Genomic DNA, 53,316 nt, shown 5'->3' with positions numbered 1-53,316 from the left:
GGGAGCTGCTGTTCGCCCGGGCCGGCCGCCGCTGCCGCGCCCTCGGCGACACCGCCCGGGTGGACCTGCTGGCCGCCGCCCGGCCGGACGCGGCCACCGTGACCCGGCTGTACCGGCAGGGCACGGCCGCCGAGCGCCGCGCCGTGCTGCTGGCCCTGCCGCGGCTGGACCTCGCGCCCGCGCACGGAGTGCCGCTGGTCGAGGACGCCCTGCGCACCAACGACACCGGCCTGCTGGCCGCCGCCGTCGGCCCCTACGCCGCCCGGCACCTGGACGCCCACGGCTGGCGGCACGCGGTGCTCAAGTGCCTGTTCACCGGCGTCCCGGTGAGCTGCGTCTCCGCGCTGGCCGAGCGGGCCCGCGGGGACGGGGAGCTGGCCCGGATGCTGCGCGCGTTCGCGGACGAACGCACCGCCGCCGCACGAGAGGTCCCCGAGGACCTGCACCACGTGCTCGCCCTGACCGAGGAGGAACGGTAATGCGCATCTTCGACCCGCACATCCACATGACGTCCCGGACCACCGACGACTACGAGGCCATGTACGCCGCGGGGGTCCGGGCGGTGGTGGAGCCCGCGTTCTGGCTCGGTCAGCCCCGCACCTCGGCCGCCTCCTTCCTCGACTACTTCGACGCCCTCCTCGGCTGGGAGCCCTTCCGCGCCGCCCAGTACGGCATCGCCCACCACTGCACGATCGCCCTCAACCCCAAGGAGGCCAACGACCCGCGCTGCCTGCCGGTCCTGGACGAACTGCCCCGCTACCTGGTGAAGGACCAGGTCGTGGCGGTCGGGGAGATCGGCTACGACTCGATGACCCCGGCCGAGGACACCGCCCTGGCCGCGCAGCTCCAGCTCGCCGCCGACCACGGCCTGCCCGCCCTGGTGCACACCCCGCACCGCGACAAGCTCGCCGGCCTGCGCCGCACCCTCGACGTGGTCCGCGAGTCCGCCCTGCCCGTGGACCGGATCCTGGTCGACCACCTCAACGAGACCACCGTCGGGGAGGCCAAGGACAGCGGCGCCTGGCTCGGCTTCTCCGTCTACCCGGACACCAAGATGGACGAGGCCCGCATGGTCGCCGTGCTGAAGGAGTTCGGCCCCGAGCGGGTGCTGGTCAACTCGGCCGCCGACTGGGGCAGGAGCGATCCGCTCAAGACCCGCAAGGTCGGCGACGCCATGCTCGCCGAGGGCTTCACCGAGGACGACGTGGACCGGGTGCTGTGGCGCAACCCCGTCGCCTTCTACGGGCTCAGCGGCCGCCTCGACCTCGACGTCGCCGCCACCGGACCCACCCACGAGGGCAACTCGATCCTGCGCGGCGCCCCGGCGCACCCCGTGCCCGCCGGGCGGTGACCCGGTGCGTCTCGCCCACCCGGACGGCAGCGTCGTCCACCTCGCGTACTGCACCAACGTGCACCCCGCCGAGGACCTCGACGGGGTGCTCGCCCAGCTGGGCGCCCAGTGCGCGCCCGTGCGCCGCCGACTGGGCGTGGACCGGCTCGGCGTCGGCCTGTGGCTGGCCGCCGGCGCCGCCCACGCCCTGGACACCGACCCGCGCGCCCTGCGCACCCTGCGCGGCGAACTCGACCGCCACGGGCTGGAGGTCGTCACCCTCAACGGCTTCCCGTACGAGGGGTTCGGCGCCGGCGAGGTCAAGTACCGCGTGTACCGGCCGGACTGGGCGGACCCGCGCCGGCTCGACCACACCCTCGCGCTCGCCCGGATCCTGGCCGCCCTGCTGCCCGACGACGTCACCGAGGGCACCGTCTCCACCCTGCCGCTGGCCTGGCGCACCGCCTACGACGACACCCGCGCCGACAGGGCCCGGAGTGCCCTGGTCACCCTGGCCGAACGCCTCGACACCCTCGAGGAGCTGACCGGCCGCTCCATCCGCGTCGGCCTCGAACCCGAACCCGGCTGCGTCGTGGAGACCACCCGCGACGCGATCGCCCCGCTGACCGCGGTCGGCCACGACCGCGTCGGCGTCTGCGTCGACACCTGCCACCTGGCCACCTCCTTCGAGGAGCCGGAGACCGCCCTGCCCGCGCTGACCGCGGCCGGCATCGGCGTGGTCAAGGCCCAGGTGTCCGCGGCCCTGCACGCCGAGCACCCGGACCGCCTCGAGGCACGGGCCGCCCTGGCCGCGTTCGCCGAGCCGCGCTTCCTGCACCAGACCCGCACCACCACCGTCAATGGCGCCCTGCACGGCACCGACGACCTCGACGAGGCCCTGACCGGCACCCGGCTGCCCACCGACGGCCCCTGGCGCTCCCACTTCCACGTGCCGCTGCACGCGGCGCCCGCCCCGCCCCTGACCTCCACCCTGCCCGTGCTGCGCCGCGCGCTGTCCGTCCTGGTGGGCGGCGACCGGCCGCTGACCCGGCACCTGGAGGTGGAGACGTACACCTGGCAGGCGCTGCCGCCGGACGTGCGTCCCCGCGACGCCGACGGGCTCGCCGACGGCATCGCCGCCGAACTGTCCCTCGCCCGCGACCTGCTGACCGACCTCGGCCTGAAGGAACTGCCATGACCCGCCCCGAAGGGCCCGCACCCCTGCTCGTGCTGGACGTCGTCGGCCTGACCCCGAAGCTGCTCGCCCACATGCCGCACCTGGCCGCGCTGGGCGAGCGGGGCTCGAGCGCCCCGCTGGAGACCGTGCTGCCCGCGGTCACCTGCTCGGCGCAGGCCACCTTCCTCACCGGCCGCTCCCCCGCCGAGCACGGCATCGTCGGCAACGGCTGGTACTTCCGCGACCTCGGCGAGGTCCTGCTGTGGCGGCAGAGCCACCGGCTGATCGAGGGCGAACGCGTCTGGGACGCCGCCCGCCGCGCCCACCCCGGCTACACGGTCGCCAACATCTGCTGGTGGTACGCCATGGGCGCCGACACCGACTACACGGTCACCCCCCGCCCCGTCTACCACGCCGACGGCCGCAAGGAACCCGACTGCTACACCCGGCCCCCGGCCCTGCACGACGAACTGACCGAACGCCTGGGCACCTTCCCGCTGTTCAGCTACTGGGGCCCGGGCGCGGGCCTGGCCTCCTCCCGGTGGATCATCGACGCCACCCGGTACGTGATGACCTCCCGCGCCCCGCACCTGACGCTCTGCTACCTGCCGCACCTCGACTACGACCTGCAGCGCTTCGGCCCCGACGACCCGCGCTCCCTCAAGGCCGCCGCCGACCTGGACGCGGCACTCGCCCCGCTCCTCGACGACGCCCGGGCCGAGGGCCGCACCGTCGTCGCGCTCTCCGAGTACGGCATCACCCCCGTGAACCGGCCCGTGGACATCAACCGCGCCCTGCGCCGCGCCGGCCTGCTCGAGGTGCACACCCAGGACGGCATGGAGTACCTCGACCCGATGGCCTCCCGCGCCTTCGCGGTCGCCGACCACCAGATCGCCCACGTGTACGTCCGCCGCCCCGAGGACCTCGACGCCACCCGCGCCGCCCTCGACGGCCTGCCCGGCATCGAGCAGCTCCTCGACGACGAGGGCAAGAAGGCCCACCACCTCGACCACCCGCGCGCCGGCGAGCTGGTCGCCGTCGCGGAGCCGGACGCCTGGTTCACGTACTACTACTGGCTCGACGACGACCGCGCGCCCGACTTCGCGCAGCTCGTCGAGATCCACCGCAAACCCGGCTACGACCCCGCCGAGCTGTTCATGGACCCCGCCGACCCCTACGTCAAGGTCAAGGCGGCCGGCGCCCTGGCCCGCAAGAAGCTCGGCATGCGCTACCGCATGGCCGTCGTGCCCCTGGACCCCTCCCCCGTCCGCGGCAGCCACGGCCGCCTGCCCGCGAGCGACGACGACGGTCCGGTGGTGCTGTGCTCCGTCCCCGGCGCCCTGCCCGGCCGGCTGGCGGCCACCGAGGTCAAGCACCTGCTGCTGGACCTCGCCGACGGGCGCGGCGCGGCCCCCCGCCCGACCGCACTCGCACGGGCCGCCGCGCGGACCTGAGCCCGCCCCTCACCGACGGCCCTGGGGCAGGGCATACGCGAACGGTGCCGCACCGTGGGGGCGGCACCGTGGGACCCGAGGCCGGTGACGCGGTTCTCGTACTCGCGTCGAGCCTTGCCCTGGGCAGAGACGGCGGGGACGCCCTGACCGCGCCGTACGGGCAGCCCCTGGTCGAGCGCAGCTCGCCCGGCAGGATCCAGGTCACCCGCGTGGAGGAAGTCGGCGGCCTTGCCCGGCACATCGAGGGTGCCCGGCGTCTTTGGGGCGGGGGTGTCCTCCTCGGTGGCAGTGTGTCGGGGCATGAGGTCGGCAACGGCCGTGCGGATCGCGCCGCGGCTGACGCCGTGGTCGCGGGCGAGGGCGGCGATGGACCGGCCTTCCAGGTACGCGGTGCGCACGTCGTCGGTCCTGTCGGCCGGCACGACGGGGCGACGCCCGCCCTTGCTTGCCTCGGCCTCGGCGGCACGTAGTCCGTCGGTCAGCTCGCGCTGGACGCGCCGGCCCTCTGTCGTCAGACGATCCTCTGACGGCAGGGTGGCGGACGACTCGGGCGGGGCGGCGCCCGCGCCCGTCCCTCCGTCGCCGCGGAGCGTCACGGGCGGGACTCCAGGCGGTGGGCGCGGGCGCTGAGGTGGCGGCGCTCGGGGGTGCTGGTGGTGCGGCGGGCGGCCTCCCGGTAGGAGGCCGCCGCGGCCCCGTGTTCGCCGAGGAGTTCGAGGAGGTGGGCGCGGGTGGCGAGCAGCCGGTGGTGGCGGGCCATGCGATTGTCGGCCTCCAGTGTTCTGACCAGGTCGAGTCCCGCGGCCGGGCCGTGGACCATGGCGACGGCGACCGCACGGTTGAGGGAGACCATCGGGTTCGGCCCGAACCGTTCCAGGATTTCGTACAGGGCGAGGATCTGAGGCCAGTCGGTGGCGTCGGTGTCCTCGGCCTCGTCGTGCACGGCCGCGATGGCCGCCTGCAGTTGGTACGGGCCGACCCGGCCGTGCGGCAGGGTCCGGCTGATCAGGTCGACTCCCTCGGCGACGGCACGGAGGTCCCACCGGCTGCGGTCCTGTTCCGCCAGCGGCACCAGTTCCCCGGACGGTCCGGTGCGGGCGGGGCGACGCGCGTCGGTGAGCAGCATCAGTGCGAGGAGGCCTGCGGTCTCGGTGTCGTCGGGCACCAGGCGGTGCAGCATCCGGGTGAGCCGGATCGCTTCGGCGGACAGCTCCGGCGCGGTCAGGCCGGTGTCGTCGGTACCGCCGGTGGTGGTGTATCCCTCGTTGAAGACCAGGTAGAGCACGTGCCGCACCTCGGCCAGGCGCTCGGTGAGATCGGCACCCTCGGGCACGGCCAGGGGGACGGCGGACGCCTTGACGGTCTGCTTGGCCCGGCTGACTCGCTGCGCCATGGTCGCCTCGGGCACCAGGAAGGCCGCGGCGATCTGCGCGGTGGTCAGGCCGCCGACCGCGCGCAGGGTCAGCGCGATCCGGCTGGCCGGCGACAGCGCGGGGTGGCAGCACAGAAACAGCAGGGCCAGCGAGTCGTCCCGGTCCGCGTCGGGGAGGGCGTCGGCGGCGTGGCCGAGCAGTTCGGCCTGCGGAGTGGCCAGGGCGAGGCTGTCCTCACGGCGCCGACGGGCGCTGTCGCTGCGGATCTGGTCGACCAGCTTGCGGGAGGCGACGGTGACCAGCCAGCCCCGGGGATTGTCCGGGACGCCGGCCTCGGGCCACTGCAGGGCGGCCGCCAGCAGGGCTTCCTGGACCGCGTCCTCGCACGCGTCGAAGACGCCGTAGCGGCGTACGAGCGCGCCGAGGACCTGCGGCGCCAGCTCGCGCAGCAGGTCCTCGGCGACGTGGCGCCCGGCGGTCACACGTCCGCCGCGGACTCGTGCAGCACCGGCCACAGCTCGACCGGTTCCACGTCGGCGAACGGCATGTCCGCGGCGATCTCCTGCGCCCGCTCCAGACTGTCGCAGTCCAGCAGGTAGAAGCTGGCGATGTACTCCTTGGTCTCCAGGTACGGGCCGTCGGTGACCGCCGGGACACCGTCCTCGCGGCGCACGAGCTGGGCGTTGGCCGCGTCCGCCAGGCCGTAGGCGCCGAGGAGTTCACCGCTCTCGCGGTACTTCTTGTTGAACGCCTCCTGCTTGGCGATCGCCTCCGGCCACGCCTCGGCCGGGAAGGAGTCCCACTTGGCCTGGTTGCCGTAGATCATCGCGACGTACTTCATCTCGGGTGTCCTCCCCATTGCGCACGCCCCGTTGGCGCGCTGTCACCCCTCAGTCGGAGCGGGAGACGGGTCCTCGACATCCGACGACAACTTTCTCCGGCATCTTTTTCGCACCGCCGTCGAGCAGCCCGCACACCGGAGCGATGCAAGCGATCAACCTACAACCCGGCTCCACACCGGCATGTCCAGCGCCTTCGACCCACCCAGCAGCGACAGGAACGGGCGCATCGCGCCCTCGGCCGGGTTCTCGCGCCGGCCCGTACGGCTGCCCGCATCGCTGTGGCTGACTGTCCGTGGCCGAGGTCCCGACAGGGCATGATCATTCTTTCTCCCGGTGGAGGGAAGGGCCGCGCGGGCCCACCGAGACCCTCGTCGGGACCCGGTGGGACGGAACGGGTCCGCGGGCCCCCGGGCGGCGACGCGCCAGGATCCGGTTCCGCCCGGGGCCGCCGCGGTTCGACCCGCTCCCCACCCGCGCTCCGGGCCCGGTCGAGGGGACGCGCCGAACATCGGATGCGTCCGGTTTCCGGCTGAGGCCGGAAGACTCACCAGAGGGGTCCCTGCCCGTGAAAAAGATCGCCTCGTCGGCTGCGCTGTCCGGGCGGGCCGAGCGGATCGCCCAGCGCACCCGCCCCGACAACTGGAAGAAACCGCCGCGCCGCATCGAGAAGTCCGAGTGCATCACCTGTGACACCTGCCTGCGCAGCTGCCCGGAGGAGTTCGGGGCCATCTTCGACCGCGGCCTGGACGTCGTGATCATCCCCGAGCTGTGCTCGGGCTGCCCCGCGTGCGTCCTGGAGTGCCCCGTCGACTGCATCTACGTCGACGAGGACTGGACACCGACCGACGAGACGATGTGGAACCACATCGAGCTGACCGCCGAGGACACGAAATGAGCGGCCTGTCCGAGCGTGGCGAGTCACGCCGCCAGATCAACGCGCGCAAGCGGATCAGCCGCCGCCCCAGCCGCCTCGGCATCCCCGCGGGCACCGTCAAGCCGGACCGCGAGTTCGACCCCGAGGCGGGGTTCCCGGGTCTGCTGAAGCGGACCTGGCAGCGCGCCGAGGAGGAGGACGGCCTGCGCCCCTTCGTCGAGGTGCTGCTGACCCTCGACGGCCATGTGCCCGCCGACGTCCAGCTGCGCGCGCTCACCGCCGCCGAGGAGGCCGCGCTGCACGTGCTGTGCGGCCTGGGCTGGCGCACGCCGGAGACGGCCGGGCCCGCGGCCGGGGACGTCCCCGGCGAGCGGCCGGACGGCGAGGAGACCGCGTTCCTCGGCGAGATCGGCCTGTCCACCTCCGGCCGGATCGTGCTGCGCGTGCCCTCCCAGGGGCCGCTGAAGAAGGACGGCCTGGTCGGCGGGGTGCGCCGGGTGCCCTGGACGGACCGTGCCCTGCGCGCCTACGGGGAGCGGATGCGGGCCGCCGAGGCCCGTCTGGAGGAGACCGCGGCCGACTGCCGGCGCTGGCTCGACGAGCAGGGCCCCGAGGGCCGCGACGAGCTGCTGGCGCAGGTCAGGGAAGCGGCGCTGCGCAACGCGCCGTTCGTGCTCTACCAGCAGGAGCGGCAGTACACCAACTTCCGTGAGGCCAACAACCTCACCGGCAAGACGCTGTGGCCCGGTCACCCGGACTGCGTGCTCAGCAGCCTGCGCGGCCTGCCGCTCGACCTGTGGTCGGACCACGACGTCCAGCTGGTCGTCTGTCTGACCCTCCTCATCCGCTCGGCCGGCTTCGGCCGCGTCGAGGAGGCCAACAACACCCAGCTGACCGTCGATCACGTCGCCCACATGCTGGAGCGGATCAGGCAGGGCTACAACGGCGTCCCCGGCGGCACGCCGGTCCCGCCCGCCGCCGCGCCCACCGTCGCCGCCCTGAACGACCTCGCCGTGGCCCTGCGCGCCCGCCGCGCCGAGGCCGGACGCGGCGCCCAGCTGTACCGCGAGATCCACGGCGCGCTCATGCACAAGATCGAACGCGTGGCGCAGGCCCCCGGCGAGCGGGCCCGGGCCCGCGAGGACGCGATGGTCGCCCGTCTCACCGAGCGGCTGTCGCTGTCCGGCGCCACCCTGCACGAACTGGGCGAGGACCTCGCCGCCGCCCCCGGCCGGCTCGCCGAACCGGCCGGCGGCTTCGGCACCGGCCTGGAGCACCTCGTGCACGAGACGGTGGCCGCGGTCACCGAGGTGTTCGAGGCCGACTTCACGATGAGCCGCGGCATGCGGTCGCTGCCCGCCCTGATCGAGGCGTTGCGCGAGGAGCGCTGGTCGGAGATCTGCGACTGGGACATCACCCGCTTCTTCTGCTGCGTGGTCCCCAGTCCGTCGGCCGCACGGCACTACGGCGGCTCCGCGGCCGGCCTCGCCGACGCAGCCTGGGCGATGTCCTCGCGCATGCAGTACAACTCCTGGCACTTCATCGCGGGCAACCTGCCCCGCACCGACGAGGTGACCGCCCGCGACCACTTCGTGCCGCCGACGATCCCGGACGTCGCGTTCTACTCCGACCAGCACCACCACGGCCACGTCAACAACAAGGTGCGGTTCTCCATCCGCTCCCCGCAGGCCGTCGAGGTGGGCGGCCGGGTCTTCGACGGCTTCATCGACCTGCGGCTGCTGCGCTGCGCGGGCACCCCCTTCGACGAGCAGGACCTGCTCGCCGTGCACCGGGTCTCCGCGCTGGTGGGCCGGGCCACGGGTCTGGCCGCCGCCCTGGCCGCGGCCGGCACGCCGCTCGAGGTCACCGCGTTCGACTCGCCCTGGCACTGGTCGGCGATCGCGGGCGGCGATCCCGGGTCGGCCTCCACCGGGACCGGGCCGGTCCGCCGTGCGTCCTGACGCGTACGGCGGGCCCCGCCCCGTTCCACCCCCCGAGCGCCGCTGAAGGACAGGAGAGCTGCGATGACCGCGCGCGGCATCAGCCACATCAAGGACCTCCTCTCCCGGGGGGAGATCACCGTCGTCGAACACGTCCGGTCCGTCCTGACCGCCATCCGCGAGCGGGACGCGTCGGGCGCCTACGTCGCGGTCGCCGGCGAGGAGGCCCTGCGGGCCGCCGAGCAGGCCGACGCCCGCATCCGCGAACGCGGCCGCGAGGCCTGGTGGGACCAGCCGCTGCTGGGCGTCACGGTCTCCGTCAAGGACCTGCTGCAGACCCGCGACCTGCCCACCACCCGCGGCTCGCTGCTGCCCAACGACCGCCCCCGCGAGGACGCCCCCGCGGTGGCCCGGCTGCGCGCGGCCGGCGCCGTCGTCGTCGGCAAGACCACCACCTCCGAGTTCGGCTGGAGCGCCTCCACCGTCGGCCGCGTCGCCCCGCCGACCCGCAACCCCTACGACCCCCGGCTGACCGCCGGCGGCTCCTCCGGCGGCGCCGGCGCTGCGGTCGCCACCGGACTGTGCGAGGGGGCGCTCGGCACCGACGGGTCCGGTTCCATCCGGATCCCGGCCGCGTTCTGCGGCGTCGTCGGCTACAAACCGTCGTACGGCAGGGTGCCCTACTGGCCCAACGGCGCCGACCGCCTCGCCCACCAGGGGCCGCTCGCCGCGAGCGTCGCCGACGCCGGGCTGCTCGGCCAGGTCATCGCGGGCCCCCACCCCACCGACCCCGACTCCGGGCTCGGCTCCCTGGACTCCCCGCGCGATCTGCGCGCCCTCAGGATCGGCTGGATCGAGTACGAGGGCACCGACCCGGAGATCCGCCGGGTCACCGAACGGGGCAAGGAGCTGCTCGTCGCCGAGGGGCACCGGGTCGAGGACGTCGAGGTGCGCTGCCAGAACCTCTACCCGGCCGTCGTCGACATCCTCGCCGCCACCGAGGCGGCCGGCACCCCGCCCGAGCACGAGGCGTTCTGCGACCCGGGACGCCTGGAGATCGTCCGCCACGGGCGCACCCTCAGCGGGGTACGGGTCATCCAGGCCGAGGAGGTGCGCCAGAACCTGCGCGCCACCCTGCGCTCGGTCATGGACCGCTACGACCTGCTCGCCATGGCGACCGTGCCGGTCGAGCCGTTCGAGGCCGACGCCATCGGCCCCGACTGGGCGTCCGACCCGCGCGACCTGATGTGGCTGGCCTGGGCGCCCGCCTCCTACCCGTACAACATGACCGGGCAGCCGGCCGTGTCCCTGCCCGCCGGGCTGACCCGCTCCGGGCTCCCGGCCGGTCTGCAGCTCGTCGGCCCGGTCGGCGCCGACGACCTCGTCCTGACGGTGGCCCGCCGCCTGGAGGCGATGCTGGCGCCGCTGCCGCTCCCGCCCGCGACCGGCCTCATCCCCGTCACCACCGGCGAAAGGACGTTCTGAACCATGTATGCCAGGTCATGGTCCGCCCCCGTCGCGGAGGGCGGCGCCGGGCGCCCCTCGTTCGTCACCGACCACGGGCTGTGGGACGCCGCGCAGCTCGCCGCCGCCGAACGCGTCGAAGCCGCCCTCGACGACGTCGACCTCGTGCGGCTCGCCTTCGCCGACCCGCACGGCCTCGCCCGTTCCAAGACGCTGACCGCGCAGGTCTTCCGCGGCGTGCTGCGCGACGGCATGAACTTCAGCCCCGGCCCGTTCCTGTTCGACACCGGGCACGCCGTCGCCGTCGACTTCCTCGGCGAGCACGGCATCGGCGTCGACGAGATCGCCGGCGCCGGCAACTTCGTCCTGGTGCCCGACCCGCTGACCTTCCAGGTGCTGCCCGGCGACGGGCCGCGCACCGCCTGGGTGATCGGCGACGAGTACCTGCGCGACGGCACCCCGCACCCGCTGTCCGCGCGCGCCCTCCTGCGCCGGGTGCTGAGCCGCTACGCCGAACAGGGGCTCTCCCCCGTGCTCGGCCTGGAGGTCGAGTGGTACCTCACCCGCCGCCTGGACGACGAACCCGGCAACCGGGGCAATGGATTCGGCCTCCAGGGCCGGGCCCCGCGCGTGGCCGCCGTCAACGCCGGCTACCAGTTCAACCTGGACGCCGCCTACGACACCGTCGCCCCCGTCACCGACCCCCTCGCCCTGGACCTGCTCGCCCTGGGCCTGCCGCTGAGGTCGATGGAGCACGAGTCGGGCCCCGGCCAGGTGGAGACCACCTTCAGCCCCATGTCCGCCCTGGACACCGCCGACGCGATGCTGCTGTTCCGCACCCACACCAAGCGGCTGTGCGCCCGCCTCGGCCACCACGCCTCCTTCATGTCCCAGCCGCTGCTGGACGCCGCCGACCCCAGCGGCTGGCACCTGAACCAGTCCGTGGTGGAGACCGCCACCGGCCGCAACGTCTTCAGCGCCGAGGGCCCCGCCGGCGGGCTGTCCCCGCAGGGCAAGGCGTACGCCGACGGCCTGCTGTCCTGGGCGCGCGAGCTGTGCATGCTGTCGGTGCCCACCGTCAACGGCTACCGGCGCCTGGCCGCCGAGCACGCCCTCGCCCCCACCCGCGTCGGCTGCAGCGTCGAGGACCGCACCGCGATGCTGCGGGTGGTCGGCAGCGGGGCGGGCACCCACATCGAGAACCGCATGGGCGAGCCGTGCGCCAACCCGTACCTGAACATCGCCGCCCAGCTGTTCGCCGGCCTCGACGGCCTGGCCGGCGCCCCGGCCGACCCGGGCGACGGGCCGGGCGACGGCCCCGGCCAGGTGGTGCCGCAGTCCCTGCGGGAGGCGCTCGAGGCCTTCACCGCCGGCCGTGCCGGACAGCTGCTCGGCGCACCGCTGGCCGCCTGCCTGGCCAAGCTCAAGGAGAGCGAGCTGCGCCGCTTCGAGGGCTGGTGCGCGCAGACCGCCCCCGTGCCGGGCCGCGTCACCGAGTGGGAGCAGCGCGAGTACTTCGGGGCGTACTGAGCGCCGCCGGAGCCGGGCCCGGCGCGACCGTGGAAGCGCCCCTCGCCGCGCCGGGTCCCCAGTCCCCTTTTCCTCACCAGCCCCCGGACGAAGGCCGACGATGATTCCTCGTTACACCCTGCCCGAGATGGCGGACCTCTTCGCCGACCAGACGCGCTACGCCACCTGGGCCGAGGTCGAGATCCTCGCCACCGAGGCCCAGGTGCGGCTCGGACACGTACCCGCCGAAGCGCTCGCGGACATGCGCCGCGCCCCGGTCCCGCTCGCGGCACGGGTCGCCGAGTTCGAGAAGGAACGCGACCACGAGGTGCTGTCCTTCCTCGCCGCGTACTGCGAGAACATCCCCGAGTCCTCCGCCCGCTGGGTGCACCTCGGCATGACCAGCTACGACCTGGTCGACACCTCCCTCGGACACACCCTGGCCCGCGCCACCGACCTGCTCGTCGCGGCGGGACGGCGGCTGCGGCGGGCGCTGACCGGCACGGCGCTCGCGCACTGGGACACGGTGATGGTGGGCCGCACCCACGGTGTGCACGCCGAGCCCACCACGTTCGGCCACAAGCTCGGCGGTTACGCCTTCGCCGTCGACCGCTCCCTGACCCGGCTGGCCGCCGCCCGCGACGCCGTGGCCGTCGGTACGATCTCCGGCTCGGTCGGCACCTACGCGCTGATCGACCCCGCCGTCGAGGCGCACGTGTGCCAGGCGCTCGGCCTCGGCGTCGAGCCGGTGCCCAGCCAGGTCGTCGCCCGCGACCGGCACGCCCAGCTCCTCCAGGCCGTCGCCGCGCTCGGCGCGTGCATCGAGCAGATCGCCCTGGAGCTGCGGCTGCTGCAGCGCACCGAGGTCCGCGAGGTCGAGGAGCCCCGGGCGAGCGCCTACCAGGGGTCCAGCGCCATGCCGCACAAGCGCAACCCCACCACCAGCGAGCGGCTGTGCGGCCTGGCCCGGCTGCTGCGCGGATACGCCACCACCGCCCTGGAGAACGTGGCGCTGTGGCACGAGAGGGACCTCGCCCACCAGTCGGTGGAGCGGGTCATCCTGCCCGACAGCCTGTCCGTGGGCCACTTCCAGGCGACGAAGGCGGCCGAACTGGTGGAGTCGCTCACCGTGCACCCGCAGCGGATGCGGGACCACGTCGACGCCACCGACGGCCTGATCTACAGTTCGTCGGTCCTCGCCGAACTGCTGGGCGAGGGCACCGAACGCGAGCGGGCCTACCGCTCGGTGCAGGCCGCGGCGAACCGCACGATCGCCACCGGCGAGCACTTCGCCACCACCCTCGCCCAGGAGGGCATCGACCTGCCCGCGCTCGGACCCGAGCGCTTCCTCACCCACCACGACGTACTGCGCAGCCGATTGGAGAAGCTCCGTGAACTGGACGATTGAGCGGGTGGAAGGCGCCGCCCTGGACCTGGACGAGGTGCTGAAGGTGTACCGCTCGTCGGGCCTGGGGGAGCGGCGTCCGGCCGACGACCGGGAGCGGATGGCGGCGATGGTGCGCAACGCCAACCTCGTGCTGGTCGCCCGCGACACCGACGGCGCGCTCATCGGCATCGCCCGCAGCGTGTCCGACTTCTCCTACGTCACCTACCTGTCCGACATCGCGGTGTCGGGCGCGTACCAGCGCTCCGGCATCGGCCGCGCCCTGATCGACGCCACCCGCAAGGAGGCCCCGGCGGCGAAGATCGTGCTGCTGTCGGCGCCCGCCGCGACGGAGTACTACCCGCACATCGGCTTCACCCCCCACCACTCGGCGTGGGTGCTGAACCCGTAGCGGCACCGCCGGCTCCACGCGGTCGAGCCTCGCGCTTCAGCGGGACTCGACCGCAGGTCCGTAGGGTCGAGGGCGAGGGTACGGCCCGGTGACCGCCTGCGCGGGGCGGGCCGTGTCCGGCTGCCTCACGCGGCAGCGCGTACGGGCCGTGCAGGACCCTTGGGGGAAGGCATGAGTCAGACGATGACGGCACAGGTGCTGCCGGAGCCTTGGACGTCCGTCCCGCGGCCGGTCCGGCCGGCCCAGGTACCGCCCGTGTCCGCGCCGGCCACGGCGTGGCGCGTCCTGGTCGTGGACCCCGACCTCGGCGACCCGCTGGCCGACCAGCTGCGCCGGCACGGCCACGAGCCCGTCGGCGTCGCCCAGGGCAGCGCGGCCCTGCAGCGTCACGCGGACGCGGACCTGGTGCTGCTCGCGCTGGAACTGCCCGACCTGGACGGGCTGGAGGTGTGCCGGGCCATCCGCTCGGTCAGCCGTGTCCCCGTCATCATCGTCACCGCCCGCCAGTCCGAACTGGACTGCGTCCTGGGCCTGCAGGCCGGCGCCGACGACTACGTCACCAAGCCCTACGGCACGCGCGAGCTGATGGCCCGTATCGAGGCCGTGATGCGCCGCGCCCAGTGGCAGCCGACCGCCGTGGAGGAGATCCGGCACGGCTCGCTGCTCATCGACGTCAACTCCCGCCGGGTCAGCGTGGACGGGACCGAGGTCGCCCTGACCCGCAAGGAGTTCGACCTGCTGTGCCTGCTGGCCTCGCACCCCGACACGGTCGTCCCGCGCAAGCAGCTGCTCAAGCAGGTCTGGGGCGACTCCTGGTCGCGCCGCACGGTGGACACCCACGTCAGCAGCCTGCGCGGCAAACTCGGCGACAGCGGCTGGATCGTGACGGTGCGGGGAGTGGGCTTCAGGCTCGGCCACCGCTGAGCTTGTTCTTTATCTACCAAGATCTTCCAGGCTTGCCGATGGCCTTGAGGGTCTCGGGGCGTTTGACGGTTTTGCCGACGTCGTAGCGGGGTGCCCGGTGTTTGTTCCTGGCGCCGGGTGGCCGTCCGGGGCCGGTTCCTCTGGGTTTGGGAACACGGGTCGGGCAGGCGAGGTGAGCGCGGATGTTCCTGAACCCCCGGCGGACCCGGGCCGGGGTGAGCCGGTCGGGGGTGGTGGGTTTCTCCCAAGGCCGGCGGAGGTCCTCGGCAAGAGGCCGGGCGAGCCGGAGCTGGGTGTGAGCGACGATCAGGATCCAGGTCCAGCGGTCCGCCGCCTCCGGGGTGCGGAGTTTCGGGGTGGTCCGGCCCAGGGTCCGCTTCGCGAAGCGGAAGGTGTGCTCCAGATCGAAGCGTCGGAGAAATGCCTGCCAGAAACGGTCCACGTCGTCCGGGGTGGCGCCGGTCCTGGAGGACCATAACCACACCGGCGGGGCGTCCCGGTCCTTCGACAGATGCTCGACCTTCAACCGAATCGATGTCCCCTCGGCCAAGGGAAGTTCGCCGTCGTGGTCGAGCCAGGAGGAGCGGTGGGTGAGTCTGGGGTGGACCCGGTCCCACGCCTGGGTTTCGGCCTTGCCGTAGTTGGTGGTGTCGGTGACCGTGGTGATCGCGGGCTCGGGCCAGGTGTCCGGCTTCGTGAAGCGGAATTCCGGGCCGTGCTTGGGCGGCCGACCATTGACACCGTGCATTCTCGGTGGCTTCGGCAGGCGCATGACGCGGTCGGAGCGGACCCGGCCGACCAGCTCGACGGGCAGGTCACGCAGGACCCAGGCCAGGCGGGTGACGTCGCAGCCGGCGTCGCTGACGATCACGATGGCCGGGTCCCCGGCTTGCCACTGGCCTGCGGCGATGAGCCGTTCAACGACTCCTCGAAGCTGGGCGGCGGTGACTGCGGTCGCGTCGTCCGCCGGGCCGAGCCGAACCGTGTCCAGGATCGCGGTCCAGGAGGTGGCGCCCGGCTCCAGCACGGCCACGAAGGAGTAGGGCCAGCCCGGAATGAACTGTGACGCCGTCTTCGCACGGCCGTAGACGTGGCAGAACAGACGGACGATTCGAGCGCGGCAACATGACCTGCTGCATCCCTACGCTGCCGGCTCAGGCTCCGTCCGCAGGTACCGACCCCAGACCTGGGCCTTGCGATAGGGACCATCCCCATTGCTGTCGTACTGCGGCGCATCAAAGGTGACCCAGTACAGAAGCTCGCCACTGAGCGCCTGGGCATGTTCGTTGGGCACGGGTGCACCCATGGCATCGATCGTTCCGGGAAACTCGACCTGCCAAGGGCCGTCCCAGCCCCGGTCCCGAACGACCGTGACTCGGGTACCCGGTGCCAATGCACCCGTCGGCCATGTCTGGCTCAAGGGACGACCGAGGATGCGCTCTACGGCCTGGCGATCATCCACATCCGCGGGAACAAAGTCAGAACGGTCTGTCATGCCGCCCACTCTGCCCGCACCACATCAGGAGCGCCAGAAGATAAAGAACAAGCTGGGGCGGGAGGGGCGGGCTTCGGTCTCGGCCGCCGGCCGGTCTCAGCGGGCCGGGCCCGGCCGGACCGCGCTGGTGCTCAGTTCCTCGGCGAACTCCTGGCACAGCTCCGCGTAGCCGCGCATCAGCTCCGCCAGCTGCTCGGTGCAGTGCGGCGGCAGGTTGGCGATGATGCGTCCCCGGTCGCGGGCGAGCAGCGCGCACGCCTCCAGCATCCGCAGCGTGCTGCGGCCCATCTCGTTCAGCCGCAGCGACGGGTCCCGCCGCAGCGCCTCGAAGAGGGTGACCAGCTCCTCGGCCGACCGTGTCTCCTCCCGGTCCCGGCCGCCCGGCTCCCGCCCCTCCCGCGCGCCGCGCCCGCCCGCCGCCAGGCCGCGCTGCCGCGGCGGCACCGGATCGTCGCCCCGCAGCAGCCGGTCGCGCACGTCGGCGACGGTCGCCGGTGAGATCCCCGCGCGGCGCGCGATCGTCCGCAGCGACGCGGTGGGGTCGGCCCGCAGCAACTCCCCGGCCAGTTCCCGCCCCTGCACGGTGCTCAGCGGCCGGGCCCGCCCGTCGAGACCGACCCGGCGCTCGCAGCGCGGCAGCCCCTCCATGCGGGCCCGCAGCTCCGACACCTTCTTCGCCGACAGCCCCGCCACCACGGCGATGGCGCGGTCCGACCACTGGGGCCGCGCGGCGACGATGCGCTCGGCGGCGGCCACCCGGTCGCTCTGGGACAGCGGCCGGCCCTGGGCCACGTTCATCGCCACCGCCAGCAGGGCCGCGTCCTGCCGGGACCCGTCGAAGAAGCGTGCCGCGATGTGCGTACGGCCCTTCAGCCGCGCGGCCCGCAGCCGGTGCAGCCCGTCGATGACGGACAGGGTGGGGCGGTGCACGACGATCGGCGGCAGCTCGCTCTCCAGGTGTGCCAGGGCCAGTGCCCACTCGCCGTCCACCCCGCCGGAACGCGGGGTGAACGAGGCCGTCAGATCGGCCAGGCGCACCCGCTCCACGGGGGCCTCGCCCAGCGCGTCCTTGAGGGCGAGCAGTCGCTCCGAGCTGCTGTCGTGGTGCACGCGCACGGTCTGATGGGTCATACCGCGACTCCTCGTGGGCACAGCGGGCTGACGGGCCGGGGTGGGGCGGGGCCCCGCACGGACCCTGACAACGCCTCCTGACACGGGGCTGACGAACCTCTGACACCACTCCGCCCCGGCCCCGTCGCACCGGTTCCCCGAGCGGCGGGCGGGCCGCGGGCGGGCGTGAAGGCCCAGCTCATCCGGGCGGGTCGGGGCACGCGGGGCACCACGGGCCGTGAGCGGGACACGAGCGGCGCGCGAGCGGTCCCTGCTGGACTTCCGTGCGCTGCTCACCGCGCGCGGTGCCCGCGCCGTCCGGGCGGCGCCCCAGCACGGCCGGCGGGCGACCCACGCTGCGCGCCCGCGCGGACAGCCCGATCGAACGAGGTGAGCACCGTGGCGACGACCATCGACAAGGCGGCGGGCACAGCACAGCCGGAGGCACGCGGGCCGAACATACGGCTCATGCTGCTCCCGCTGATGATCGCCATGCTGCTGTCCCAGCTGGACAACATGATCGTGGGCACCGCGATGCCCACCGTCGTCGGCGACCTGGGCGGCATGGAGCACCTGTCGTGGGTGGTGACCGCCTACACCCTGGCCACCGCCGCCGCGACCCCGATCTGGGGCAAGCTGGGCGACCTGCACGGCCGCAAGGGACTCTTCCTCACCTCCGTGGTGATCTTCCTGGTCGGTTCGGCGCTCAGCGGCATGGCCCAGGACATGACCCAGCTGATCGGCTTCCGGGTGATCCAGGGGCTCGGCGCGGGCGGCCTGATGGCCGGGGTCATGGCGATCGTCGGGGAACTGGTGCCGCCGCGCGAGCAGGGCCGCTATCAGGGCATGCTCGCCGCCGTGCTGGCCCTGTCGATGATCGGCGGGCCGCTGGTCGGCGGTGCGATCACCGACCACCTCGGCTGGCGCTGGGCGTTCTACATCAACCTGCCGATCGGCGCGGTCGTCCTCGTCATGGCGGTGATGGTGCTGCGGCTCCCGGCCCACAGGTCCCGCGCCCACATCGACTATCCGGGGGCGGCACTGCTGATGGCGGGCATCACCGCCGTCGTCCTGGTCGCCACCTGGGGCGGCACCGAGTACGCGTGGGGCTCGGACGTCATCGTCTCGCTGTGCGCCGCCGCGGTGCTCTGCCTGGGCGCGTTCGTGTTCTGGCAGACGCGGGCCGCCGAGCCCGTGCTGCCGCTGCACGTCTTCCGCAACCGCAACTTCGCGTTGATGTCGGTCACCGGGTTCGTGATGGGCTTCGTGATGTTCGGCGCGGTGCTGTTCCTGCCGCTGTACCAGCAGGCCGTGCAGGGGGCGTCGGCGACCAACTCCGGGTTGCTGCTGCTGCCGATGATGAGCGCGATGATCGTCGTGGCGATGGCGGCCGGCCGCATCACCAGCGGCACCGGACGCTACAAGGCGTTCCCGGTCGCGGGCGGCGCGCTGATGCTGGCCGGCATGCTGCTGCTGTCCAGCATGGACACCTCCACCTCACGCACCGAGGCGGCGCTGTACATGGCGGTGCTCGGCGCGGGCCTGGGCTGTCTGCTCCAGGTCGTCATGCTCGTCTCGCAGAACAGCGTGGACGTCCGGGACATCGGCGTGGCCTCCGCCGCCATCACGCTCTTCCGCATGCTGGGCAGCTCCTTCGGCGTCGCCGTGATGGGCGCGCTGTTCAACCGCCGCGTCCTCGAGGTGATGGCCGAACGCGCGCCGGGCCGGCCGGCCCTGGCCCACGCCCAGCTCGACGCGGCCGGCCTGACCCGCCTGCAGCCCGCCGTCCAGGAGGCGTACCGTCACGCCACCGCCGCCGGCACCCACAGTGCCTTCCTCGTCGGTTCCCTCGCCGGCGCGCTCGCCCTGCTGGCCGGGCTCCTGGTGCGCGAGGTGGCCCTGCGCACGACGGCGTCCTCCGGCGCTTCTCGAGCGCCCCTCGGCCGTACCGGCAAAGACTGAGGGGGCGTCAACGAACGGGACGCGACCGGCCCGCCGGCCGCGGACGTCCCGCTTCAGCCGAGGGACCGGGCGTCGAACCCGACGTCCCCGCCACCGGTGCGCGGCCACCCCGCGCAGCCCGGGTCCCCCTTGCCACGGCCCCCGCGCGGTGACCCCGCCGACCGGGCCCACGACAGCGGCTGACCGTGCGGCGACCCCGCGCAGCACCACCCGGCACCTCCCGCCGCCCCGGGCGACGGGAGGTGCCGCGCGTGCGCCCGGGCCTTCCCCGGGTCCGGGCCCCGTTCCGCGCCCGCGCCCCAGTCCCGTTTGAGCCCCGTTTGAGCGCCCCGGCCGAACGTGGCGTCGGAAGGAGGCGCTGTGGACGGTACGTGCGGAAGAGAGCGGGACGGTTCACCGGGTCCCCGGCGGAGCCGCCGGTGACGGCGGCCGGTTCTCCCCGCCCGGAACCCCGGGAACCCACCAAGACCTTCGGGGACGGCGTGCGGCGTGCCCGCCGCGCGGCCGCGCCGCACGCCCACCCCCGTATGCCGAGCGGAGTGTCCTTGTGAGCAGCGGACGTACGGAAGTGTGCCTCGTCGGCGCCGGACCACGCGGCCTGTCCGTGCTGGAGCGGCTGTGCGCCCACGAGCGCACGTCCCCCCGCTGGGACCGGGTCACCGTGCACGTCGTCGACCCGGGCCCGCCCGGCTCGGGCCGGGTGTGGCGGCCCTCGCAGTCCCGGCACCTGTTGATGAACACCGTCGCCTCCCAGGTGACGGTCTACACCGACGCCAGCGTCGCCGTCGCCGGCCCTCTGGAGGAGGGTCCCAGCCTCCACCAGTGGGCCGAGGCGATCGGCCCGGGCGCGCCCACCCCGGGCCGCGGCGCCGCGTACGACGACGAGACGCTCGCCGAGGCCCGTGACCTGGGCCCGGACAGCTACCCCACCCGCGCCCTGTACGGCCAGTACCTGGGCTGGGTGTTCCGGCAGGTCGCCGCGAACGCCCCCGCGCACGTGACGGTGCGGGTGCACGCCCAGCGCGCCGTCGCCCTGGACGACGCCGGCGCCGCGCCCGGCGCGGCGGCCCCCCAGACCGTGGTGCTGGAGGACGGCACCCGGCTGACCGGCCTGTCCGCGGTGGTGCTGGCGCAGGGTCACCTGCCCGTCCTGCCCGGCCCCGCCGAACGGGAACTGGCCGCCTTCGCCTCCCGGCACGGCCTGACCTACCTCGCCCCCGCCAACCCCGCCGACGTCGACCTGTCGTCCGTCGCGCCCGGCGAGAGCGTGCTGCTGCGCGGCCTCGGCCTGAACTTCTTCGACTACATGGCGCTGTTCACCCACGCCCGCGGCGGTGTCTTCGAACGCGTCGACGGCCGCCTGGTCTACCGCCCCTCGGGCCGCGAACCGCGCCTGTACGCCGGTTCCCGCCGCGGGGTGCCGTACCAGGCGCGCGGCGAGAACGAGAAGGGCGCCCACGGCCGTTGCTTCCCGCGCCTGCTGACCGCCGAGCACGTCGCGGCGCTGCGCGCCCCGGGCCGCGGCCCGATCCGGTTCGCCACCGACCTGTGGCCCCTGATCGCCAAGGAGGTCGAGAGCGTCTACTACGAGACGCTGCTGGCCGCCCGCCGGTCGCCGGCCCTCGCCGCCGGCTTCACCGCCCGCTACCTGCGCGCCGAGCCCGGCCCGCAGCGGGAGGAGCTGTTGCGGGCGGCCGGGATCGACGCGGCCGAGCGCTGGGACTGGGACCTGGTGGCCCGCCCCTACGGGGACCGGTCCTTCCCCGACCTGGCGGCCTTCCGGTCCTGGCTGCGCGGCCACCTCGACGAGGACGTGCGCCAGGCCCGCCGGGGCAATGTCTCCGGCCCGCTCAAGGCCGCCCTGGACGTGCTGCGGGACCTGCGCAACGAGGTGCGCCTGGCCGTCGAGCACGGCGGCCTGGACGCCGACTCCCACCGGGAGGACCTGGACGGCTGGTACACGCCGCTCAACGCCTATCTGTCCATCGGCCCGCCCGCCTCCCGCATCGAGGAGATGGCCGCGCTGATGGACGCGGGGGTGCTGGAGGTCCTCGGCCCCGGGACGCGGGCCGGCACCGACGCGGAGCGGGGCCGCTTCGTCGGCACCAGCGACATCCCGGGCGTGCTGGTCCGGGCCACCACGCTGATCGACAGCCGGCTGCCGGAGATCGACCTGCGGCGCACCGCGGACCCGCTGCTGGCCCATCTGCTGCGCACCGGGCAGTGCCGCCCCTTCCGGGTCCCGGCCCGAGACGGCGTCCCGTACGAGACCGGCGGCCTGGACGTCACCGGGCGGCCCTACCACCTGCTCGACGCGCAGGGGGATCCGCACCCGCGGCGCTTCGCCCACGGCGTGCCCACCGAGTCCGTGCACTGGGTGACCGCGGCGGGCATCCGGCCGGGCGTCGGCTCGGTGACGCTGGAGGACTCCGACGCGATCGCCGCGGCCGTACTGGAACTGCCCGCGCCGGCCGCCACCGGGGACCGCACGGCCGTACGGGCGCGCCGGGCACCGCTGGGCGGCGGGACCACGAAGGCGGCGGCATGACGACCACCGGCCACGACGGCACGGACACCACCCGCCACGGCGACACGGACGCCACCCGTCACGACGGCGCGGACGCCACCCGTCACGACGGCGCGGACGCCGCCCGCCACGACGGCGCGGACACCACCCGTCACGACGGCACGGACGCCACCCGTCACGACGGCACGGACGCCCGCCCCGCCCCCGACCCGGACAGCGGCCTGCTCTCCCCGGTCAGGGCGGGCACCCCCGTGGAGGCGGCGGTGGGCGACACGGCCTGGCTGCAGGCGATGCTGGACGCCGAGGCGGCCCTGGCCCGCGCCCAGGCGCACTGCGGCACCGTTCCCGCCCCGGCGGCCGCCGCGATCACCGCCGCGGCCCGCGCCGAGCGTCTGGACCTGCGGCACCTGGCCCTGGCCGCACGCGAGACGGCCAACCCGGTCGTCGGCCTGGTCCGGGCGCTGACGGCGGTGGTGGCCGCCGACGCCCCCGCGGCCGTCGAGTACGTCCACCGGGGCTCCACCAGCCAGGACGTGTTCGACACCGGTGCGATGCTCGTCGCCCGGCGCGCGCTGCGCCTGATCGTCGCCGACCTGCACCACACCGCCGGCGCGCTCGCCGCACTGGCCGCGGAGCACCGGGACACGGTGATGGCCGGCCGCACCCTCGCCCTGCACGCCGTACCGACCACGTTCGGGCTCAAGGCGGCGGGCTGGCGGCAGCTCGTGCTGGAGGCCGCCGAGCGCCTGGAGCAGGTCGCCGGCCGTCTCCCGGTCTCCCTGGGCGGCGCGGCCGGCACCCTGGCGGGCTATCTCGCCCACGCCGGCCGGGACGCGGACGCCGCCGAGGTCGTCGACGACCTCACCGCCGCCTACGCCGCCCAGACCGGCCTGGCGGTCCCCGTGCTGCCCTGGCACGCCCTGCGCACCCCGGTCGCCGACCTGGGGGCCGCCCTCGCGCACACCGCGGGCGCCCTCGGCAAGATCGCGGCCGATGTGCTGGTGCTGGCCCGCACCGAGGTCGGCGAGGTCACCGAACCCCAGGCGGCGGGCCGCGGCGCGTCCTCCGCGATGCCGCACAAACGCAACCCCGTCCTGGCGACGCTGATCCGCTCCGCCGCCCTCCAGGTCCCGGCGCTGTCCGCGGTCCTGACGCAGTGCCTGGTGACCGAGGACGAGCGGTCGGCGGGCGTGTGGCACAGCGAGTGGCAGCCGCTGCGCGAGTGCCTGCGGCTGACCGGCGGCGCCACCCACACCGCGGTGGAGCTGGTCCGCGGCCTCACCGTCCACCCGGACCGGATGCGCACCAACCTCGAGGCGACCGGCGGCCGGATCGCCTCCGAGCGCGTCAGCGCCGCCCTGGCCCCGCGGCTGGGCCCCGCGGCCGCCCGGGACCTGCTGACGCGGGCGTCGCTGCTGGCCGCCGAGACCTCCCGGCCGCTCGCCGACGTCCTCGCCGGACTGCCGCAGCTGCGGGGCGTACTGGACCCCCCGGAGGCCGCCGCCCTGCTGGACCCGGCCGGTTACACCGGCGCGGCGGGCGCCCTGGTCGACCGGGCGCTGACCGGCGTCCGGGCCACCCCACCCGATCCTCACCTGGGAGCGACATGAGCCGCATGGACACCGACGCCGGGGAGACCGGCGCCATGGACACCGATGCCGTGGACACCGACGTCATCGTGGTGGGAGCCGGTCCCGTCGGACTGATGCTGGCGTGCGAACTGCGGCTGGCCGGCGTCGGGTGCGTCGTACTGGAGAAGTCGACGGAGCCGACCGACCAGTCCCGCGCCCTCGGCTTCACGGCACGCACCATCGAGACCTTCGACCAGCGCGGGCTGCTGCCCCGCTTCGGTGACTTCGACACCATCCCCATCGGCCACTTCGGCGGCGTCCCGCTGGACTACCGGGAGGTGCCGGGCGGTTCCTACGGCGCCAAGGGCGTGCCGCAGTCGCTGACCGTCGCCGTCCTCGGCGAGTGGGCCGGGGAGCTGGGCGTCGACGTGCGCCGGGGCTGGGAGGTGACCGGCCTCGCCGACCGCGACGACGGCGTCGAGGTGACGGTGACCGGCCCCGACGGCCCGGCGCGGCTGCGCGCCGCCTACCTGGTGGGCTGCGACGGCGGCCGCAGCACCGTCCGCAAGAGGGCGGGCATCGGCTTCCCCGGCCACGACGCCACCCTCGAGATGGCGTTCGCCGAGGTGACCGGGGTGACCGGGGTGCGGCCGCGGCCCAACGGCGAGCGGGTGCCCGGCGGCATGGTGCTCGCCTTCCAGCAGGGCCCGGACATCTTCCGCGTCACCTACTACGACGCCGGCGTCGTCCCCCGCAAGGGCGACGCCCCGCCCTCCTTCGAGGAGGTCGCCGACGCCTGGCAGCGGCTGACCGGCGAGGACATCCGCGGCGGCACCCCGCGCTGGATCGGCAAGTTCACCGACGCCACCCGGCAGGCGAGCCGGTACCGCAGCGGGCGGGTGTTCCTGGCCGGCGACGCCGCGCACATCCATCTGCCCATCGGCGGGCAGGGCATGAGCGCGGGCGTGCAGGACGCGGTCAACCTGGGCTGGAAGCTGGCGCTGGCGGTCAAGGGCCGGGCCCCCGGGCACCTGCTCGACACCTACCACGACGAGCGGCACCCGGTGGGCGCCCGCGTCCTGGTCAACACCCTCACCCAGCGCAGCCTGTACGTCACCGGCGAGCACATGCAGCCGATGCGGGAGCTGTTCGCCGAGCTGATGGAGCTGCCCGAGGTCCGCCGGCACCTCATCGGCATGGTCACCGGCCTGGACATCCGGTACGCCATGACGGCACCGGACCACCCGCTGCTGGGCCTGCGGCTGCCGAACGCCGAACTGGTCGACGAGGCGGGCGTGAAGAGCACGGCCGCACAGCTGCTGCACTCCGCGCGCGGAGTGCTGCTCGACCTGACGGACGACGCCCGGGTGCGCCGGGCCGCCGCCCCCTGGCAGGACCGGGTCGACGTCGTGACCGCCTCCCCGCACACGACCGGCACCGACGACCCGTTCGAGGGCGCCGCCGCCCTGCTGGTGCGTCCCGACGGATACGTCGCCTGGGCCGGTGACGGGCGCGGCGCCGAGGGTCTGACGGACGCGCTCGCCCACTGGTTCGGCGAGGCGGTGACGGCGGCATGACCGGCCTGCCCGAGGGCGGCCTGGTCGCCCTGGTCACCGGCGCCAACAAGGGCCTGGGCCGTGAGGTCGCCCGTCAGCTGGGCGCGCGGGGGGCGACCGTGCTGGTCGGCGCCCGCGACGCGCGGCGCGGCGAGCTCGCCGCCGAGGAGCTCGCCGCCGGGGGGCTCGACGCGCACCCGCTGCCGCTGGACGTGACCGACCCCGCCGGTGTCGCGGACGCGGCCGCCGTCATCGACGAGCGGTACGGCCGTCTGGACGTCCTGGTCAACAACGCGGGCATCAACGGCACGTTCCACGGTCCGCCCAGCGCGGCCACCGCCGAGCAGCTGCGCGAGGTGTACGAGACCAACGTCTTCGGCGTGCTGACGGTGACCAACGCGATGCTGCCCCTGCTGCGCCGCTCCCCGGCCGGACGCATCGTCAACATGTCCTCGGCCGTGGGCTCCCTGACCCTCAACGCGGACCTCTCCGGCGGGTTCGGCGACTACAACCTGGTCACCTACCAGTCCTCCAAGACGGCCCTGAACGCCCTCACCCTCGCCTACGCCAGGGAACTGCGCGACACCCCGATCAAGGTCAACGCGGCCAATCCCGGCTTCACCGCCACCGACATGAACGGCCACCGCGGCCACCAGACGGTCGAGCAGGGAGCCGTGACGGCCGTGCGCCTCGCCCTGCTCCCCCCCGACGGCCCCACGGGCACCTCCCAGGACGAGTCGGGCCCGGTCCCCTGGTGACCTCGCCCCACCGCCCGGGCCCCTGGTGACCTCGCCCCGCCGCCCGGGCCCCGGCCGGCCCCTCTCCGGCCGGGGACGGGCAGGCCCGTCGGGCCTCCACCGGGAGGCGGCCCGAGGGGCGCGGGGGCCCGTCCGCCGGCCGCACACACGACGAGCCCCCCACCGGGGCCGCCCGGGTCTCCCCGTCGCGGCCCCGGCAGGGGGCGCCGTGCGCACCGCCCGCGCGCCGGCCGGTCTCAGGCGGTGAAGAACTCCACCAGGACCGGCCCGAGCACCTCCGGCAGCACCCGGTGCCACACGCCGGGCAGCTCCAGTCCGCGCCCGTTCGGCAGGGCCGCCGCGGTCGCCTCGGCCGCCGCGAGCAGCCAGTCACCGGTGTGGTCGCTGTTGACGACCAGCGTCTCCACCCGCAGCCCGGCCATCCGCTCCACCGGCACCCGGCCGTCGCCCATCACCGCGGTGTCGTAGGGCAGGGTGTGCGCCAGCGCCTCGTTGGACGGCCACAGCGGGCTGTCCTTCCACTCCTTGATCCACTCCGGCGGGAAGCCCACGTGCTCGCCGAGGAAGTACTCGACGGCCTCACCGCGCCGCCCCTCGGCGAGCAGCGCGTCCAGGTGCTCGGCGAAACCGGCGGGGGGCGTGCGGAAACCCGGGACCCGGTAGGGCGGTTCCAGCAGGGCCAGCCTGTCGATCGTCGCCCCGGCGAGGGCCGCCTCCAGCGCCAGGATCGCCCCGCTGGAGCCGCCGAACACCGCCGCCCGGCCGCCCGCCTCGTCGATGACCGCCTGGAGGTCCTCGATCTCCCGCTCGACCGCGTAGTGGGGGGAGTCCCCGCTCTGGCCGCGCCCACGCCGGTCGTAGGCGTACACGGTGCAGTGGGGAGCCAGGTGCGGGACGAGCGTGTCGAAGGCCGTGTGGTCGCGGAAACCGCCACCGAGCAGCACGACCGGGGGGCCCTCGCCGGCCTTCTCGTAGGCGATGGTGGTGCCGTCCCGCGATACGACCTTGTGCATCACACACTCCCCCAGGGACACATTCCTGCCAGCTTTTCCGTCCGGGAAAGTAGTCGCCGATTTCGGCGGCGGTCAATGCGGGAAACGCGGACAGTTGAACGCCCGACTGTTCAACCTCGATATTCCGCAGTCGAACACCGCAAATCTTTCGAGTGTTGTCGGAAGGCACCCGCTGAATTACCCTCGCCGGATAAGTCGGCCAGGCCAGGAAACCTTCCCGCGATCAGCCGGCGCAGGTCGAAGAATCCCGAGCCGACGCCCGTACACGGCCGCTGCGGAAGCCGTCCGCACGCCCCGCGGCCGGCCGGCGGCCCCCGACCGAGGCAGGAGTTATGACCTCCCACATCCGCACCGCACTGGTCATCGGCGGTGGCATCGCCGGCTCGACCACGGCCATGGCGCTCCAGCGCGCAGGCATCGAGGCCCGTGTCCACGAGGCGTACCACGTCACCGCCGACGGCATCGGCGGCGGCCTGAGCCTGGCCCCCAACGGGGTCAACGCCCTCGACACGATCGGCGTCGGCGACGTCGTCCGCCGGGTCGGCACCCCCATGCGCGGCACCGTCCTGCACAGCGCGGACGGCGAGCTGCTCGGCGAGATCACCCTTCCGGCCGATCTGCCGCCCTCCCGCTTCGTCTGGCGCGGGGAGCTGTACCGGGCGCTGTACGACGAGGCCACCCGCCGCGGTGTCCGCACCCGGCACGGCAAGCGGCTGGTGCACGCCGAGGACACCGGTGACGGCGTCACCGCCCGCTTCGACGACGGCACCGAGGAGAGCGCCGACATCCTGATCGGCACGGACGGCATCCGCTCCACGGTGCGCACCCTCATCGACCCGGCCGCCCCCCGCCCGCAGTACGCCGGTCTGCTCGGTTTCGCCGCCCCGCTGGCCGACACGGGACTGCCCGGCACCGAAGGCAGGCTGCACGTCAGCTACGGTCCCGCCGGCTCCTTCGGCCATCTGGTGCACGCCGACGGCTCCGGCGGCTGGTTCGTCAACCTGCCGCACCCCGAGCCGCTGACGCTGGCCGAGGCCCGGCAGACCCCGCCGGAGCAGTGGCTGGAGCGCCTGCGCGAGGCGTTCGCCGGCCACTGCGCGCCCGCCGCGGACCTGCTGGCCCGCACCGAGGCCGCCGACCTGCTGATCACCGGCCCGCTGGAGACCATGCCGCCGGTGCCGACCTGGAGCCGCGGCCGGATGGTGCTGGTCGGCGACGCCGTGCACGCGGCCTCCCCCAGCTCCGGGCAGGGCGCCTCCCAGGCCGTGGAGAGCTCCGTACAACTGGCGCGCTGCCTGCGCGACCTGCCCCACGACCAGGCGTTCACGGCGTACGAGGGGCTGCGGCGGGCCCGCGTGGAGCGGATCATCGCCCTCGCCGCCCGCACCAACGCCAGCAAGGCCAGCCCGCTCGCGCGCCCGGCGCGCGACCTCAAGCCCGAACCCCTGGACTGGCAGTTCACCCACCGCATCGACTGGGAGGCCCCCGTCCCGCCTCCCGAGCCGGTTCTCGAATTCCAGTCGAAGTCCGCTTGAATTTCGCTTGAGGATCGCTCGAGGAGTGCTCGGGAAAAAGTCCCCGAGCACTCGATCCGGACGAGCAAGGCTGCCGTAGTCCGCTGGCGCGACTATTTCGCGTGTGGCAGTCGTGCCATGATGGCTGTCACATCGGCGCTCGACGTCGTGGGCGGATATGTGTCTTCGACGCTGCAAAGGGAGAGCGGATAGTGGAAACTCGCGTCATAGTGGTCGGCGCCGGTCCCGTGGGTCTCATGCTCGCGGGTGAACTCAGGCTCGGCGGCGCGGACGTCACCGTCTACGACAGACTGCCCGCGCCGTCCGGGGAATCCCGGGCCCTCGGTTTCACCAAGCGCGTCGCCGAGATCTTCGACCAGCGCGGCCTGCTCACCCGTCTGGGCGAGTTCCGCCGCGGCCAGCGCGGCCACTTCGGCGGTGTCGGCTTCGACCTGAGCATGCTCGACGAGAGCCACCACGGGGTGCTCGGCCTGCCCCAGTCGCGCACCGAAGAGATGCTCACCGACTGGCTGGGCGAACTGGGCGTCACCGTCCGGCGCGGCCACGAGGCCGTCGCCTTCACCGAGACCGCCGACGGCGTCGAGCTGGTCCTCGACGGCCCCGACGGCCGCCACCGGGACACGGCCGCCTACCTCGTCGGCTGCGACGGCCCCGACAGCACGATCCGCACCCTGGCCGGCATCCCCGCCCCCGGCTGGGAGTCCACCCGCGGGATGTACATGGCCGACGTGAAGGGCATCGAACCGCGCCCCCGGCCCACCGGCGAGCACGTCCCCGGCGGCAGCATGGTCCTGTGCGTCAGCCTCGGCGACGGCTACCACCGCGTCCTCATCCACGACCGCAGCCTGCCGCCCCACCCCGACACCGCCACGCTGACCTTCACCGACGTCGCCGACGCCTGGCAGCGCATGACCGGCGAGTCCATCCACCACGGCAGCGCCCGCTGGATGGCCGCCTTCGGCAACGGCGCGGGCCTGGCCACCACCTACCGGCGCGGCCGCGTCCTGCTCGCCGGGGACGCCGCCCACGCCACCCCGCCGCTGGCCGGCTGGGGCCTGAGCACCGGCATCCAGGACGCGGTCAACCTCGGCTGGAAGCTCGCCGCGGTGGCCACCGGCCGCGCTCCCGAGAGCCTCCTCGACACCTACCACGCCGAGCGCCACCCCCTCGGCGAACAGCTGCTGCGCAACACCCATGCCGCCACCGCCCTCTACCTCAGCGGCGAGGAGATGGACCCGCTGCGCGCCGTCATGCGCGAACTGATGGAGGACAAGAGCGCCGCGGAGCACTTCGCCGGCATGGTCAGCGGTCTCGGGGTCCGCTACGACACCTGCCCCGGCGACCACCCCCTGCTGGGTCGCCGGCTGTCTCCCGACCACGCCCTCGACCTGCCCGACGGCAGCCGCACCCGCGTCGCGGAGCTGCTGCGTCCGGGCCGGGGCGTCCTCATCGTCACCGACGGCATCGACGGCACCGACGGACCGCAGCACCGGGCGGCCGCCTGGTCCGACCGCGTCGACGTCGTCACCGGCACCTGGGCGCCCGCCGACACCCCGGGCGTGCCGCCGACGCCGCCGGCCGCCGCGCTGGTGCGGCCCGACGGCTACGTCGCCTGGACGGGGCCGGGCGGTGCCGGCCTGACCGCAGCCCTGGAGAGCTGGTTCGGCCCGGCCCGCGTCACCGCGGGCGTCTGACACCGGACGATCCCCCGAACCCGCCAGGAAACCCCCGACCCCAGAGCGAAGAGGAGACAAAGGAGCGATGACCGCACCTATTCTGGTCACCGGTGGCACAGGCACCCTGGGAGGCCATGTGGTGCCGCTGCTGCAGCAGGCGGGCCACGACGTACGCATCCTCGCCCGCAAGCCCCGCGAGTCCGCCAACGGCATCGAGTACTTCGCCGTCGACCTGATGACCGGTGAAGGCATCGACGCCGCCCTGCGCGGCGTGGAGACGGTGCTGCACCTCGCCGGCAGCAACAAGGGCGACGACAAGGTGGCCCGCACCCTGGTGGACGCCGCGAAGAAGGCCGGCGTCCGCCACATCGTCTACATCTCCGTCATCGGCACCGACACGATGCCGCTGGGCTGGTTCAAGACCCAGCTCGAAGCGGAGAGGATCATCATCGACTCCGGCATCCCCTGGTCCATGCTGCGCGCCGCCCAGTTCCACGACATCGTGTGGATGATGGCGCAGAAGATGGCCAAGATGCCCGTCGTCCCCGCCCCCGGCGGCCTGCAGTTCCAGCCGGTCGACTCCCGCGAGGTGGCGGCCCGCCTGGTCGAGCTGACCCTCGGCGAGCCGGCCGGCCGCGTGCCCGACCTGGCCGGGCCGAAGGTCTACCCGCTCGGCGACCTGCTGCGCAGCTACCTGGCCGCACAGGGCAAGCGCCGCCCGATGCTGCCCGTGCGCATGCCCGGCAAGGCCGGCAAGGCCTACCGCGCGGGCCAGAACCTCGCCCTGAAGGGCAACGACGTGGGCAAGCGCACCTGGGAGGAGTTCCTCGCCGAGCGCGTGGCCGCCTGACCGTCACCCCGAACGCCGCTGCCGGGACCCCCTGGAAGGGGGTCCCGGCAGCGGCGTTCCACGGCACCGGCGCCGCGTACGGCGGGCCGCTCAGCGCGCTTCCAGCTCCTGTGCCAGGGACCGTTCCAGCGCCGTGAGCGGAACGTCCCCGCGCACCTGTTCCGGATGGCCAGGCCCCGGTCCCCGCAACGGGCCCACCGGCTTCCCGGGGGTGGCGTCCCGCAGTGCCCCGACCGTGGCTCCCGGATCCTGACCCGTGTGGACGGTGCCGTACACCACCAGGCAACGGTAGATCTCACGCAGCACACGGCGAGGGCGCAACAGACGCCACATGGCGGGCCTCCTTGAGTGGTCGGCGGTCACAGGCCGTCCACGCAACCTTCGGGCGAGGCGGCGGAGAAGCGCCATAGATCCGCTGGAGCCCCGCCCCAGTGCGCCCGCACTCCCGCCGGAGCCCGGCCTGCCGTCCGCCGCAGTACGGCCCGCGCCCCGCCGCAGCCTCCCCCGTGACCGCCCCGGGCCGCGCCGGGCCCCACCGGAGCCCGGGCGGCCACCGGTCCCCCGCGGCCACCGGTCCCCCGGCACGGCCCGCACCCCGGTCCCGCACCCGCGCACCACCGCGCCACCAGGCACAACCCCGCGCACGCGGCCCCGCCCGGGCCGCCCCGCGCCCGCGTCCGGCGCCCGCGTGGCCCGCACGGCCGGGCCCCCCGTGCGCGCGGACCGTAACGGCAGGCCGCCCTGTTCAACCGCGTCCTCGCGGCCGCAGTCGGACACCCGGGCCGCGGGTTAGATCGAAGACGCCGTGCGAGGCGATCCGAGAGAGGACTCCATGACGTACATCATCCACCCCGGTGACCGGCCCGAGGGCCGCCGCGGATTCGAGATCGTGCTGTCGAGCAAGATGACGGACGGGGCGGCTTCGCTGGTGGAGACCCGCCAGGGACCGGCCTGGTCCGGCCCGCCGCTGCACACGCACGCGGAGTCCACGGAGACCTACTTCGTCGTCTCCGGCAGGCTGATCGTCCAGGTCGACGACGAGGTCGTCGAACTCGGCCCGAGCGCCATGGCCCACATCACCGTCGGCACCCGGCACACCTGGGCCACCCCTCCCGGCGAGGGCGCGCACTTCCTGACCCTGCACATGCCCGGCGGCTACGAGGACTACCACCCCACCGCGCTGCAGGCCGAGAAGGACAACGGCGGCCCGCTCACCCAGGAGGACCTCTTCAAGATCGCCGCCCGGTTCGACTGGCGCCCGGCGGGCGAACGGCCGATGCGCCTGACCCCCGACGGCCGCCTGGTCCCCGCCGCGCAGGCCGACGACGAGGCCGCCCGCCTGCGCGAGGAGTGGCTCAAGGCCAACGACCGGCCGGTCGAGATCCAGCCCATCCACGAGGACGGCTTCTACGACAAGGCCGACGACGCCGGCACGTCCGGGGCCGGGCAGAACGCCTGAGCGCCCCGAGCGCACGTTGCCACCGCCCGAGCGCCCCACGAAGGAGCCCCCCGTGAGCGACCTGAAGATCGCCGTCATCCTCGGCAGCACCCGCCCCGGCCGCAACGGCAAGGCCGTCGCCGACTGGGTCATGGACCGGGCCGGCGCCCGCACCGCCGCCGAGTACGAACTCGTCGACCTCGCCGACCACCCGCTGCCGCTGCTGGACGAGCCCGTCCCGGCCGCCCGCCACCAGTACCGCAACGAGCACACCAAGGCCTGGGCCGCGACGATCGCCGCCTACGACGGGTACGTCTTCGTCACCCCGGAGTACAACCACTCCGTCCCGGCCGCGCTGAAGAACGCCATCGACTACCTGCACCAGGAGTGGGCCGACAAGGCCGCCGCCTTCGTCTCCTACGGCACCCTCGGCGGCGCCCGCGCCATCGAGCACCTGCGTGCCATCGCCAGCGAACTGCGCCTGGCGCACGTCCGCCAGCAGCTGTCCTTCTCGATGTTCACCGACTTCGAGAACTGGTCCCTGTTCAAGCCGGGCGAGCAGCACGACGAGTCCGCGCCCGTCCTGTTCGACCAGCTGGAGTCCTGGGCCCGCGCCCTCAAGACCGTCCGCGCCTGAGAGGGCCGGGAGGCACGACCCGCCGCGCGGCGCGAGGACACGGCATCTTCCGCCGCGCACGCGAGAGCCGCTCGAATTCCCCTCGCGGCCCCGTCGACGAACTCTCGAGCCATCGCTCCCCGCCGGCCGATCCCCGTTGTGGGAACCGCCGTTGCCCGCATCATGCAAGAACAACCCACACGGAGGGGGCAACCGAGTGAGTGTGCACGCACATGCCGCCGGGTCCGCGGCAGGGGGCGGCGGTCACGGCCACGCCGTGGTCCTCGGCTCGTCCCTCGCCGGGCTCACCGCGGCGCGCGCCCTGGCCGGCTTCATGGACCGGGTCACCGTCGTCGAACGCGACTGGGTCCCGCGCGGACCCGGCCGCCGCCGGGGCCTGCCCCAGGCGCGGCACACGCACAGCCTCATGAAAGCCGCCCAGCAGGGCCTGGAACAGTTGTTCCCCGGCATAGTCCAGGACCTCACCGACGCCGGAGCGGTGCACGTCCGCATGCCCGAGGACATGCTGCTGCTCGGCCCGAGCGGCTGGCTGCCCCGCGTCGGCTCCGGTCTGTCGATGCTCAGCGCGAGCCGCGACCTGATCGACGCGGTGACCCGGGACCGGCTGCTCGCCGATCCCAGGGTGACCCTCCTGAGCGAGCACGAGGCGGTCGCGCTCCAGCCCGGCCCCCACGACACCGTCACCGGCGTGTGGACACGCCGGCGCGACCGCAAGGCGCCCGACGGATGGGGCCCCCGCCGCCTGATCCGCGCCGACTTCGTGGTGGACGCCACCGGACGCGGCTCGCGCGCCCCCCAGTGGCTCGCCGAACTCGGCTACGCCCCTCCCCGCGAGACCGTGGTCGACGCCGGCACCACCGTCGCCACCGCCTTGTTCACCCCGCCCGTCGGCCATGTCGCCGACTGGAAGAGCCTGCTGCTGATGCCCTCGCCCGGCGACTCGGCCCAGGGCGTGCTCAACCCCCTGGAGGGCGGCCGCTGGTCGGTGTCGGTCAACACCGGCGCCGGCGGCAGCGCGCCCACCGGCCACGCGGAACTGCTGCACGCCGCGCGCGGCCTGCGCCACCCCCTGCTGCACGACGTCCTGCGGGCCGCCACCCCGCTCGGCCCGGTCTACGTCTGCCGCACCACCGAGAACCGCTGGCGGCACTACGAGAAACTGCGGCGCTGGCCCGACCAGTTCCTCGTCCTCGGCGACGCCTTCGCCGCCTTCGACCCGGCCCACGGCCAGGGCATGACCGCCGCGGTGCAGTCCGCCCTCGTCCTCGGCCACATGCTGGCCGACCACGGCACGGCCGTCGGCCTCGGCTACCGGCTGCGCCGGGCCCTCGCCCACCGCCTGGCCCCCGCCTGGCGGACCAGCACCCGCGCCGCACGGACGGCGAAGAACGACCAGGACCCCGGCGTCGGCGCCCGCCTCGGCCGGCGCTACCACGCCCGGATCGCGGCGGCCGCGACCGACGACCCGCACGCGGCGACAGCGCTGCTCCACCTCCTGAAGACGGACGCGTCCCCCGCCACGGCACTGCGGCCGCGGGTGCTGCGGGCCGCGCTGCGCGGCCCGCACGGCCCCGCCCCGACGGCTCTCGCGGTGACGCCCGCGGCTCCGCCCGCCACCTCCCACGGCGTCCGCCGCCCCCGCCCCGCCGCTCCCCTCGCGGCCGGCCTCCCCGCCGGCCCGGCCCGGCAGCCCCTTCCTCCCACGCAACCCGCTTGAGAATGGCTTGAGTTGGCACACCAATCCGACTTGAGAGCGCTTGTTCGCCGCCACCGCGCGCGGATAACGTTCCAGCTGCTCCAAGGCACGGGCCCGCTTGCGCCGCAGCAGGCCGATCCGACCACCGACCGCTCACCGGCCGGACCGGGTGTGCCAGTGACGGCCGAGCGGCGAGGGGAGGGTGCGCGCAGATGAGCACGACCGAGACGGCGCCACCGGGTGCGCGCACCGAGACGTCCAAAGGCGCCCGCATCGCGGACTGGGCGGACGGGCGGCTCGGGATCTACAGCTTCCACAGCCTGATCCGCAAGGTGTTCCCCGACCACTGGTCGTTCATGGTCGGCGAGATCGCCCTCTACAGCTTCGTCGTGCTGCTGCTCACCGGCGTCTGGCTCACCCTCTTCTTCGACCCGAGCATGGCCGAGACCGTCTACGAGGGCTCCTACGCCCCGATGCACGGCATCCCGATGTCACAGGCGTACGCCTCCACCCTCGACATCAGCTTCGACGTGCGCGGCGGTCTGCTCGTCCGCCAGCTGCACCACTGGTCGGCCCTCACCATGATCGCCGCCCTGTGCGTGCACACGATGCGCCACTTCTTCACCGGCTCGTTCCGCAAGCCGCGCGAGATGAACTGGCTGATCGGCTTCGTGATCCTGGTGCTGGTCATCCTCGAGGGCTTCCTCGGCTACTCGCTGCCCGACGACCTGCTCTCCGGTACCGGCCTGCGCATCGCCGAAGGTGTCACCCTCGCCATCCCGGTGGTCGGCACCTACCTGGCGATGTTCCTCTTCGGCGGCGAGTTCCCCGGCCACGACGTGATCCAGCGGTTCTACGGCCTTCACATCCTGCTGCTGCCCGGAATCATGGTGGCCCTGGTCACCGTCCACCTGATCCTGGTCTTCTACCACAAGCACACCCAGTTCCGGGGCCCCGGCCGCACCGAGAAGAACGTCGTCGGCCAGCCCCTGATGCCGAACTACGCGGCCAAGGCGGGCGGCTTCTTCTTCCTGGTCACCGGCGTCCTCGCCCTGACCGCCGGCATCGCTCAGATCAACCCCGTGTGGACCTACGGCCCCTACCGTGCCGACCAGATCTCCCAGGGGTCGCAGCCCGACTGGTACATGGGCTTCCTCGAGGGCGCCCTGCGCGCCATGCCGCCCTGGGAGTTCGTCCTGTGGGGCCACACCGTCAACCTCGGCGTCCTGATCCCGGCCGTCGTCGTGCCCACCCTGATGGCCACCGTCCTCGCCCTGTGGCCCTTCCTCGAGGCCTGGGTCACCAAGGACACCGAGGAGCACCACCTCCTCGACCGACCGCGCGACCACCCCACCAGGACCGCGTTCGGCTGCGCCTTCATCGCCCTCTACCTCGTGCTGTTCTTCGGCGGCGCCAACGACGTCCTGGCCGAGCGCTTCCACCTCTCCCTCAACGCCGTCACCTGGACGGTGCGCATCGGCTTCTTCGTCGTCCCCGTACTGACCTACGTCGTCACCCGCCGGATCTGCCTCGGCCTCCAGCGACGCGACCGCGACAAGCTCCTGCACGGCCGCGAGACCGGCAGGATCCGCAGGCTCCCGCACGGCGAGTTCGTCGAGGTGCACGAGCCCCTCGACCGCGGCACGCAGTACGCGCTGCTGTCCAAGCAGGACTACCGGCCCCTGCCGGCGCCCGTGCCCGAGCACAACGGCGTACCCAACCCCGACCACCGCAAGGAGGTCCTGCGCCACCGCCTCAGCCGCTGGCTCTACGGCGGCCAGATCGCGAAGCCGACCCGCGAGGAACTGGCCCACGCCCAGCACACCGGACACGACGAGCACACCGCCGGGCAGCTGGAGCAGGGCCAGGACGTGCACTGACCCGGCGGCGCATCGCAGAGGGCCGACCCGCACGGCTGCGCGGGTGACCAGGGACGGGTCACCCGCGCAGCCGTTTCGCGTACGACGAACGGAGGCCCGATGAGCACGAGCCCATGGCACCGGGACGTCCCTCGCCCCGAGTCCATCACCCGGGTCCGCACCGGGCTGACCCAGGACCTGCGAGGCCGTGAACGCCGCTACCTCACCGCCATGCTGATCCGCACCGCCTGCGTCGTCCTGATGGCCCTCACCTGGACCCGCTGGCCCGTCGTGGCCGTCAGCGCCCTCGTCGGCTCGGTCGTCATCCCCTACGTGGCCGTGGTGGCCGCCCAGGCCGGCTGGCGCCAGCAACGCGGCCACCGCCCACCCCTGGCCCCGGTCCCGGAGGACTCCCCCGCCCCCCGCACCGTCCTCGAGCCCACCCTGATCATCCCGCCGGACCAGCGACCGACGACCTGACCCCGTCGGCCCCGGTCCCCCCGCCGTGCAACGGGGGGGGCCGGGGCCGACGGGGTGGCTCCGTACCGAGGACTACCGGGATCCCAGCTCGGCGAGCAGGGCCTCGTACTCGTCCGGGTGCTTCTCTCGCAGAAGGTCCATCCACACCCGGGCCCCCTGGACGAACGTCTTCGGCTGCATCTTCCGGTGGAGGTGGTGCACGCAGTAGAAGGCGTCGTCGTACGGGAGCCGCTTCGGCTGCCCGGGCCGCGCGCCTTCCGGCTGCGCCGTCCCGGGTTCCTCCGTGCCGGTCCGCGGTTCCGGGACGGACCCGGCGCCCTGCTCACCGCCGGCCGACGGCACGACCGGAACGGACCGCGCCGGTGGCGACGGGGAGACGGCCGAGGCGGCAGGCGTCTCCGGAATTATCACGCCGTGATAATCGGCGGGGTCCGCGGTTCGGGCCACGGTCCTCCCCGACCGGACCTCCGCCTTCCTGCGGGCCGCCTCCGCCCGTTCGTCCGCCTTCGCCTTCTGCTCCTCGGGAGGCAGCTTGCCGAGGTTGCGGACGTGCTCCACCTTCCGTTCCCCGGTCACCAGGTCCTTCTGCAGCTCAGGGGTGAGCTTGAGCAGCGACAGCTTGCTGGAGATGGTGTTCTGCGGAATGCCCAGCCGCTTGGCCGCCTTGGTCTGGGACCCGTAGTAGTCGACCAGGGTCTTCAGGGCGTGGGCCTCTTCGAGGTCGGTCATGTCGTCGCGGTGGTAGTTCGCGACGAACGCGGCCTCCAGGAGAGCCTCGTCGGTGGCGACACGGCCGTTGTCGACCCGGACCGGAATGGTGGCCATCCCGACGCGGCGGGCGGCCTCGAGACGGCGGTGGCCGTCGACGACGATGTACTGCGCTCCGTCGTCGAGGTCGCCGGCGCGCTCCGGCCGGTTCCGCAGGTAGGCCTCGACCGTGGCGACGGCGATGGGGATGACGATGCCGACCTCGCGGACGGTCTGCACCGTCTCGTCGAGGTTGCGCAGGTGATTGCGCGGGTTGTCCGGGTTGTCGCTGATGAGGGTGACCGGGAGCTCGGTGACGGCCGCCGCGGTCGACTCGTCCCCTCCGATGGTCCTGTCGATGAGGTTGCGTCGTGAGGACCGGGCTCCGCGCGCCGCGCCGAACGCGGGTGCCGATCCCAGGGAGTCGGCCTTGCTCACCGGGTCGCCCCCCTCGCCACCTGTCGCATGGCCTCCGCCTGGTCGCTGTAGGGGGCGTAGGACAGCAGCGGCATCCGCTTGCGGACCGCTTCCCTCTGCTCCTTCAGATCACCGATGACGGCGAGGACCTTCGGGTCGCCGAGCGCCTTCCAGTTGTCCAAGGAGGACGTGGCGACGTAACCGCGCCGGGAGTCGTACAGGTTCACGACCAGGCCGAGGTAGTCGACCTCGAGGGAGAGGTCCTGGCAGAGGTCCTCGATCTGCTGGGCCAGCATGCCGTAGGCCGTGGCCGACGAGTCCTCGGCCAGGACGGGGATGACGACGCCGGAGACACCGGCGGGTTCCCCCCTGCGTCGGTGGCCGTAGTACAGGGCGGCGTCCATGGCGATCCCGAGGCTGGGCGGGCAGTCGATGATGATGACGTCGTAGTCGGCCTCGAGGGGACGCAGCGCCAGTTCGAGGGCCGCCTCCTTCTGGAAGCCGCGCTTCTGTGTCGCCACGACGGCGATCTTCGCGTCGAGGAGGAAGCCGTCGAAGCAGGCGGGCAGTACGTGCAGCCGCTTCTCGAACCGCTGGTCCTCTATCACCACGACCAGGTCGCGCAGGTCACCGGAGCCTTCGCCGCACATGTGCGAGACGAGACTGTCGTGACCGGGCTCGATCTGGGGGACCCCGAGCTGTTCGCTGAGGTGTCCCTGAGGGTCGAAGTCGACGATGAGGACGCGCTTGCCCGCTTCGGCGTAGGCCTGGCCGATGCCGGCGGAGACGGCGGTCTTGCCGACACCGCCCTTCTGGTTGCCGACGATCTTCCGTTCGGGATCCGTTCCGCGGACGCCGTGCCGGGGAGACGGGTTCGCGTCGAGCCAGCCGCGGATCGACTGGGCGAGCCCCTGCGTGTACGAGACGCCGCGGCCGCTGCACGTCTCCTTGAACTGCTCGTACAGGCCCGGCGGGAGCCAGGTGGAGAACGACCTGGCGCCGGAGGTGTCCACTTCCGTGGCGGCAGCGGAGCCGGCACGCCACCCGTTGATGGCCGCCTCGACGGCTTCCTGAATATCCAGACTGAGCTCGGCGGCGCGGACCTTGAGTGATTGCTGGAGCGCCGGCGGCAGCTTGGACGCTACCTTTTCCCGGTCTCCGTCAGGGTAGGGAGAGGCCATGGCGTCAGTATACTGACGCCGAGGATGGCAAAAGCAAGCACCTTGCGGGGTTTGACGGGGTTTCACCCGGTGCTGATGTCCTGCCCGGTGGTTATCACGGCGTGATAGTCCGGTCCGGGTCACCGTCGCCGGGCCGGATTATCACGCCGTGATAATCACCTGCCCCCCTCGCCACTATCACGGCGTGATAATCCCGGGCCCTCTCGTCCGTCCTCCGTCGTGGCCGGGGATCGGTGACGCGTCTCACTCAATCAAGTCGTTTTCTCAGCGAACCGAGTCGTTCGGGCTTCTGTCTCAGCGAACCTAGTCGCGCGGTTGAGGGCGCTGGGGGGTGCTGGATGGCTGTACCGGCTGGTGTGGATCAGGCGGGGCCGTGCGTCGAGTTGTCGTACGTGGACGTAGCGCACGGACGCGGTCGGCGTCCGCTGCGGGACTGTGTGACGGGCCGGTTCGAAGACGTCGATCCGGTACGGACGTTCCGTTGGTCGCGCGGTGAGCGTCACTTCCCGGGCTGGTACTGGGCGGCGACGACCGGGCGGCACGTCGGCTTCGAGTCGTGGCTGGAGCGGGACCGACTGCTGCTGATGGACTTCGATCCGAACGTGGTGGGGACCGGCTCGCAGCCGTTCTGGCTGCACTGGCATGACGGCGAGCGGGAGCGTCGGCACGCCCCGGACTACTTCGTGCGTCGCGCGGACGGATCGGCGGTGGTCGTCGACGAGTCGGACACCGAGCTCGCCGACGTCATCCCGCTAGGCCTGTTCGACCCGCTCGCCACCCCCTGGAGGCGCACGTGACCCGCTCCTGCCCCGCGGCAGGGCCCACGACAGTGCAGGAGGCCGACGCCGAGGCGAACCGGCAACTGACCACTCTGGTCGGCTGGCGGAAGTTCGTCGACGGCCCGCCTCCGCACCCGGCCCGGCTGTTCTCGGATGAACTGCGGCAGCTGTCACCGACCGAGCAAGACCTTTACGACGAGGACCGCCTCGATCATCACGCCCGGATGCTCGCGGTCTCCACGTCGTTCGTCGAGAAGACGCGGATCTGCGGCCGTCGCCTGGCCCTGCTGAACCGGCACGCGATCAGCGCCCGGCGCGGCCTGGTGGTCTCGGGCCTTCCAGGGCACGGGTAAGACCAGCGCCATCGCCCAACTTGGCCGCGCCCACGAACTCCTCGACCGGGCCCGTCACCCGAACGCCGGCGACCGCATCCCGGTCCTCTACATCACGGTTCCGCCCGCTGCGACCGCCCGCATGGTCGCGGCGGAGTTCGCCCGGTTCCTGGGGCTTCCGGTCCGTCCCCGGTCGAACATGACCGACATCATCGAGGCCGTGGTGGGGATCTGCACCGACACCCGCACGGGTCTCGTGCTCGTCGACGAGATCCACAACATCTCGCAGAGGCCCCAGGCCGGCGCCGAGGTTTCCGACACCTTGAAGTACTTCTCCGAGCGCATCCCCGCCACCTTCGTCTATGCGGGGATCGACTTGCAGACCAGTGAACTGCTGGTCGGCACGCGAGGCGCTCAGATCGCGGGCCGTTTCACGCTCGTCCCCACCGGCCCGTTCCCCTACGGCGACGAATGGAAAGGGCTGATCGTGACTATGGAAGAGACTCTGATCCTGCACGACCACCCACCGCGCAGCCTGGTCAAATTGGACCGCTACCTGCACAACCGCACCGACGGGATGATCGGCGCCCTGTCCCACGCCATCCGGGGAGCCGCGATCGACGCGATCCTCAACGGCACGGAACGCGTCACCAAGGAAGGCCTCGACGCCATCCCCCCTGGACCATGCAGCGGAGTCCGTCCGTCCCACCCGGAAGCCCGTCAGGCAGCGATGACCGATATCCCTCCTCCCCGCTTGCCGATCTACGTTCGCCCGGCCGACGACGACACCGTCGACTCCTACATCCAGCGCCTGGCGCACGCCAACCACCTCCCGCCCGCTGATCTGCGCTCCCACCTCTGCGCGGTCGGCTCCGCCGGCCCGCCCCTCGTCGAGAAACCGGCCGCGGTCACCGGACGCCCCCTTACTGACCTGCAACGAGCACTGATCGACACGCGATGCGGCAACTGTTTCCAGCCCCTGCACTCCCGGAGGGTCAAGGGCCGACCCGCACGATGGTGTTCCGACCGCTGCCCCCTGACCGCCCGCCGGAAGCGCGTCCCGCTCTCGCGCCAAGGCGCCCGCCGGCCCACCGCCCACAGAGCACCCTGCGCCCGCTGCGGCACCGTCGTCGAACGCAACCGCCCGTTTCGCTGGTGTTCCGAGCCTTGCCGGCAAGCCTCCTACGAAGCCCGGTGGGCCACGGACAGTACGGACACTGCGGGCAGGATCTGCAGCAGAAGACAAGCTCCTCGTGCGGAAGTCGGTGCCAGCCGGTGTGGTGTTCCCGTATTTGCCGCGCCGCGGCCCACCGCGAACGCCTCAGAGCCCTACCCGGGAACGCCGCGTCCTCGCCACCGGCCACGTCGCCTGGCTCGTCGAGCAGATCACCGTCCGCAACATCCTTCCCGGCTACGCCCCCAAGGACCCTCTGATCCAATGGGTGGAGCAGCATTTCTCCACCCACAAGTTCGTCGCCTTCTACCGAAGCCCGAGGATCTACGACGCGTTCTTCCCTCGCGAAACGATCCCGCCACCGCGCCAACCCGATGAAGCCGACGCGGAAACACTGTGGAGCCCGTTCCACCCCTACTACCGCTGCTGAGCCTGAGTGCAGCCGGGTTGTGAGGTGGCCCAGACGGGGGTCACACGGTGAGGACGCCGCCGACGAAGGTACGTTCTGGCGGTGACGGCACGAGTTCGACCATGGTGCCGGCGCGGAGGTCATCACCGACGACACGTGTGATCGCGTCGGTGAGCGCGGTGCCCAGGCGCGCGGTGATCTGGGCGGCGTCGGGGCGGTCGAAGACACCAGCGCGGACGCCCAAGATCACCGAGGCATTTGTGTCCACGGCCTTGCCACCCTGCGCGAAACGGCCTGCGGGGACTCCGGTCAGGCGGACGCTTACGAGATCGCGGGCCCATTCGCCATAGACGTCGACGACAGCGTCGGTCAGTGCGGCGACGAGCATGGGTTCGTTCCCGGCCAGCCTGTTCTCTGGAAGGTGGACGGTCAGATGCGGCATAGTGGACCTCGTTCCCTTTGAATCCAAAGCCTTTGCTCTTAAAGGTATCTGGAAGAGGTCGCTGATGTCCACGGAATCGGGCGGTCCAGCCGTCGATGAGGCTGTCCGCACCCTGCTGTTGCTCATGCCACGGCTCGTGGGCCGCGCCAAGCGCCTGCCCATACCCCCGGCGCTCCAGGGCCTGGACCTGGCACCGCGACACCTCGCACTGCTGGCCCACCTGGAGTACGACGGTCCCACCAGCATCAACGAGCTAGCCGCTCGGCTGGAGGTGGCCCCGACGACTGTCAGCCTCATGGTCAGCGAGCTGTCACGGCCGGGCGTCCTGCAGCGCACTGCCGATCCCGCCGACCGCCGCCGCCGCATCATCGCCATCGCCCCCGCCTACGCCGCACCGATCAGTGAATGGCTTTCTGGCAGCGCCTCCGCCTGGGAACGCGTCATGCGCGGCCTCGACCCCGCGGAACGCGCCACAGTCATCACCGCCCTGCACGCCTACGAGGCCGCCTTGGAGCAGGCGGGCGACCAGCATCGGAGCGCTCAGCTGCGTTAGCGAGCCGAGATTTGTCCCAACGAACCAAGTCCCCGCGTCTCACCCGAACCAGTCCACGCAGGTCAGCGCAGGGATGGACGACTAACTTCGCTGAGACAGGACACGTGATAATCACCTGCCCCCTCGCCACTATCACGGCGTGATAATCCCGGGCCCTCTCGTCCGTCCTCCGTCGTGGCCGGGGACCGGGACCGGGACCGGCGGAGCTTGCCCGCGCCGGAGGAGTCGGCACACTGTCTGCGCCGGGGTCTGTCTTGGCTCCACCGAGAATCAAGCGGTAGGCTGCCTTCCGAAACCTAGACACATTGAGGCCCCCGCTTCGGCGGGGGCCTCAATGGTTGTGCGGCCGTGTCACGGCCGGGAGGGCCTCCGGCGTGACCGGCCGCGGGCCGCCGAGAGGTTCAGCACGTCCGCGGTCTCCTCGGTGGCGGATGCGGTGGGCTTGGGACGGCCCGGCGTGCCACGGCCCAGACGCTTCTCCCTCTTCTCCTGCTCGGCTCGGGCGACAGCGGCGTCGTAACGTTCCTGGTAGTCGTCGACGTCGAGGCGGTCGGCGGGGTCGAGCGCCCCGATGGCCTCCAGGTGCTCCGTGATGCTGCGGGCACCGCTGATCATCGGGTTGAGGAGGTAGACGCCCTTGGTCTGGCGGAACACGAGCCTGGCGAGGATGAGGGCCTGCAGACCACGTCCCACCATGGAGCGGTGCACATCCAGGGCCTCGGCCAGTTCCTCTTCCGTGACCAGGCAGCGCCCTCCTGGTTCCTGGATCCCCAGAAGCCGGAAGAGCACGCGGTAGGCGATCCCCGGCATCGCGGGCATGTACGCGAAACCGTTGAAGGTGCCGTACGTCAGCTCCGGCGGCTCCGGGTTCGCAGACGCTGCAGTCCTCATCTCACGCCTCCGGCTTCCTCTTCGTACTCTTACGCTTGCGCGCCTTCGATGACGGTTCGGGCAGTCTCGCGCCCGGGAGGGCCATGTCTTTGAATTCCTCCGGAACGCCCGTGTCACGTACGAGTTCATTCAGAAGGCTCAGTTGTTCCACCTGCACCTTGACCCTTTTGGCGGCCGCCCCTCGAACGGGCTTCTGGACCAGCCGGTACCCTCCGCGAAGGGTCACCGCGGGCTGGAGCTGGATGGCTCCCCTCTTCGGTGAGTAGGCCAGGCCCAGCCGCTTCAGCTTGGTCTGGGCGCGGGACACCTGAGCGGGATCCATCTCCAGTTCGGCGGCGATCTCGGCCTGCTTGAGCTCGACCGCCCCTCCCACTTCTTGACTTCCCATCATGTAGAGCAGTACGCACAGGGTGACATTGTCGTCCCGGAAGTACCTGGCGGCCCAGCGCAGGAACTCCAGGCTGTCCTGGGCGAAGTACTTGCCGATGAAGTCACCGGCCGTGACGGGGGGCCTGACCTCTGCCGTGTGACCGACGGGCAGTTCGACGAGGTTCTTCCTCGGCCCGAGCGCGCCGGCGTACGGACTACTGGCACTCGGCGCACGGGGCGAGGACGAGCCGGGGGCCCGACGAGGGTCCCCCTGTGGCTGTGCGGGCATGACGCTGTGTGCTCCTCAAGATCGAAACCTAGACGCGGAGCACACTAGTGATTGCGCATATAGATAGCAATGACGCGACCTATCTGCGCGTTGGGCGTGTCGAACATGACTCCGGAGTCATGTTCACGACGGCGACACGACCCGTCGCGCCATTGCGCATATAGGTCGCAATGAACACGGGGCAACTTGACTTCGGAAGCAACTTACGGAGCCTGAAAATGACGTGGGAGTCATGTTCTGACAGCCCATCAAGGCCTCTGACCTGCAACGATGCAGGCGCCCCTATTCTCTATAAGTGCATGTCCGTCTCGGCATGCCTCCTACCGGGCTGATGCCGAGGACAACCATCCGGTCCGCGGGTTCCTCCCTCCAGGGCCGTCGGCACCCGCAACTCCTGCCCCACCACTGGCTCTGCACCGACCGGAACCTTCCCTGCCTCCTACCTGTCGGCCTGCACCACCGAAAGCCCGCCACGACGAAGGCCGCACCCGAACGAGCAGGCGCGCGTATGTCTCCAGCAACCCCGTCCCGGTCCCAGCCACGCTGCTTCTGGTGAAAGGGCAGGGTCTGTCAAACGAGCGGTGTGACTGGCGTGGTTGGTGCTACTGGCGGGCTGCCGACAGGCGGCCGTCGAAGGTGATGTCGAAGGCGTTCAACGCGGTCTTCCAGCGCATGGTCCAGCGGGCTTGGCCCTTGCCCGTGGGGTCGAGGGACATGATTGCCATGTAGACGCACTTCAGGGCGGCCTGCTCGTTGGGGAAGTATCCGCGAGCCTTGACCGCCCGGCGGATGCGGGCATTCACCGACTCGATCGCGTTAGTGGTGCAGACGATGCGGCGGATCTCGGTGTCGAACCGCAGGAACGGGGTGAACTCTTCCCAGGGGTTCTCCCACAGCTTCACGATCGCCGGATACTTCCGGCCTCAGGCGTCGGTGAACTCGGTGAACCGCTCCAGGGCGGCCTCCTCGGTCGGCGCCGTGTGGACTGGCTTGAGGAGCTTGGCGTTCTTGTCCCAGTCCTGGCGGGCGGCATAGCGGAAGGAGTTCCGCAGCAGGTGCACCACACAGGTCTGCACGAAGGTCCGCGGCCAGACGGTCTCCACCGCCTCGGGCAGGCCCTTGAGCCCGTCGCAGACCAGCATGAGGACGTCGTTCACGCCGCGGTTCTTGATCTCGGTGAGGATGTGCAGCCAGTGCTTGGCGCCCTCGCCGCCGTCGCCGGCCCACAGCCCCAGGATCTCCCGCCGGCCCTCGACCGTGACCGCGAGGGCCACATGGATCGGCCGGTTGGCGACCGCGCCGTCGCGGATCTTCACATGGACGGCGTCGACGAAGACGACCGGACAGACCGGGTCGAGGGGGCGGCTCTGCCACTCTGCCATGCCCTCGAGCACCCTGTCGGTGATGGTGGAGATGGACTGCCGGGAGACCTCGGCGCCGTAGACCTCGGCCAGGTGGGCCTGCACCTCGCCGGTGGTCAGGCCCTTCGCGGCCGACGAGATGACCATCTCGTCGGCCCCGGTCAGGCGCTTCTGCCGCTTCTTGACGATCTTCGGCTCGAAGGAACCGTCCCGGTCGCGGGGCACGACGATCTCCACCGGGCCGACGCCGGTCAGCACCGTCTTGGAGCGTGTGCCGCTGCGGGAGCTGCCGCCGTTCCTGCCCGCCGGATCATGCTTGTCATAGCCGAGGTGGCCGGTGATCTCGCCCTCCAGGGCGGACTCCAGCAACCGCTTGGTCAGCTGCTGCAACAGCCCGCCCTCACCGGTCAGCCGCAGGCCCTGAGCCCGGACCCGGCTCACCAGCTCGTCGATCAGCTGGTCGTCCACGGCCTTCGCCGACACAGCCACTGCCGACTCGACAGCGTCCTGCTCGGCCACGTTCTCACTGGTCATCGACGCATCCTCCACGATCAGGAGTTACACCGAACGATTTACAGTCTCGCGCCGGGGTACGGCCGCGCCAACGATTGACGGCATACGTTCATAGAGTGATGAATCGGTCACCTTCGGTCACCGAGGGGAAGCGCCCGTCACCCACTATTCACCTCGAACTCACATGTGGGACAAGTGAGTTGGGAGGTCGAGCCCGCTGCATGCAGTGACGCTTTCGCGTCATCCAGCAAGCGAACTCTTGTTCCCGTCATTCGGCGCATGCCTAACATGATCGCCGTGCCGGGCGGATCTGACCTATCCGTCTTCATGCGCGTCGACCAGTGACCGGGGGACACCGTCGATTTGGGGGAGGGGGGGAGTTTGGCATGCCGCTTGTCGGCTGTTTTGCGCTTGCCGACATCACTCAGCGTGCTCCTTCGAGAGCTGGTCGTACCGGCTTCTGCCGTGGGGCAGAGGCTGCGGCCATCATCTGGAGGGGATTCCATGCGCAAGCACAGAAACCAGGTCCGCGCAGGTCTGATAGCTGCTGTCACCGCTGCTGCGCTGACCGGTGGCGTCGCTGTCGCGAGTGCGGACGACACTGTGCCGGTGAGCGAGGACGCGCACACGTTCAACCAGAACGAGGAAGGCCTGTTCGAGCTCCAGGCCCCTGCTGACGACAGCGGCGGGGTCCAGCCCATGAACTGGACCAGCAGCCTGACCGGCTGGGCGAGCGGCACGACGAAGGAGTCGCGTCACTGGGCGGACAACGACTACACCGAGATCCAGTTCACCGGCTGCAGCATGGTCGGCGCCACGGGGCAGTCCGTGGGGGTGAAGCTATGGCAGGCCATCCCCTTCGCCCAAGACAAGGACATGGGCACGAAGACGTTCACGAACTGCTTCAGAGGTTCGGGCTACACGTCGAAGGGCGAGTGGAACGTGCACTACAACGGTGGTGACAACCGCTACTTCACCATCGCGCACCTCAACGGGTCGGCGTACGGCCGTGCCGTGGTCAATGTGAAGAAGGTCTACGTGGACACCACCGCGGCCGACTGAGCGTCTACATCAGTGCCACGTCGTTGAGGCCGGGAGGCACCGAACGGTGCCTCCCGGCCCGTCCCTGTTGTGAGAACGGTGTCCTCTGTTGAACCTTCGAGCCCGTCTGCGTACCAGCCCGGCGGTGTGGACCGCACCCCTCTGGGTCGGCATCGTCCTCTTCTATTTCTTCCACGCCCTCCACCTGGAAGACGCCTACGAAGAGGTCATCGCCGGCCCGTTATGGGCACCTCAGCAGGTCGAGCAGTCCCTCTTCTACTTCTACGCTTTCGCTTACGCCCTTACCTGCGGGCTTGCGGTGTGGGAAGGCGGGCGCCTCAAGCATGACGGGGTGTGGGGCCTTGCTCCGGGGCGTTCCCGGTACCGGGTGGCCGCGCACACCCTTGCTCCGGTCCTCGGGGCCGGCTGGCTGGTTCTTGTCCTGCCGGTCGTGATGCGTCTGGTGGAGACCCGGCTCGTACCCACACCGCAGGCGCTCATGCCACTGCTGATGGGCATGGGAGTCGTGGTGGCATGGGCCGTGCTCGGCTGTGCCCTGGGCCATGTGACCCCACGGCTGATCTCCGCGCCGCTGTCCGCTGTTTTCGTGTACTACCTGATCACGAAGACCGGGCAGGTGGAGCCAGTATGGCTGCGTCACGTCTCCGGTTTCGCTGATACGTCGCTGGCCTTCGGTGAGCAGTACCGGCCGTTGACGCTCCTTGTCCCGTTCCTGTTCACCGCTGCTGTGGCTGCGGCAGTGGCGGTGTGGTGGCTGCCTGCTTCACGCGCCGTACGGCGCGGTGCGCGTGCCGGTGCGGCTCTGGCCGCGGTGGTGGTCATGGTTCTGTGCGCCAACACTGCCTCGGGGTGGGGCTACGGGAACGGGCCGGTGAGCGCCGGCCATGCTTCCACCCGATGCGCCGGTACTGCCCCCCAGGTGTGTATCGCCGACGGCGGTGGCGCTGAGGACCGCCTGGACCAGGTGCGCGGCGAGATCGTTCGTTCCCTCACCACGCTCCGGCAGGCCGGAGTGCAGGTGGCGGTGCCCCAGACGGTCTCCGACAGCCTGCTCACCGGTCGCCACATGAAGCCGTCGACTCGGTCGGCGTGGTGGCTGCCGCTGTCGCAGCAGGCCGGGAAGAACGGTTCGGGCATGGCCGGGGTGCGCTACGGGGTCCTTCTCACCGCGGTGCAGTTTCCCTGCGCTTTCCCCTCGTCGGTACAGCCTGGTCAGGCGGTGGATTGGATCGTCAATCACGATGCTGCGATGCTGTGGGCCGCCACGCTCATCGAGGCGGACGAACCGTACCTGGGCTGGCGCCGCGGCGAGTACGGTGCATCGTTCCAGAATCCTCGCGAGGTGCTGGCAAAGGTCCAGGAGCGAGCCGGAAATGCAGCCAAGCTCGCGCCGAAGCAGCAGAGCCTGTGGTTCCGGGAAGAGCAGCAGAAGGCCTGCCGCCTCGTGCAGGAGGCCACCGCGTGACTCTCTGGTTCAAGGTCCGCCGGGTCCAGGCCGTTCTCGTCCCGGCGCTCGCCGCCTTCGTGGCGCTCGTCGTGGCGGCACACGACCAGTACGTCCAGCTGCCGAGCCTGCTCACAGCCCGGGGCAACCGCGTCTTCCTCATGCAGCTGGTTCCCCTGGTCGTCACTTCCGCACTTGCCCACAGCCTCGCCCAGGCGGTCGCCGAGACCGAAGCCGTGGCCCAGCGCAAGGTGCGGGACCTGGACGCGGCCCTGATCTCCGCGGTCATGGCCACGGCCCTCGCGGCCAGCCTCCTCACCGGAAGCATCAGCGGATCACCGGAGGCCTCCACGGCCGGCCGCAACCTCCTGTTCCTCACCGGCCTCATGCTCCTGGCCCGCGCGGTGAACGAACAAGCCGCCACTGCCGCACCCGTGGGCTGGGTGCTCGCCGTGATGTTCATCGGATACCGCGACTTCGACCGCCCCTGGCCGTGGGCCGTCACACTCCATCCCGCCGACTTTCTCCCCACGTACGGGTTCTGCCTGATCGTCTTTGCCGCCGGACTCATCGCTCACGTCCGCTTCCGCCGCCTCTGAAAAGGGTTCGTCATGTCCGTCAACTTCGAGTCCTGCACCTTCGGCTACGGACGCACCGGCACGCCCATCCTCTCCGACCTGACGTACACCGTCCCGGAGGGCTTCACCGTCCTTCTCGGCCCCAACGGGGCCGGCAAGTCCACACTGCTCAAACTCGCCAGCGGCCTGTACCAGCCGCGCGCGGGGACCGTGCGCATGGGCGACCTGACCTCCCGCGATGCCGCCTACCTCCAGCAGGTGGCCTGGATGCCGCAGACCATCATCCCGATGACGGGCCTGACCGCTCGCGAGCAGGTCGCCTACACGGGCTGGCTGAAGGGCATGAAGAAGCCAGACGCGTGGGACGCCGCACTCGCTGCCCTGGACCGGGTCAACATGGCCGACCGAGCCGACGACAAAGCCAAGAAGCTCTCCGGAGGCCAACTCCGACGCGTCGGAGTCGCCTCCGCCCTCGTTCACGGCGCCCGCACCCTCCTCCTGGACGAACCGACCGCCGGCATGGACCCCACCCAACGCCGCATCTTCCGCGACCTGATCACCGGCCTCGCCACCGACGAGGTGCGCGTGCTCATGTCCACCCACGACGTCGCCGACCTCGCAGAGGAAGCCGACCAGGTCACCGTCCTGCAGCAGGGACGCATCACCTTCACCGGCGCCACGCACGACTTCCTCGCCCACGCGCCCCAGGACACCCCCGAAGCACGCCGCGCCGAAGCCGCCTACACCACCGTCTCCGCCCTCGCCCCAGCAGAAGGGGCTTGGTAGAAACGTGCGAACGATGGTCGCCGACCGCCTGCTGAGCAGTCCCGTCGTCGCAGGCCTGGCTCTGGCAGGAATCACCGCCAGTGTCCTGGTCGGTCACGAAGGGCTGGACACGGTAGTCGGCTGCGGAATCCCGAGCGACACCTCGCCCTCCCAGACAGCAAAAGACTGGGTTGCTGGCGCCGACCATGTCGTTGTCGCCACGCCGACCGACGAACAGGACACCAACCGACGCGATTTCGACCAGGGCGCCATCCAGTACCAGACGGAACGAACGGTGATATTCCGTACGGACAATGTCTTATTGATCAGAAACTTATGGGGTTCTCGTCCAGGATGTAGCGGACGGTGGGGCCGCTGAAGTAGCCGCGGACGATGTGCGGTTGCCGCTGGCGTCGGCGGAAGAAGCGGCGGGTCTCGGCGGCGAGTTCGGCTTGATCCCGGGCCCGGTGCTGTCGGGGCAGGTTGTGTTTGAGGTCGGCGTTGACCAGTTCGTCGGGGTTGAGCTCGGGTGAGTACGGCGGCAGGAAGTGCAGCTCGACGTCGTCGGGGTGGGCGGCGAGCCAGTCGCGGACCTTCTTGGACCGGTGGGCGGAGTGCCCGTCGACCACGAGGTGGACCTTGTGGTCGAAGTGGCCGGCGAGCCGGTCCAGGAACCGGCACATCACCTCCGCGGTGAAGTGCTCGGTGAAAACCATGAAGTGCATCCGGCCCTTGGTGCTGATCGCCGACATCGCGTTCACCGAGAACTGGTTCCCGCTCCGCCGCACCACGGGCATCCTGCCCTTCTCGCCCCAGGTGCGGCCGGTGACCTGGGCGGAGCGGATGCCGACCTGGTCGGCGAAGAGGATCTCCCCGCCGTCGGCCTTCGCCCGCGCACGGATCTTCGGCCAGGTCTCCTCGTGCCAACACCGGACGTTCTGCGGGTCCTGCTCGACGGCCCGCTTGTCCGGCCGCTGGAACGACAGTCCCCACCGCTTGAGGTACTTGCCCACCCCCGGCTCGGTCAGCCGCACCCGGTACAGCTTCGCGATCAGCTCGCCCACCAGCCGCCGCGTCCACAACTGCCCGCTCAGCCCCACGTCACAGGGCCGATGATCCAGGACGGCCTGCCGCACGGCGGCCTGCTCGGCCTCGTCCAGCACCTGGTGCACCCCGACCGGCTTGCCCCTCGGCCGCATGACCAGCGCCTCCCGGCCACCGGTCAGCCACTTCGCCCACCAGCCGTCCACCGCCTTCAGCGACACCCCGAAGAGCTCCGCCACGTCCTCACGGTCCCGCCCCGCCACCAACGCGGCCACCGCCCGCAGCCGCAGGGCCTCCTGCGCCGACGGCGATAGATGCCGCGCGTCCCCTACCAGATCGCTCACGCACCACCAACGACCCAGAACCCAAACCGTTTCGGATCAATAGCCGAGGTGGGCGGTGATCTCGCCCTCCAGGGCGGACTCCAGCAACCGCTTGGTCAGCTGCTGCAACAGCCCGCCCTCACCGGTCAACTGCAGGCCCTCGGCCTGGGCGCGGCTCACCAGCTCGTCGATCAGCTGGTCGTCCACGGCCTTCGCCGACACAGCCGCTGCCGACTCGACAGCGTCCTGCTCGGCCACGTTCTCATTGGTCATCGGCGCATCCTCCATGATCAGGAGTTACACCGAACGATTTACCGTCCCCGCTCCAGTCCTTGCTCGATCTGTCCCACGTCCGCCTCCCCAAGCGACCAGCCCGCACGGCCGGCGCCCCCACAGTCCGTAGCGTCAGTTCTCCCGCATCGCCCGCCCCCGCCTGCCAGTTTCTGCATTCCCGGGACAGGCCCGGCTGACGCAGGCTAGGAGGGCTCAACAGCGTGAAGAGGGACGCGAGCGGGCCGCAGCCCAGGAACGCGCCTTCCATGAGACCCGTGTGGAGAAGACGAAGAGCCTCGCGCCGGCCGTCCGCGGAGCGTTGAGGAAGGCAGCCCATGAGCAGGGCACCACCAGCTTGCCCGAGATTTCAGCGAAAGACCGGACTGAACCAATTGGGCCGCCTCAGCTACGAGGACAAGGTGGAACTGCTGGTGGCGGTGGACCGCACCACCGCCCCCGACGGTCCCCTGTGGTCGGCCCTTCTCGCCGCTACGGGTGACGCCGCTGGGCTACGCCTCCACCGCGACGTAGCCCAGCGGCTCGGCCGGCCCCTGCCCGTCAGCGATGCGGACCTCCTCCGCCAGCTCTCCGCCGAGCGCACCGCATTCCACCGGCCCTGGTGACTGTGAGACGCATCCGTCGTGCCGGTCGTGGACGGGTTGCGCCTCCAACAGAGTCCGCGTGCACGTCTGACCTGGGGTGAAGCGCTGGGATAACACTCAGGACGCCTGTTGCGCTCTGCGTTGCAGTGGGCCCTGCGCACGAGACCCCGGGAGCATCGCGGCCCCGGGTTTCGCTGTCCGGCGTCATGCCCGGGCGATGCCCGACTTCCGCAGCGACTCCAGCCGGTCCGCCGTGAGCCGGTCGCGCCTCGGCTCAGTGTTCGAGACCCATGCGTCCAGCTTCACGGTCATCGGTTCCTCCTTGCCGTGGGCCGCGATCTTCTGGGCGTGGCCGCGCGGCGCCGGCCGGTCGACGCGTGTACGCATGTGCGAGCTGCGTTCTGCCGGCTTCCGGGTGGAGCAAGCCGGGCCGGAAGCCTGGTTTTGCGGCTCTCGGCGTGACGCCTCCCACGAGAGGCAGGTCACGTCCTAAGCGGGATCGTAGAGCCGTACAGCGGTCTGACGCACAGAAAAGCCACTAAATGACCGAATTGAGCAGGTTCTACTTTCTTGGGTAGTAGGTCACGTTCTTGCTTCCTGTTTTCGTGGTCGTTAACCATGTTTCTCGTCGCCGCAAGCAGCGGGTCGGGCCGGGCGGGAATTGCCGGGGCCGTCCTTGTTTGCCGCGTTGTGCGGGGCCTCGCCCCGACGCCCGACAGGCCGCGACCGGATGATCCGGCCGGCGCCTCAAAGACGTCCCCCAGGAGACCCCCATGACCGCGATCACCGCTGCGTCCCGCCTCGCCCGTCTGCGCAACCTGGCCGTCACCGGCCTGGTCACCACCGGCGCCGCGGCCGCGGCCCTGACGCTGACGCCGGCCACCGCCCACGCCGCCGAGGCTCCCAAGGCCGCCCCCGCCAT

The 53,316-nt window shown here is 72.1% G+C and carries 45 protein-coding genes and 5 pseudogenes; 34 read left to right on the top strand and 16 right to left on the bottom strand.

The genetic code is table 11. The features are described from left to right. The 5 genes from JHAT_RS25840 to JHAT_RS35850 form a co-directional block, all read left to right on the top strand. On the top strand, positions 1–479 hold a 479-nt coding region (locus JHAT_RS25840), incomplete at its 5' end, for an EboA domain-containing protein (protein ID WP_077800657.1). Next, positions 479–1,351 carry a TatD family hydrolase gene (locus tag JHAT_RS25835; protein ID WP_077800656.1) on the top strand — a complete coding sequence of 291 codons (873 nt, stop codon included), beginning with the start codon at positions 479–481 and terminating at the stop codon, positions 1,349–1,351. The genes JHAT_RS25840 and JHAT_RS25835, both read left to right, overlap by 1 nt. A 4-nt stretch (positions 1,352–1,355) precedes the next feature. Further along, entirely contained in the window at positions 1,356–2,528 is a 1,173-nt protein-coding gene (eboE, locus tag JHAT_RS25830) for a metabolite traffic protein EboE (RefSeq protein ID WP_077800655.1), read from the top strand. Then, a complete protein-coding gene (locus JHAT_RS25825; protein WP_077800654.1) occupies positions 2,525–3,961 on the top strand; it encodes a nucleotide pyrophosphatase/phosphodiesterase family protein in 1,437 nt (478 codons plus the stop codon). The genes eboE and JHAT_RS25825 overlap by 4 nt, the downstream gene beginning before the upstream one ends. A 68-nt stretch (positions 3,962–4,029) precedes the next feature. Next, positions 4,030–4,431, top strand: a complete 402-nt coding sequence (locus tag JHAT_RS35850) for a hypothetical protein (protein WP_171991050.1) — start codon at positions 4,030–4,032, stop codon at positions 4,429–4,431. Positions 4,432–4,553: 122 nt separating this feature from the next. On the opposite strand, the gene JHAT_RS25815 is transcribed toward JHAT_RS35850, so the two are convergent. Both JHAT_RS25815 and JHAT_RS25810 read right to left on the bottom strand, forming a co-directional pair. Next, entirely contained in the window at positions 4,554–5,816 is a 1,263-nt protein-coding gene (locus JHAT_RS25815; protein ID WP_077800653.1) for an RNA polymerase sigma factor, read from the bottom strand. Further along, positions 5,813–6,175: a YciI family protein gene (locus tag JHAT_RS25810; protein WP_077800652.1), complete on the bottom strand. Its 363-nt coding sequence runs from the start codon at positions 6,173–6,175 to the stop codon at positions 5,813–5,815. Before JHAT_RS25810 ends, JHAT_RS25815 begins: the two co-directional genes overlap by 4 nt. A gap of 566 nt (positions 6,176–6,741) precedes the next feature. Here JHAT_RS25810 and JHAT_RS25805 point away from each other — a divergent pair. From JHAT_RS25805 to JHAT_RS25775, 7 genes are all read left to right on the top strand, one after another. Then, entirely contained in the window at positions 6,742–7,071 is a 330-nt protein-coding gene (locus tag JHAT_RS25805; RefSeq protein ID WP_216353445.1) for a 4Fe-4S dicluster-binding protein, read from the top strand. Continuing rightward, entirely contained in the window at positions 7,068–9,011 is a 1,944-nt protein-coding gene (locus tag JHAT_RS25800) for a hypothetical protein (protein WP_077800651.1), read from the top strand. The genes JHAT_RS25805 and JHAT_RS25800 overlap by 4 nt, the downstream gene beginning before the upstream one ends. 63 nt (positions 9,012–9,074) lie before the next feature. Further along, on the top strand, positions 9,075–10,475 hold the full coding sequence (locus tag JHAT_RS25795) for an amidase (protein WP_077800650.1): 1,401 nt from the start codon (positions 9,075–9,077) through the stop codon (positions 10,473–10,475). Positions 10,476–10,478: 3 nt separating this feature from the next. Further along, positions 10,479–11,984, top strand: a complete 1,506-nt coding sequence (locus JHAT_RS25790) for a glutamine synthetase family protein (protein ID WP_077800649.1) — start codon at positions 10,479–10,481, stop codon at positions 11,982–11,984. Between the two features lie 100 nt (positions 11,985–12,084). Continuing rightward, a complete protein-coding gene (gene purB, locus JHAT_RS25785; RefSeq protein WP_077800648.1) occupies positions 12,085–13,371 on the top strand; it encodes an adenylosuccinate lyase in 1,287 nt (428 codons plus the stop codon). Then, positions 13,355–13,759, top strand: coding sequence for a GNAT family N-acetyltransferase (locus JHAT_RS25780; protein ID WP_077800647.1), 405 nt, complete (start codon positions 13,355–13,357; stop codon positions 13,757–13,759). Before purB ends, JHAT_RS25780 begins: the two co-directional genes overlap by 17 nt. 171 nt (positions 13,760–13,930) lie before the next feature. Continuing rightward, on the top strand, positions 13,931–14,683 hold the full coding sequence (locus tag JHAT_RS25775; RefSeq protein WP_077800646.1) for a response regulator transcription factor: 753 nt from the start codon (positions 13,931–13,933) through the stop codon (positions 14,681–14,683). A 13-nt stretch (positions 14,684–14,696) separates the two neighbouring features. Here the strand turns inward: JHAT_RS25775 and JHAT_RS25770 are convergent. From JHAT_RS25770 to JHAT_RS25760, 3 genes and pseudogenes are all read right to left on the bottom strand, one after another. After that, positions 14,697–15,788: pseudogene (locus JHAT_RS25770) on the bottom strand (transposase); the annotation flags it as partial. Between the two features lie 36 nt (positions 15,789–15,824). Then, on the bottom strand, positions 15,825–16,178 hold the full coding sequence (locus JHAT_RS25765; protein ID WP_077800663.1) for a ferrous iron transport protein A: 354 nt from the start codon (positions 16,176–16,178) through the stop codon (positions 15,825–15,827). A 96-nt stretch (positions 16,179–16,274) separates the two neighbouring features. Beyond that, entirely contained in the window at positions 16,275–17,309 is a 1,035-nt protein-coding gene (locus tag JHAT_RS25760) for a ParB N-terminal domain-containing protein (RefSeq protein ID WP_077800644.1), read from the bottom strand. Between the two features lie 378 nt (positions 17,310–17,687). Here JHAT_RS25760 and JHAT_RS25755 point away from each other — a divergent pair, with 378 nt between their 5' ends. The 5 genes from JHAT_RS25755 (at position 17,688) to JHAT_RS25735 (ending at position 25,662) form a co-directional block, all read left to right on the top strand. Further along, positions 17,688–19,250, top strand: coding sequence for an MDR family MFS transporter (locus JHAT_RS25755; RefSeq protein WP_253195608.1), 1,563 nt, complete (start codon positions 17,688–17,690; stop codon positions 19,248–19,250). A gap of 547 nt (positions 19,251–19,797) precedes the next feature. Beyond that, entirely contained in the window at positions 19,798–21,798 is a 2,001-nt protein-coding gene (locus JHAT_RS25750) for an FAD/NAD(P)-binding domain-containing protein (RefSeq protein WP_077800643.1), read from the top strand. Next, positions 21,795–23,387 carry a 3-carboxy-cis,cis-muconate cycloisomerase gene (pcaB, locus tag JHAT_RS25745; protein ID WP_253195607.1) on the top strand — a complete coding sequence of 531 codons (1,593 nt, stop codon included), beginning with the start codon at positions 21,795–21,797 and terminating at the stop codon, positions 23,385–23,387. Before JHAT_RS25750 ends, pcaB begins: the two co-directional genes overlap by 4 nt. Further along, positions 23,384–24,925 (top strand): FAD-dependent monooxygenase, encoded by a 1,542-nt coding sequence (locus JHAT_RS25740; RefSeq protein WP_307718359.1) that lies wholly within the window; start codon positions 23,384–23,386, stop codon positions 24,923–24,925. The genes pcaB and JHAT_RS25740 overlap by 4 nt, the downstream gene beginning before the upstream one ends. Further along, positions 24,922–25,662 (top strand): SDR family oxidoreductase, encoded by a 741-nt coding sequence (locus JHAT_RS25735; RefSeq protein ID WP_077800642.1) that lies wholly within the window; start codon positions 24,922–24,924, stop codon positions 25,660–25,662. Before JHAT_RS25740 ends, JHAT_RS25735 begins: the two co-directional genes overlap by 4 nt. 236 nt (positions 25,663–25,898) lie before the next feature. Here the strand turns inward: JHAT_RS25735 and JHAT_RS25730 are convergent, their stop codons facing one another. Continuing rightward, positions 25,899–26,675 carry an alpha/beta fold hydrolase gene (locus tag JHAT_RS25730; RefSeq protein ID WP_077800641.1) on the bottom strand — a complete coding sequence of 259 codons (777 nt, stop codon included), beginning with the start codon at positions 26,673–26,675 and terminating at the stop codon, positions 25,899–25,901. 332 nt (positions 26,676–27,007) lie between these two features. On the opposite strand from JHAT_RS25730, the gene JHAT_RS25725 reads away from it, so the two are divergent. The 3 genes from JHAT_RS25725 (at position 27,008) to JHAT_RS25715 (ending at position 30,736) form a co-directional block, all read left to right on the top strand. Next, the gene (locus tag JHAT_RS25725; RefSeq protein ID WP_077800640.1) at positions 27,008–28,210 is read left to right on the top strand and encodes an FAD-dependent monooxygenase; all 1,203 of its coding nucleotides are present in this window, start codon (positions 27,008–27,010) and stop codon (positions 28,208–28,210) included. 191 nt (positions 28,211–28,401) lie between these two features. After that, positions 28,402–29,904, top strand: coding sequence for an FAD-dependent monooxygenase (locus tag JHAT_RS25720; RefSeq protein WP_077800639.1), 1,503 nt, complete (start codon positions 28,402–28,404; stop codon positions 29,902–29,904). Positions 29,905–29,971: 67 nt separating this feature from the next. After that, positions 29,972–30,736: an SDR family oxidoreductase gene (locus JHAT_RS25715; RefSeq protein WP_077800638.1), complete on the top strand. Its 765-nt coding sequence runs from the start codon at positions 29,972–29,974 to the stop codon at positions 30,734–30,736. 90 nt (positions 30,737–30,826) lie between these two features. Here JHAT_RS25715 and JHAT_RS25710 read toward each other — a convergent pair whose 3' ends face one another. Beyond that, on the bottom strand, positions 30,827–31,069 hold the full coding sequence (locus JHAT_RS25710; RefSeq protein WP_143660515.1) for a DUF6059 family protein: 243 nt from the start codon (positions 31,067–31,069) through the stop codon (positions 30,827–30,829). Between the two features lie 499 nt (positions 31,070–31,568). Between JHAT_RS25710 and JHAT_RS25705 the strand changes: the two genes are divergently transcribed. From JHAT_RS25705 to JHAT_RS25685, 5 genes are all read left to right on the top strand, one after another. After that, the gene (locus JHAT_RS25705; protein ID WP_077800636.1) at positions 31,569–32,195 is read left to right on the top strand and encodes a cupin domain-containing protein; all 627 of its coding nucleotides are present in this window, start codon (positions 31,569–31,571) and stop codon (positions 32,193–32,195) included. A gap of 52 nt (positions 32,196–32,247) precedes the next feature. After that, entirely contained in the window at positions 32,248–32,811 is a 564-nt protein-coding gene (locus JHAT_RS25700) for an NADPH-dependent FMN reductase (RefSeq protein WP_077800635.1), read from the top strand. Between the two features lie 196 nt (positions 32,812–33,007). Continuing rightward, positions 33,008–34,528, top strand: coding sequence for an NAD(P)/FAD-dependent oxidoreductase (locus tag JHAT_RS25695; protein ID WP_143660513.1), 1,521 nt, complete (start codon positions 33,008–33,010; stop codon positions 34,526–34,528). A gap of 191 nt (positions 34,529–34,719) precedes the next feature. Then, on the top strand, positions 34,720–36,387 hold the full coding sequence (locus JHAT_RS25690) for a ubiquinol-cytochrome c reductase cytochrome b subunit (protein WP_077800633.1): 1,668 nt from the start codon (positions 34,720–34,722) through the stop codon (positions 36,385–36,387). 99 nt (positions 36,388–36,486) lie between these two features. Next, the gene (locus tag JHAT_RS25685; protein ID WP_077800632.1) at positions 36,487–36,846 is read left to right on the top strand and encodes a DUF3099 domain-containing protein; all 360 of its coding nucleotides are present in this window, start codon (positions 36,487–36,489) and stop codon (positions 36,844–36,846) included. Positions 36,847–36,918: 72 nt separating this feature from the next. On the opposite strand, the gene JHAT_RS25680 is transcribed toward JHAT_RS25685, so the two are convergent. Together JHAT_RS25680 and JHAT_RS25675 are read right to left on the bottom strand one after the other, a co-directional pair. Continuing rightward, on the bottom strand, positions 36,919–38,031 hold the full coding sequence (locus tag JHAT_RS25680; protein ID WP_077800631.1) for a ParB/RepB/Spo0J family partition protein: 1,113 nt from the start codon (positions 38,029–38,031) through the stop codon (positions 36,919–36,921). Continuing rightward, positions 38,028–39,191, bottom strand: coding sequence for a ParA family protein (locus tag JHAT_RS25675; protein WP_077800630.1), 1,164 nt, complete (start codon positions 39,189–39,191; stop codon positions 38,028–38,030). The genes JHAT_RS25680 and JHAT_RS25675 overlap by 4 nt, the downstream gene beginning before the upstream one ends. Before the next feature lie 338 nt (positions 39,192–39,529). Between JHAT_RS25675 and JHAT_RS25670 the strand changes: the two are divergent. From JHAT_RS25670 to JHAT_RS35990, 3 genes and pseudogenes are all read left to right on the top strand, one after another. Beyond that, positions 39,530–39,910: pseudogene (locus tag JHAT_RS25670) on the top strand (TnsA-like heteromeric transposase endonuclease subunit); the annotation flags it as partial. A gap of 110 nt (positions 39,911–40,020) precedes the next feature. After that, positions 40,021–41,036, top strand: a pseudogene (locus JHAT_RS35995) (ATP-binding protein). 519 nt (positions 41,037–41,555) lie between these two features. Continuing rightward, complete coding sequence (locus JHAT_RS35990) at positions 41,556–41,906, top strand: hypothetical protein (RefSeq protein WP_143660510.1); 351 nt, start codon at positions 41,556–41,558, stop codon at positions 41,904–41,906. A gap of 40 nt (positions 41,907–41,946) precedes the next feature. Here the strand turns inward: JHAT_RS35990 and JHAT_RS25655 are convergent, their stop codons facing one another. Further along, positions 41,947–42,327, bottom strand: coding sequence for a tautomerase family protein (locus JHAT_RS25655; RefSeq protein WP_077800628.1), 381 nt, complete (start codon positions 42,325–42,327; stop codon positions 41,947–41,949). Between the two features lie 64 nt (positions 42,328–42,391). On the opposite strand from JHAT_RS25655, the gene JHAT_RS25650 reads away from it, so the two are divergent. After that, positions 42,392–42,880 carry a MarR family winged helix-turn-helix transcriptional regulator gene (locus JHAT_RS25650; RefSeq protein WP_077800659.1) on the top strand — a complete coding sequence of 163 codons (489 nt, stop codon included), beginning with the start codon at positions 42,392–42,394 and terminating at the stop codon, positions 42,878–42,880. A gap of 351 nt (positions 42,881–43,231) precedes the next feature. Here the strand turns inward: JHAT_RS25650 and JHAT_RS25645 are convergent, their stop codons facing one another. The 3 genes and pseudogenes from JHAT_RS25645 to JHAT_RS25635 form a co-directional block, all read right to left on the bottom strand. Continuing rightward, positions 43,232–43,771, bottom strand: coding sequence for a hypothetical protein (locus JHAT_RS25645; RefSeq protein ID WP_077800627.1), 540 nt, complete (start codon positions 43,769–43,771; stop codon positions 43,232–43,234). A 1-nt stretch (position 43,772) separates the two neighbouring features. Further along, entirely contained in the window at positions 43,773–44,429 is a 657-nt protein-coding gene (locus JHAT_RS25640; protein WP_077800626.1) for a hypothetical protein, read from the bottom strand. A gap of 602 nt (positions 44,430–45,031) precedes the next feature. After that, positions 45,032–46,324: pseudogene (locus JHAT_RS25635) on the bottom strand (IS256 family transposase). Positions 46,325–46,807: 483 nt separating this feature from the next. On the opposite strand from JHAT_RS25635, the gene JHAT_RS25630 reads away from it, so the two are divergent. The 4 genes from JHAT_RS25630 (at position 46,808) to JHAT_RS25615 (ending at position 50,173) form a co-directional block, all read left to right on the top strand. After that, entirely contained in the window at positions 46,808–47,365 is a 558-nt protein-coding gene (locus JHAT_RS25630) for a hypothetical protein (RefSeq protein WP_143660507.1), read from the top strand. A gap of 124 nt (positions 47,366–47,489) precedes the next feature. Further along, positions 47,490–48,830: a hypothetical protein gene (locus JHAT_RS25625; RefSeq protein ID WP_077800624.1), complete on the top strand. Its 1,341-nt coding sequence runs from the start codon at positions 47,490–47,492 to the stop codon at positions 48,828–48,830. Continuing rightward, positions 48,827–49,408, top strand: coding sequence for a hypothetical protein (locus JHAT_RS25620; protein ID WP_077800623.1), 582 nt, complete (start codon positions 48,827–48,829; stop codon positions 49,406–49,408). The genes JHAT_RS25625 and JHAT_RS25620 overlap by 4 nt, the downstream gene beginning before the upstream one ends. A 12-nt stretch (positions 49,409–49,420) precedes the next feature. Further along, positions 49,421–50,173 carry an ABC transporter ATP-binding protein gene (locus JHAT_RS25615; RefSeq protein ID WP_077800622.1) on the top strand — a complete coding sequence of 251 codons (753 nt, stop codon included), beginning with the start codon at positions 49,421–49,423 and terminating at the stop codon, positions 50,171–50,173. A 305-nt stretch (positions 50,174–50,478) separates the two neighbouring features. Here the strand turns inward: JHAT_RS25615 and JHAT_RS25610 are convergent, their stop codons facing one another. Then, positions 50,479–51,540 carry an IS630 family transposase gene (locus JHAT_RS25610; protein WP_216353444.1) on the bottom strand — a complete coding sequence of 354 codons (1,062 nt, stop codon included), beginning with the start codon at positions 51,538–51,540 and terminating at the stop codon, positions 50,479–50,481. Positions 51,541–51,579: 39 nt separating this feature from the next. Further along, a pseudogene (locus tag JHAT_RS25605) lies at positions 51,580–51,792 on the bottom strand (IS256 family transposase); the annotation flags it as partial. 392 nt (positions 51,793–52,184) lie between these two features. On the opposite strand from JHAT_RS25605, the gene JHAT_RS25600 reads away from it, so the two are divergent. Continuing rightward, the gene (locus JHAT_RS25600; protein WP_077800620.1) at positions 52,185–52,415 is read left to right on the top strand and encodes a hypothetical protein; all 231 of its coding nucleotides are present in this window, start codon (positions 52,185–52,187) and stop codon (positions 52,413–52,415) included. A 183-nt stretch (positions 52,416–52,598) separates the two neighbouring features. Here the strand turns inward: JHAT_RS25600 and JHAT_RS25595 are convergent, their stop codons facing one another. After that, positions 52,599–52,781 carry a hypothetical protein gene (locus JHAT_RS25595; protein WP_077800619.1) on the bottom strand — a complete coding sequence of 61 codons (183 nt, stop codon included), beginning with the start codon at positions 52,779–52,781 and terminating at the stop codon, positions 52,599–52,601. Positions 52,782–53,316 lie beyond the last annotated feature (535 nt).

This window comes from Streptomyces sp. JHA26 (genome assembly GCF_002005565.1).
Taxonomy (GTDB): domain Bacteria; phylum Actinomycetota; class Actinomycetes; order Streptomycetales; family Streptomycetaceae; genus Streptomyces.
This window is presented reverse-complemented; position numbering and strand designations above follow the sequence as displayed.

Coding starts and splice junctions, on each gene's coding strand:
- JHAT_RS25655 (WP_077800628.1), bottom strand. CDS start 42,327: ATGCCGCATCTGACCGTCCACCTTCCAGAGAACAGGCTGGCCGGGAAC.
- JHAT_RS25690 (WP_077800633.1), top strand. CDS start 34,720: ATGAGCACGACCGAGACGGCGCCACCGGGTGCGCGCACCGAGACGTCC.
- JHAT_RS25675 (WP_077800630.1), bottom strand. CDS start 39,191: ATGGCCTCTCCCTACCCTGACGGAGACCGGGAAAAGGTAGCGTCCAAG.
- JHAT_RS25615 (WP_077800622.1), top strand. CDS start 49,421: ATGTCCGTCAACTTCGAGTCCTGCACCTTCGGCTACGGACGCACCGGC.
- JHAT_RS25640 (WP_077800626.1), bottom strand. CDS start 44,429: ATGCCCGCACAGCCACAGGGGGACCCTCGTCGGGCCCCCGGCTCGTCC.
- JHAT_RS25765 (WP_077800663.1), bottom strand. CDS start 16,178: ATGACAGACCGTTCTGACTTTGTTCCCGCGGATGTGGATGATCGCCAG.
- JHAT_RS25730 (WP_077800641.1), bottom strand. CDS start 26,675: ATGCACAAGGTCGTATCGCGGGACGGCACCACCATCGCCTACGAGAAG.
- JHAT_RS25825 (WP_077800654.1), top strand. CDS start 2,525: ATGACCCGCCCCGAAGGGCCCGCACCCCTGCTCGTGCTGGACGTCGTC.
- JHAT_RS25725 (WP_077800640.1), top strand. CDS start 27,008: ATGACCTCCCACATCCGCACCGCACTGGTCATCGGCGGTGGCATCGCC.
- JHAT_RS25710 (WP_143660515.1), bottom strand. CDS start 31,069: ATGTGGCGTCTGTTGCGCCCTCGCCGTGTGCTGCGTGAGATCTACCGT.
- JHAT_RS25685 (WP_077800632.1), top strand. CDS start 36,487: ATGAGCACGAGCCCATGGCACCGGGACGTCCCTCGCCCCGAGTCCATC.
- JHAT_RS25705 (WP_077800636.1), top strand. CDS start 31,569: ATGACGTACATCATCCACCCCGGTGACCGGCCCGAGGGCCGCCGCGGA.
- JHAT_RS25650 (WP_077800659.1), top strand. CDS start 42,392: ATGTCCACGGAATCGGGCGGTCCAGCCGTCGATGAGGCTGTCCGCACC.
- JHAT_RS25790 (WP_077800649.1), top strand. CDS start 10,479: ATGTATGCCAGGTCATGGTCCGCCCCCGTCGCGGAGGGCGGCGCCGGG.
- JHAT_RS25595 (WP_077800619.1), bottom strand. CDS start 52,781: ATGCGTACACGCGTCGACCGGCCGGCGCCGCGCGGCCACGCCCAGAAG.
- JHAT_RS25735 (WP_077800642.1), top strand. CDS start 24,922: ATGACCGGCCTGCCCGAGGGCGGCCTGGTCGCCCTGGTCACCGGCGCC.
- pcaB (WP_253195607.1), top strand. CDS start 21,795: ATGACGACCACCGGCCACGACGGCACGGACACCACCCGCCACGGCGAC.
- JHAT_RS25630 (WP_143660507.1), top strand. CDS start 46,808: ATGCGCAAGCACAGAAACCAGGTCCGCGCAGGTCTGATAGCTGCTGTC.
- JHAT_RS25760 (WP_077800644.1), bottom strand. CDS start 17,309: ATGACCCATCAGACCGTGCGCGTGCACCACGACAGCAGCTCGGAGCGA.
- JHAT_RS25715 (WP_077800638.1), top strand. CDS start 29,972: ATGACCGCACCTATTCTGGTCACCGGTGGCACAGGCACCCTGGGAGGC.
- JHAT_RS25645 (WP_077800627.1), bottom strand. CDS start 43,771: ATGAGGACTGCAGCGTCTGCGAACCCGGAGCCGCCGGAGCTGACGTAC.
- JHAT_RS25835 (WP_077800656.1), top strand. CDS start 479: ATGCGCATCTTCGACCCGCACATCCACATGACGTCCCGGACCACCGAC.
- JHAT_RS25800 (WP_077800651.1), top strand. CDS start 7,068: ATGAGCGGCCTGTCCGAGCGTGGCGAGTCACGCCGCCAGATCAACGCG.
- JHAT_RS25810 (WP_077800652.1), bottom strand. CDS start 6,175: ATGAAGTACGTCGCGATGATCTACGGCAACCAGGCCAAGTGGGACTCC.
- JHAT_RS25795 (WP_077800650.1), top strand. CDS start 9,075: ATGACCGCGCGCGGCATCAGCCACATCAAGGACCTCCTCTCCCGGGGG.
- purB (WP_077800648.1), top strand. CDS start 12,085: ATGATTCCTCGTTACACCCTGCCCGAGATGGCGGACCTCTTCGCCGAC.
- JHAT_RS25775 (WP_077800646.1), top strand. CDS start 13,931: ATGAGTCAGACGATGACGGCACAGGTGCTGCCGGAGCCTTGGACGTCC.
- JHAT_RS25740 (WP_307718359.1), top strand. CDS start 23,384: ATGAGCCGCATGGACACCGACGCCGGGGAGACCGGCGCCATGGACACC.